The following is a 46302-nucleotide window of genomic DNA, read 5'->3' on the forward strand; positions in this document are numbered from 1 at the left end:
ACCTGGCGCTGTCGGTGGCCATCGCCGCCGTCACCACCCTCCTCGCCCCGCTGCTGACCCCAGCCCTGATCTGGCTGCTGGCCTCGGCCTGGTTGCCGGTGTCGTTCATGGAGTTGTTCTGGTCGATCTTGCAAGTGGTGCTGCTGCCGATCGTGCTGGGCGTGGTTGCCCAACGGGTGCTCGGCGACAAGGTTCGGCATGCCGTGGACGTGTTGCCGCTGGTGTCGGTTGTGAGCATCGTGATCATCGTCACGGCGGTGGTGGCCGCCAGCCAGGCGAAGATTGCCGAGTCCGGCTTGCTGATCATGGCCGTGGTCATGCTGCACAACAGCTTTGGCTACCTGCTGGGTTACTTCACCGGGCGCCTGTTCAAGTTGCCCCTAGCCCAGCGCAAGTCCCTGGCCCTGGAAGTCGGCATGCAGAACTCCGGATTGGGCGCGGCCCTGGCCAGCGCGCACTTCTCGCCACTGGCGGCAGTGCCCAGCGCATTGTTCAGCGTCTGGCACAACATTTCCGGGGCATTGCTCTCCACGTATTTGCGCCGCATGAGTGAAAAGCAGGATCGGGAAATGGCTGCACAGCAGGCGACTGACTGATTCAAAAACTTGATCCCCGGGTTAATGCTGGGCACTCTATTGCCCATCGCGAGGACGACCTCGCGGCTCGATCGAGTCATTAATCAGGGGACGACCCCGTCAGACGATGGAGGTCTTCATGTCCTGGATCATTCTGTTTTTCGCCGGCCTGTTCGAAGTCGGCTGGGCCGTCGGCCTCAAGTACACCGACGGTTTCACCCGCCCGCTCCCCACTGTGTTGACCGTTGCGGCCATGGCTATCAGCCTTGGCTTGCTCGGCCTTGCAATGAAGGAATTGCCGCTGGGTACGGCCTATGCGATCTGGACCGGGGTCGGCGCCGTGGGCACGGTGATCGCCGGGATCATCCTGTTTGGCGAGTCCATGGCACTGGTGCGGTTGGCGAGTGTGGCGTTGATCATTTCCGGGTTGGTTGGCCTGAAGGTCAGCGCTTAAGCCACTACCGCCAATCGCGAGCAGGCTCACTCCTACAAGGTTTTATGGTGTGTCGGAGATTTTCACCACACCCACGATCCCTGTAGGAGTGAGCCTGCTCGCGATGAGGCCCGCTCAAACAACCGTTATCTGACAGCCCCGCGCAACTCCCCAACCAACGCCTGCAACTTCGCCGGCTCCGCCACTTCAACCGCCACCGCCGGCCCTGCCACCAATGTCACACGCGACCACAGGCGATGAAACAGTCCCTTGCCCGGATCGCGGCTGAAGAAACTCCCCCACAACCCCCGCAAGGCCAGCGGAATCACCGGCACCGGCGTCTCTTCGAGAATCCGCGTCAGCCCGCCTTTGAACTCATTCATTTCGCCATCGGCGGTCAATTTACCCTCGGGGAAGATGCACACCAGTTCACCGTCCTTCAGATACCGGGCAATGCGCGTGAAGGCCTTTTCGTAGATCTGGATGTCTTCATGACGCCCTGCGATAGGAATCGTCCCCGCAGTACGGAAGATGAAGTTCAGCACCGGCAGGTTGTAGATCTTGTAATACATCACAAAGCGAATCGGCCGGCGCACCGAGCCGCCAATCAGCAAGGCATCGACGAATGACACGTGATTGCACACCAGCAATGCTGCGCCTTCATCGGGAATCAGATCCAGATTGCGGTGCTCGACGCGGTACATGGAATGGCTGAGCAGCCAGATCATGAAGCGCATGGTGAACTCGGGGACGATCTTGAAGATGTAGGCGTTGACGCCGATGTTCAGCAACGACACCACCAGGAACAGCTGCGGGATCGACAGTTTGGCCACGCTCAACAAGACGATCGAGACAATCGCCGACACCACCATGAACAACGCATTGAGGATGTTATTGGCGGCAATCACCCGCGCCCGTTCGTTTTCCGCTGTACGTGACTGGATCAGTGCGTAAAGCGGCACGATGTAGAAACCACCGAAAACGCCCAGGCCGAGGATGTCGAGCAGTACCAGCCAGGCGTGGCCGAAACCGAGGATTTCGATCCAGCCATGGCCGGCGGCGCTGTCCGGTATTGAGCCGGAATGCCACCACAGCAACAGACCGAAAACGGTCAGGCCGAACGATCCGAACGGCACCAGCCCAATTTCGACTTTACGCCCGGACAATTTCTCACACAGCATCGACCCCAACGCGATGCCGACCGAGAACACCGTCAGAATCAGCGTCACCACGGTTTCGTCGCCGTGCATCCACTCCTTGGCATAGGCCGGGATCTGCGTCAGATAAATCGCCCCGACAAACCAGAACCACGAGTTGCCGACAATCGAGCGTGATACCGCCGGCGTTTGCCCAAGGCCCAGTTTCAACGTGGCCCAGGACTGGCTGAAAATGTTCCAGTTCAGACGCATTTGTGGCGTGGCGGCCGCCGCCCGGGGAATGCTGCGACTGGCCAGGTAGCCGAGCACGGCAATGCTGATGATCGCCGTGGACACTACCGGTGCGTAATGCGCCGAAGACATCATGACCCCAGCGCCAATGGTGCCGGCAAGGATCGCCAGGAAGGTGCCCATTTCCACCAGGCCGTTGCCGCCCACCAGCTCATCTTCATGCAGGGCTTGCGGCAGAATCGAGTACTTCACCGGCCCGAACAGCGCCGAGTGGGTGCCCATGGCGAACAGCGCCACCAGCATCAACGACAGGTGATCGAACATGAAGCCAACGGCGCCGACCGCCATGATGGCGATTTCCCCAAGCTTGATCAGGCGGATCAACGCGTCCTTGGCGAACTTTTCCCCGAATTGCCCGGCCAGGGCCGAGAACAGGAAAAACGGCAGGATAAACAGCAGCGCACACAGATTGACCCAGATCGAGCGGTCACCTTCGATGGCCAGCTTGTACAAAATGGCCAGGATCAGCGACTGCTTGAACACGTTGTCGTTGAACGCCCCGAGGGACTGGGTGATGAAGAACGGCAGGAAGCGCCGGGTGCGCAGCAAGGTGAACTGTGAGGGGTGACTCATCTTCCATGTGTCCCTGATGTTAGGTAGCGAGTGGCCTGGATACTGTAATTGGAGTATCGAACGTCGATCCAGGCCACACATTACCTAATCTTTGCCGGTTATTTCTTCAATCCGGCAATGCACGGCGAGACAAACAGCTCCCCGCGCCAGGCGCCCAGCACCGTGCGCTTGCCGACGATCAGCCACATCACCGCCAGCAACGCCACCAACACGCAGCCAAACACACTGAAGAACATCAGGTTCAAGGTACTGGCCAGTTTCAACGTCGCCAGAGAATAGACGCCCAACGGGAAGGTGAAGCCCCACCAGCCAAGATTGAACGGAATGCCGGCACGCAGGTAGCGCACAGTGATCAGTAGCGCCATCAGCATCCACCACAGGCCGAAGCCCCACAGGGTGATGCCGGCCACCAGACCCAGTCCCGCAGCAATCTCACCGACTCCCGGCATACCGTTGGCCGCGAAAATCAGCGGTGCATCACCGCCCAGTACCAGCATGCCCAGCGCACCGGTGCCGATCGGGCCAAGGGCCAGCCAGCTCGAGGCGGCCATGTTTTCGTGGGGCAGTTTGTGCAGGGCCATGCGCAGCAACAGAATGGTCAGGATGCTGAAGGCCACCGGCAGGGAAAAGGCCCAGAGCACGTAGCTGGTCACCAGCACCACCAGTTGCGAATGCGCGTCGGCCAGATGCGGCGCCAACAGGCCCCCACTGGCGGCCGCCACTTCTGCCGCGACCACCGGCAACAACCAGACAGCGGTCATCTGGTCGATGCTGTGCTCCTGACGAGTGAACATCATGTAGGGAATCAGCACCCCGCAGGCCAGCGACATCGCCACATCCAGCCACCACAGCACCTCGGCGAGGTGAATCACCCCATCGCCCCAGCGCGGCAGGCCAAACACCAGGAAGCCATTGATGATGGTTGCCAGGCCCATGGGGATGGTGCCGAAAAACATCGAAACCGTGGAGTGGCCGAAGATCCGTCGTGCTTCGTCAAAAAACAGCACCCAACGCGCCGTGTATACCGCCGTAAACAGCAGAAACAGGGCGATATTGAACAGCCAGAGAGCTTCGGCAAAGGCGTGCAAGGCAGGCATGGCGACCGGCAATTGCGCCAACGCCAATGCCAGCACCCCGGTGCCCATGGTGGCCGCGAACCAGTTGGGGGTGAACTGGCGAATCACCTCGCGGGGATGCTGCAGGTGACTGAAAGGTTTGATACCGGGCTTGATGCTATTGGCGCATGTCATGGCGAACTCCTGTCCTCTTGTGAGGTAGAGCCCATGCTAGATCTGAATCGAATATCTATATAACGGGTAATATCTCTATATCTTATCGATATTGCTTATATAGCTTCAGCCACGACCCTTCGAGCGAGCTGAGTGGGTGCCAAGGCTAACTCAATTTTACCGGTTGGCCTCGCAGACCCTGGCCGAACGTGATCGCAGTAAACCCACCATTGCACTAAGGGCCAGCACCATCAGCACGGCACCATAACCATCGGTGGTTGCCACCAGACCAAAGGTCCGCGCCAGGTTCCCGGCCAGCAGCGCCGGCAGGCAGAACGCCAGATAACTCAGCACGTAATACGCCGACATCAACCCGGCGCGCTCATGGGGCAAGGCCAGTGGCACCAGACTGCGCACCGCCCCGAGGAAACCGGCGCCGAAGCCACAACCGGCGACCAGCGTGCCGAGGAAAAACAGCGGCAAACTGGCACTGTGCACGCCCAGTAGAATCAGGGCGACTCCCGCCGGCAACGAACTGGCGCCCAGTTGCAGCGCCTTGGTCGCCGCCTGATTGCGCAAGGTGTAAATCATCAGGGCACCGGTCACCGTCAATGCGGCGACGGTCGCCCCGCCAATCAGGTTCGAGGTCGAACCCGTCGCCGTGCGCACCAATGAAGGTGCCAGCGACGCGTAAAAACCGCCGAGCGCCCAAGTCGCCGTGTTGAGCGGCAACACCCGCCATAACGTCGCGCGCGCCTGGACCGGCACATGCAGGGTGGGCCGCAATGATGCCCAAGCCCCGGACTGGCGCGTGACGCTCTCCGGCAAACGCCAGACAAAGACGGCCTGCATCGCGAACAGAGCAAGTAGCAGCCAATAGGTCAGGTGCAACGGCGCCGGCGCAAACTCGGCCAGCAAACCGCAGCCCATTCCCCCCAGAGCCATGCCGAGCAAGGGCGCGACACTATTGACCAGCGGGCCTTGCTGGCGATCGGTGTCCAGCAAGGTTGCACTCAACACGGCAGTCGCCATGCCGGTGGCAAACCCTTGCAGGACCCGGGCACTGATCAGCCACGGGACACTGTCGGCGTATATAAACAGCAACATCGCCAGGATGTTCAGCAGCACCGCCGTAAAAATCACCGGCTTGCGCCCCAGGTAATCCGACAGCGAGCCGACCGTCAGCAACGCTGCCAACAGGCTGAGGGCGTACACGGCAAAAATCAGGGCCAGGGTCGCTGGCGAAAACTGCATCTGCTCCTGATACAGGTGATACAGCGGCGTCGGCGCGGTGGAAGCCGCCAGAAAACTGAGTAAGGTTATTGCCAGAAACCACAGGCTGGCACGATTTGAAGGAGAATCGGGCATAGACACACTCCACAAAAGCTAATTTTTTGCTTTTGCGAAGTGTGCTACTGGATCCCTCTTAAAGCAAATTCTTTGTGTTAAGGTCCGATGCATGGCTTTCAGGACCGGATGCCAACTGCAAGACCCGACGCAATACAGGAAACACAAGATGACAGCCCCTACATTACGCCCCGGCGGCCGCAGCGCCCGGGTTCAAGAGTCGATTCATTCGGCCGTGCGTCAACTCCTTGAGGAGCAGGACCGCGCCAGCGTGACGGTGCCGCAAATTGCGGCGCGCGCGGGCGTCACGCCATCCACCATCTATCGACGCTGGGGCGACGTGTCGGCGCTGCTGGCCGACGTCGCCCTCGCCCGCATGCAGCCCGACAACGGGCCGGCCAATACCGGCAGTCTTCACGGTGACGTGCGGGCTTGGGCCGAGCAGTACCTGGACGAGATGAGCTCCGAACCCGGCCGCAACATGCTGTACGACGTGCAGGCAGCGCTGAAGCCGAGTTATTGCGCGACCATCATTGGCGGGCAACTGCAGACGATTCTGGATCGCTATCCGGATCAGCCCAAGCCCAGTGTCGATCGGCTGATCAATCTGATCGCCGCGCCGACGGTGTTTCGCATCCTGTTTGCCGAGGCGCCGCTGGAGGTTGAAGAGCTGTATCGATTGATCGAGATTGCATTCAGTCAGTAATACCGGCATTCGCGAGCAAGCCCGCTCCCACATCGACCGTGTTCGCCGCCCCCTCCTGTGGGAGCGGGCTTGCTCGCGAAGGGGCCAGTCCAGACACTGAAAATCCTCCTGCGACCCCCCGCCACGCCACGACCTTGGTCGACACTGACTAACGCTGGCGGTCGTGCGAGACTGTCTGTCCGGGCGGGAGTCCCGGGAGTCTTTTGTCTGGAGTCCCCATGTCGCTGTCCACCGGGCTGATCGCCGCCGTCGCCCTGGCCTATATGGCCATCATGTTCGCCATCGCCTTCTATGGCGATCGTCGCAGCGCGCCCTTGCCGCCGCGAGTGCGTGCCTGGGTGTACAGTCTGTCGCTGGCGGTCTATTGCACCAGCTGGACCTTCTTCGGCGCCGTGGGCCAGGCCGCCGAACAGCTCTGGTCGTTCCTGCCGATCTACCTCGGACCGATCCTGTTGCTGGTCGGCGCGCCGTGGGTCCTGCAAAAAATGGTGATGATCAGCAAACAGGAGAACATCACCTCCATCGCCGACTTCATCGCTGCGCGCTATGGCAAATCCCAGTCATTGGCGGTAGTGGTGGCATTGATTTGCCTGGTCGGCGTGTTGCCCTACATCGCGCTGCAGCTCAAAGGCATCGTGCTCGGCGTGAACCTGCTGATCGGCGCCGGCGCTGACGCCATGGGCACCCGCGCCCAGGACACCGCGCTGATCGTGTCGCTGGTATTGGCGCTGTTCACCATCGTCTTCGGCACCCGCAACCTCGACGCCACGGAGCACCACCGCGGCATGGTGCTGGCCATTGCCTTCGAATCATTGGTGAAGCTGTTCGCGTTTCTCGCCGTCGGCGCCTTCGTGACCTACGGCCTGTACGACGGATTCGACGACCTGTTCGACCAGGCCATGCTTGCGCCGCGGCTGGAACAGTACTGGAAGGAAACCATCAACTGGCCGTCGATGGTGGTGCAGACCGGTGTGGCGATGATGGCGATCATTTGCCTGCCGCGGCAGTTTCACGTGACCGTTGTCGAGAACATCGAGCCCCAGGATCTGCGCCTGGCCAAGTGGGTATTCCCGGCCTACCTCGCCCTCGCGGCATTGTTTGTCGTGCCGATCGCACTGGCCGGGCAGATGATGCTGCCCAGCTCGGTGTTGCCAGACTCGTTCGTCATCAGCCTGCCCCTGGCCCAGGCGCACCCGGCGCTGGCCCTGTTGGCATTTATCGGTGGCGCATCGGCGGCCACCGGTATGGTGATCGTGGCCAGCGTGGCGCTGTCGACCATGGTGTCCAACGACATGCTGTTGCCGTGGCTGCTGCGGCGCAACAACGCCGAGCGCCCGTTCGAAGTGTTCCGCCAGTGGATGCTGTCGGTGCGCCGCGTCAGCATCGTGGTCATTCTGCTGTTGGCCTACGTCAGTTATCGCCTGCTGGGCTCGACCGCCAGCCTGGCGACCATTGGCCAGATCGCCTTCGCCGCCGTGACCCAATTGGCCCCCGCCATGCTCGGTGCGCTGTACTGGAAACAGGCCAACCGTCGCGGCGTGTTCGCCGGCCTCGCCGCAGGCACCTTCCTGTGGTTCTACACCCTGATCCTGCCGATTGCTGCCAATAGCCTCGGTCTGTCCCTGAGCACATTCCCGGGCCTGGCCTGGTTGCACAGTAATCCACTGAACCTGCCGATCACTCCGTTGACCCAAGGCGTGGTGCTATCGCTGGCAGGCAACTTCACGCTGTTCGCCTGGGTCTCGGTGCTGTCACGCACCCGGGTTTCCGAGCACTGGCAGGCGGGCCGCTTCATCGGCCAGGAAATCAGTGCCCGCCCCAGCGCACGCTCAATGCTTTCAGTGCAGATCGACGACCTGCTGCAATTGGCCGCGCGCTTCGTCGGCGAAGAACGCGCCCGGCAAAGCTTCATCCGTTTTGCCTATCGCCAGGGCAAGGGCTTCAACCCGAACCAGAACGCCGACAGTGAATGGATCGCCCATACCGAACGCTTGCTGGCCGGTGTGCTCGGTGCCTCTTCGACCCGCGCAGTGGTCAAGGCGGCCATTGAAGGCCGGGAGATGCAACTGGAGGACGTCGTGCGCATCGCCGACGAAGCCTCGGAAGTGCTGCAATTCAACCGTGCCTTGCTGCAAGGCGCCATCGAGAACATCACCCAGGGCATCAGCGTGGTCGACCAGTCGCTGAAACTGGTGGCCTGGAACCGTCGCTATCTGGATTTGTTCAACTACCCGGATGGCCTGATCAGAGTCGGCCGGCCGATTGCCGACATCATCCGTCACAATGCCGAGCGTGGACTGTGCGGCCCCGGCGAGGCCGAAGTACACGTCGCGCGCCGCCTGCACTGGATGCGCCAGGGCCGCGCGCATACCTCCGAGCGCCTGTTCCCCAACGGCCGGGTGATCGAACTGATCGGCAATCCGATGCCAGGCGGCGGCTTCGTCATGAGTTTCACCGACATCACCGCGTTCCGCGAAGCCGAGCAGGCGCTGACCGAAGCCAACGAAGGCCTGGAGCAACGGGTCACCGAACGGACCCACGAACTCTCGCAGCTCAACGTCGCCCTGACCGAAGCCAAGGGCACCGCCGAGACCGCCAACCAGTCCAAGACCCGCTTCCTCGCGGCCGTCAGCCATGACTTGATGCAACCGTTGAATGCGGCGCGGCTGTTCTCCGCCGCCCTCTCCCACCAGAACGATGGTTTGTCGGGCGAGGCGCAGAAACTGGTCGAGCACCTGGACAGCTCGCTGCGCTCGGCCGAGGACTTGATCAGCGACCTGTTGGACATTTCCCGCCTGGAGAACGGCAAGATCAACCCGAATCGCCAGCCGTTCGCTCTCAACGAACTGTTCGACACCCTCGGTACCGAGTTCAAGGTGCTGGCGCAGGAACAAGGGCTGGAGTTCCGGGTTCGCGCAAGCACGTTGCGGGTCGACAGCGACATCAAATTGCTGCGGCGGATTTTGCAGAACTTCCTGACCAACGCTTTCCGCTACGGCAAAGGGCCGGTGTTGTTGGGGGTTCGTCGGCACAAGGAAGGATTGAGCCTGGAAGTCTGGGACCGTGGACCGGGTATTCCGGAAGACAAACAGCAGGTGATTTTCGAAGAGTTCAAGCGCCTCGACAGCCACCAGACACGTGCCGAAAAAGGCCTCGGCCTGGGGCTGGCGATTGCCGACGGGCTATGTCGCGTGCTCGGTCATACCTTGCGCGTACGCTCCTGGCCGGGGCGAGGCAGCGTGTTCAGCGTCAACGTGCCGCTGGCCCGGGCGCAAACCGCAGCACCGGTCAAAGTCGCCGAGCTCAATGGCAAATTGCTCAATGGGGCGCAGGTGCTGTGCATCGACAACGAGGACAGCATCCTGATCGGCATGAACAGCCTGCTCAGCCGCTGGGGTTGCCAGGTCTGGACCGCACGCAATCGCGAGGAGTGCGCAGCGCTGCTGGGCGAAGGCGTGCGCCCGCAATTGGCGCTGGTGGATTACCACCTCGATCATGGCGAGACCGGAACCGATTTGATGGCCTGGTTGCGCACGCAAATGGGCGAGCCGGTTCCGGGGGTGGTGATCAGCGCCGATGGCCGGCCGGAAACGGTCGACCAGGTGCATGCCGCGGGGCTGGACTATCTGGCCAAACCGGTGAAACCGGCGGCATTGCGGGCGTTGTTGAGCCGGTATTTGCCGCTCTAATCACTGGGTTGTGCGGTGATGCTTCCAGTGCTTTCGCGAGCAGGCTCGCTCCCACAGTGGTTTTGCATCACTCACAACATCTGCGAACAACATGGCACCTGTGGGAGCGAGCCTGCTCGCGAAGCTTTTTCAGCTATTCCGGCAATTCGACCAATCCATCCACATCGGTCATCGCCCGTTCCAGCAAGTCCGCCGGCAGGCTCTTGCTCGCCCGTGCGCCCAGCAGCTTGAGCTGTTCACTGCGACTGACCAGGTTGCCACGCCCCTCTGTCAGCTTGTTGCGTGCCGAGCTGTAGGCCTTGTCCAGTTGCTGAAGGCGATTGCCGACCTCGTCCAGATCCTGAATGAACAGCACGAACTTGTCGTACAGCCACCCGGCCCGCTCGGCGATCTCCCGGGCGTTCTGGCTCTGACGCTCCTGTTTCCACAGGCTGTCGATGACACGCAGGGTCGCCAACAACGTGGTGGGGCTGACGATCACGATGTTGCGGTCGAATGCCTCCTGAAACAGTGTCGGCTCAGCCTGCAACGCGGCAGAAAACGCCGCCTCGATCGGCACGAAGAGCAACACGAAATCCAGGCTGTGCAAGCCATCGAGGCGCTTGTAATCCTTGCCGGCCAGGCCTTTGACGTGATTGCGCAACGACAGCACGTGCTGCTTGATGGCGATCTGGCCGATGGCCTCGTCCTCAGCCGCGACGTATTGCTGATAGGCCGTCAGGCTGACCTTGGAATCGACCACCACCTGCTTGTCGCCCGGCAGATAAATGATCACATCCGGCTGGAAACGCTCGCCGTCCGGTCCCTTGAGATTGACCTGGGTCTGGTACTCGCGGCCCTTCTCCAGCCCCGCATGCTCGAGCACTCGCTCAAGAATCAGTTCACCCCAATTGCCCTGGGTCTTCTGCCCTTTCAAGGCGCGGGTCAGGTTGGTGGCTTCATCGCTCAAGCGCAAATTCAGCTGTTGCAGGCGCTCCAGCTCCTTGGCCAGGGAGAAACGCTCACGCGCCTCGTTCTGATAGCTTTCCTCGACACGCTTTTCGAAGGACTGGATGCGTTCCTTCAAAGGATCGAGCAACTGCCCCAGGCGCTGCTGGCTGGTTTCGGCAAAACGCTGCTCGCGCTCATCGAAAATTTTCCCCGCCAGCTCGGCGAACTGCGCGCGCAACTCGTCCCGCGAACCTTGCAGGTCGTTGAGGCGTTGCTGATGACTGTCCTGTTGCTCGCGCAATTCGGCGTTGAGCGACGCGGCCTGGGCATCCAGACGGCGCAATTCGGCTTCCTTGCCGGCGCGTTCGATATTCCACGCATGGGCGGCGTCACGGGCGTCGTCGCGCTCGATCTGCAGCAGTTCGACTTCACGACGCAGCGCCGCCAGATCCGCCTGTTTGGCGGCGTTGGCCTGGGTCAGATCAGCCGCCTCATCGCGAATTGACTCGATCTGAGCATTCAATCCGTCCTGCGCCAGTTGCGCCATGGCCAGGCGTTCTTGCAGCAGCGCGACATCGGCTTGCGTGGTGCTGGCCCGACGCTGAAGTTGCCAGGCCAATACCAGCAACGGCAACGCTGCCCCTGCCAGCCCCAGCAATACGCTGGTCAAGTCCATTGCCATAGCCACTCCTGCATTCGGATAAAGCCTGAAGGTTAACCAAGGCGCCAGATCTTGGACAGCTCAGTCTTCGATCAGCCCCAGTTCCTGTTGAGCGCGGCGATCGCCTGCCCGAGCGGCCTGACGCAGCAGGTCCTGGCCGATCCGACGGTCCCGGGCATTCCCGCATTCGCGGCACATCAACTGGCCAAGACGGCTTTGTGCAGCCACCACGCCTTCACGGGCCGGTTGCTTGAGAAGACGTCCGGCGATGTGTTTGACGTTACGGTTTTCGCCCAGGTGCGGACTGTCCAACAGCCACTCCGCCACGCGCATGGAAAAGCGCTTGGTAGGGGCAACAGAAGGTGCTGTGGAGGAAGAGGAAACAGAGGCTGAGCGAAACTTCATAAAGCACTGTGGGGCAGATCGGAAGGCGCGCAACTTTACTCTCTTTTTCTTACAGGTAAAGCTGAAAATATCCCGGCACGCCCGTCCTAGAGCAAGCGCTCGGGACAATCCACAGAAGCTGTGGATAACTCAGTGGACAACCGCTCCTGAACCCGCTCAAAGCCCTGTGGAATGGGGCTCGCGGTCAAACTGACGATTTTTTCACCAGTAAAAAAAAGCGATGTTTTTCATTGACTTAAATTTTGGATACAGGCAGCTACTACGCTTGAACGTGAGATGACAGCGGGGTGACAGAGTGCGCAACTAATGTGCACAAGTCCCTTTGCGACGGTTATATCGATGCACTTTTTCGGCGCGTTTTTTGGTCATGCCTGGGGATAAGCCTTGGCAAACCCGGTGTTTAGACAGCTGCGTTGCTACCAAGGTCGATGCCCGATGGTCGGGTTTTGTTCTGCTACAGGGCGTAGCAATCTCAGTCAGCGCAGCTTCATACACTTGGCTACAAGGCAAAACAGCCCGATCGGCACCTGCCGGGAAATTATTTTTGCCAACACACTTCCCTTGGCCAGTTCAATCCGTTACTATCCGCGGCGTTAGTACCAAGCTGAAAGTCAATTCTGGTCGAACAAATCCCCCGGTCAGCCTTCCCAAAGGAAGCCTCCACCGAGCAAGCGGGATCGACCACCTCGATGGTTTCCAGGTAAATCTTGCGCCGACACAACCTTTGAATCGAAAGCAAAGGGTGTTGCTCCGCCTGCTTACTCTGCTCGAACCAACCTGCATATTGATCAGGATCTTCACCCCGGGCCCAGAACCTTTGCCCTCGATGTGTTGCCTGCCCTCCTAAGTACCTACCTGCCAGCCCAAGCGCGCCAACTTGTCAGCGCTTCAAACTGGCTGCTTTGTTCCAGTCGGGTTCTTCGTTCGACCAATGGTGGTCGTCGTCACTGGAACGTTTTAACTTTGCACGGTTCTTATCCGTGTCGCTTGTAGGAACACCAATTATGTCCACTCAAATCCACACTCAGGATGCCATCCGCACCCTAACCAACGCTTTTGCTCCAATGAACTGCCTGATCATGGCCGCTCGCAAAGGCTGCTTCAGCTTCACTCTGGTCAACGAACACGGCATCGCTCGTCACAGCGAACGCCTGTACCCGGATCAATACTCCAGCGCAGAACCGCTGCAGGCTGTGATCGAGCGTACTCGCCAGGCACTGGTTGCCTGAGACGCCAGAAAGGCTGAAAACCTCAAAAGCCCTGCTGAAAAGCGGGGCTTTTTATTGCCCGATGTTTCCCATCCCCCGCGCAACGACTAAGCACGATCCGATATAACGGTTATAACTGGTCGCTGGAAATATTTTAAAAACAGGCCTTTACAGCGCGAATATGACACTACACTTCAACTCAAGCGGCTTGACCCGCTTGCGGCGAGCCTGAGCCGATTCACTGCTGCCAAGCCCCCCCCCTTCAGGTATCGCCGTCCAATTCAGGTCGCGAGGGTTTTATGGGTATCGCTGCCAGCGAACTGTGCCGTTATGTGATTCGTCCGACATTGATCTACCTCGGACGTCATAGCGCTACTGCCGAATCCCTGCTGCTGGGCATTGCCGCCAGCCAGTCCGCCCTTGGTTCCGCCCTGCATGACCGCCGTGGGCACGGCCTGTACCGCATTGCCGAGCCCCGCCACCAGGCCCTTTGGGACCATTACCTGGCCCTTGATCCGGAGCGTGCAAGCCTGGTCCGCGGCCTGGCCAGCCAGCATGCGTTTCTGAGTGGCCCGCACCTCGAATTGACCGTCAACCTGCGTTACGCCACAGCCATCGCCTGGCTGCTGGTGGAAGAACAGAATACCCCCCTCCCCGCCCCTGATGATTTGTTGGGTATGGCCAGAATTTGGCGCCAGACCTTTCAGCCCCAGGGACGTCTGCGTGATTTCACCAGCGCCTGGCAAACCTGTGTTTCACCGCTGAATCAGGTCGCCTGCTGACACATCTGGATCCAAAGATCGCGCAACATGTCGCGATTCTGGTCGGATTGTCCTACAAAACCGCTCTAAATCAAGCGATACAGCCTATGGCGCCGGGACGAAAATGTTGGTAATTTTCGCCCCGGTGATCATCAGGAATTCTAATAATGAAAAAAGTAATGCTCAAAACCACCATTAGCCTCGCCGTTGCCTTGGCATCCACCCAGATTTTCGCGAGTGGCTTTGCCCTCAACGAACAGAGCATCAGTGGAATGGGGACTGGTTTTGCGGGACGCTCTTCATCTGCCGATGATGCAAGCACTGTTTTTGGCAACCCTGCCGGCATGTCGCGAATCAAGCGCCAGGAAGTCACTGGCGGGATCGCAGCTATCGATGCCTCGACTGATATCAAAGACGCCCAAGGCGCCCACCCGGGTACCAACAAAGGCGACATGGTGCCATTCACAGCCGTTCCGATGGGCTATTACGTCAAGCCGATTGATGATCACTGGGCATTCGGCCTCGGTGTCTACGCACCTTTTGGTCTGATTACCGACTATGAAAATGGCTTCCAGGGTGCCGGTTTCGGCAGCAAGAGTGAAGTCAAGGTTGTCACCTTCCAGCCTACCGTCAGCTACGCCTTTAACGACAAAGTATCGATTGGTTTCGGCCCGACCATCAACCGCATTGGCGGCACTCTGGAGTCGGATGTACCTCTTTTTGGCGATACCCACGTCAAAATCAAAGGGGATGATGTCGCTCTTGGCTACAACTTCGGGGTCCTGGTACAGGCAACAGACACCACTCGTGTCGGCCTGACCTATCACTCGAAAGTGAAATACAAGATTGAAGGTCATACCGATATCAGCGCAGGCGCAAATTCACCTTCCGCCTTCCTGAAAAGCAATCGATACGATGCTTCGCTGAAAATCGAAACACCTGAATCTGTCGACTTCTCCGTGACACAACAGCTGACGGATGCGTGGACCCTTTATGCAGGTTCCACCTGGACTCGCTGGAGCCGTTTGAAAGACATCACCGTCAACAACGACGGCGTAACGGCGGCACAAGGCGGTGCATTGTCCCCGGCCCTGTTCGGCACCATTACGGAAGAGCAGAACTGGCACGATACCTGGGCCTACGCCATCGGTACCTCCTACCAGCTGAATAAGCAGTGGGTATTGCGCACCGGCCTGAGCTTTGACCAGTCGCCTACCAACAATACCGACCGATCCCCACGTATTCCTACAGGTGACCGCACAATCTTCAGCCTTGGCGCCGGCTACAACGTCACCGATGATCTGACCATCGACGTCGCCTACTCCTACCTGAAGGAAGAAGCTGTCAAGGTGGATCGCTCCAACCAGGTAGACAGTTACAGCGCCAAGTACGAAAACAGCGCCAACGGTTTCGGTGTCGGTGCAACCTACCGCTTCTGATGATTCCCGGCGAGCCTGAACCGCTCGCCATCGGAATCAAAAAAGCCCCGCTCTCTTCACAGAGGCGGGGCTTTGTGGGAGCGAGCCTGCTCGCGATGGACGCGAACGATGACACATGCTTACTGGATGAACGAGGCGCCTTGAGATTTTCGCGAGCAAGCTCGCCCCTACAGGTCAGGGGGCGAAACGAGCGGTTGCGAAGCCAGAGCTTGCTCCACCGCTGCAATGAACTCGGGATCATCGGGCTTGGTCAGACTGGAAAAGCTGGCAATCACCTTACCCTTGCGATCGACCACGTATTTGTAGAAATTCCATTTTGGCGCACTGCTCTGTTCGGCCAGTACCTTGAACAAATGGGTTGCGTCGGCGCCACGTACCGACTGCGGCTCGGTCATAGTGAAAGTCACGCCATAGTTGACGTAACAAACCCTGGCGGTTTCGGCACCGTCCAATGACTCCTGCTTGAAGTCATTGGATGGAACACCCAGTACTTCCAGCCCCTGCCCTTTGTAACGCTGATTCAGCGCCTCAAGGCTTTTGAACTGCGGGGCGAAACCGCAGAAGCTCGCCGTATTGACCACCACCAGCGGCTTACCTTCATACCGTTGGCACAGGTCGACGGATTCCTTGGCGCGCAGCTTTTGCAGTGATCCTTGCAATAGCTCCGGGCACTCGGCCGCGTAGGCCAGCCCGGTAAACGTCGCCAGCAACGTGGGGACTGCAATCGCGCGCATCAGCATGTCGGTGCATCCTTGAAAACTCGTCAAAAGCGACGTTACTCGCCCTCGCCGCACGCTAGCAAGTCCCCATGCCCAACTGCAAAAGCGCCAGCCCGCCCTGATGCCAGCCCCACCACGTCAGGGCAAGCAGCAAGGCGCAGACAGCGAAAACCGTGATACGAGGCCAGAGACTGTTCATGTTGCACTCATTTGTGTTTGCAGGCGCACCACCGGCCGTTCACGCACCGGCCAGTTCAGGGCGGCGGCCAACAGGCTCAGGAGAATCGCGACCTGCCAGATCAAGTCATAGCTGCCGGTACGGTCATACACCACGCCACCCAGCCAGCCGCCCAGGAACGAACCGAGCTGGTGAAACAGGAAAACAATCCCGCCGAGCATGGACAGGTTTCGCACGCCAAACAAGGTCGCCACCGTACCGTTGGTCAACGGCACCGTCGACAGCCACAAAAAGCCCATGGCCATGCCGAACAAATAGGCCGTGGTGGTGGTCACCGGCGCCCACAGGAACAACGCAATGACCACCGCCCGCAGCAAATACAAACCGGTGAGCAAACGCGGCTTGGACATGCGCCCGCCAAGCCATCCTGCCGTGTAGGTGCCGAAAATGTTGAACAGGCCGATCAGCGCCAGCACCGTGGTGCCGACCGTCGCCGGAAGATGCTGATCCACCAGATAGGCCGGCAAGTGCACACCGATGAACACCACCTGGAACCCGCACACAAAAAAGCCGAACGCCAGCAGCCAGAATCCGGAGTGGGAGCAGGCTTCGCGCAGTGCTTCGCCAAGGGTCTGTTCGTGGCCCAGGACGGGCAGCGGCTTGTCCTTGAGCATACTCACCAGCGGCACGATCAACGCCACCAGCAAGCCCAGCACCAGCAGCGCCGCGGACCAGCCAAGCCATCCGATCAAACCGAGGGTGCCGGGCAACATCGCGAACTGGCCGAACGAACCGGCAGCACTGGCGATCCCCATGCCCATGCTGCGTTTTTCCGGCGGCACCGCGCGGCCGACTACACCCAGAATCACCGAGAACGACGTACCGGACAGTCCGATGCCGATCAGCAGGCCGGCACTCAGGGACAGGGTCACCGCCGAGTCGGAGAGCCCCATGCAAATCAACCCGGCTGCGTACAGGACGCCACCGATCAGCACCACTTTCGCCGCGCCGAAGCGGTCGGCCAGCGCGCCGGTGAATGGCTGAGCGAGGCCCCAGATCAGGTTCTGCAAGGCGATGGCGAAGGCAAAGACTTCACGGCCCCAGCCGAACTCGGCGCTCATGGGTGCCAGAAACAGCCCGAAGCCATGTCGAACCCCCAGAGACAACGCAAGGATCAGCGCACTCCCCAACAAAACCCAACCACATGTACGCCACATCGATGTCATTGTTGTTCTCCGGTTGCGGGTATATACCCGCTCATGATCGAAAAAACCGGCATCACGCCAGTTCGTCCAGCAGCTTGAGTAAGGTTTCGCGCTTCTCGGGGCCCAAGCGATCGATCAAACGTTGCTGAGCGGCTTCCCAGGCCGGCAAGGCAGCCTTCAGACGCTCTGCCCCGGCCTCGGTCAGCAGGACGATGCGGTTACGCATGTCCTCGCCCTCGACCAGCGTCACCAGGCCATCACCCTCCAGCACCCGCAAGTTACGCCCCAAGGTACTGCGATCCAGGCCCATGGCCTCGGCCAGGGTCGAGATGCTCGGTTGATCCAGGCGTTGCAGGTTGCACAGCAAAGAATACTGCGCAACGTTGATCCCGAAGCCGTCGAGAGCGCCGTCGTAATGCCTGCTGACGCCGCGGGCGGCACGACGCAGGTTGATGCATAAACATTGGGAATCGAGCATGGTGCGTGTATATACCCGCGAGTCGGTTAAATCAAGTGGCATGGAGTTTGTTCAGTGATCAGGCGGTGTCCCGAAAATCGCTTTCGCGAGCAGGCTCGCTCCCACAAAGATTTTCGGTGTGCCCACTATTGTGTCAACAAAACTGAAACCCTGTGGGAGCGAGCCTGCTCGCGAAGAGGCCGGAACATTCACCACTACGGCGCTCAGGCTAATGCCAATCCAACCAACACCCCTACCTCCAGCAACTCCAGCATTGCACCTGCCGTATCGCCCGTCGTTCCACCCAGGCGCCGCAACATCACCTGGCGCAGCCAGACAAACCCCAGCACTGCCAACACCACCGCCAGCGCACCGCTGACGCCTGCGATCAACACACACGCCAGCGCACTGACCACCAATACCTGTCTGCCCGCCGAACGCGGAAGATGATCGGCCAATGCCTGGCCCAGGCCACCGGCACGCACATAGGGCGTGCTCAGGAACAAGCCGAGCAATGCGCTGCGACCTATCAACGGCACGATGATCAATGCCAGCGAATGCGGCTGCTCGATCAACGCCAGCAGCGCGGTGAACTTGAGCAACAGCACCAGCACCAGCGTCACCACCGCGATCGGCCCGCTGCGCGGGTCTTTCATGATGGTCAGCGTACGCTCACGGTCGCCAAAACCGCCGAGCCAGGCATCGGCACTGTCCGCCAGGCCATCCAGGTGCAACCCACCGCTGAGCAGTACCCACACGCTCAACAGTAACGCCGCGTGCAGCAACGTCGGCGCTCCAAGCAGCAGCCAGTTCACTACCCACAGAATCACGCCGAAGAGCAATCCCACCAGCGGATAAAACAGCAACGACCGCCCCAGTTCCCGGGGCTCAGGCATGCCGGGCAGGCGAATCGGCAGGCTGCTGAGAAATTGCAGGGCGATCCAGAATGGCAGCATGGTCAGAGCACTTCCTTCAATACGCCAGCAGACTCCAGCGTCAGCGAAAACAGTGCGCCATGCCCGACCTCAACGTTGAGCAGTTGCTCTCGTGGCAGCCCGCGAGCCTGTGCCAGCAACAGGCGCATCACACCGCCATGGCTGATCAGCAAAATGCGCTCACCGGCACAGGTCGCGTGCAACCGCTCCAACGCCGCCAGCACCCGCGCCGAAAAGTCCGCTACCGGCTCACCCTGAGGCGGCGTGAACGAATACGGATCGGCCCAGAACAAACCCAGCGCCTGCGCGTCGGTTTCCATCAACGCCGCCGCGCTCTGCCCTTCCCAGGCGCCGAAATGCAACTCTTGCAGGTCTTTATCCAGGTGCACCGGCACACCCGATTGCACACCGAGCTCTTCGGCAAACCGCGCACAACGCTGCAAGGGTGAACTGACCAGCCGATCCCATGGCCCCTGCCCGACTACAGCGGCACGCATCTGCGCCCAGCCCAAATCGGTCAACGCATCATCGATACTGCCGCGCAGACCACCGCCGAGTTCGGTTTCACCGTGCCGCAACAGATCCACGCGCAAGGTCATACCGGTCGATCTGCCACGGCGGCTTCGGCGAAAGTCGCCATCTGCCCGTGCAGGTCGCAAGCCAGACGCAGCAGCGGCACAGCCAACGCCGCGCCACTGCCTTCGCCCAGGCGCAGGCCAAGATCGAGCAGCGGCTGCGCGTTCAGGGACTCCAACACATGACGATGCCCCGGCTCGGCGCCGCGATGACCGAACAACAGCCACTCACGGCATTCAGGATTCAAGCGCACCGCAACCAGCGCCGCGACACTGCAAATGAAGCCGTCCACCAGCACCGCGACACCCTCCTGGGCACAGGCGAGATAAGCACCGACCAGCGCGGCGATCTCAAAACCGCCGAGGTTGAACAGGGTCTGCAAGGCATCGCCACGCTGCGCGCCATGCAATGCCAAGGCGCGTTCGATCACCCGGGCTTTGTGGCTGACACCTTCAGCGTTGAGCCCGGTGCCTGGCCCGGTCAAATGGCCCACCGGGCAATCGAGCAGCGCACACGCCAGGGCGCTGGCAGCGGTGGTGTTGCCGATGCCCATTTCGCCACCGATAAACAACTGCGCACCGGTAGCCATTGCCCGCTGCACACTGTCACGGCCGGCCTGCAAGGCGAGTTGCCCCTGGGCCTGGGTCATGGCCGGTTCCTGTACAAAGTTTGCCGTACCCGGGCCGACGTTCAGGTGGCGCACACCCGGCAGGTTCAGCGACGGCGTCACCGTGCCGAGGTCCACCACCTCAAGGGAAGCGCCCAGTTGCCGCGCCAGTACGCTGATCGCGGCACCACCACTGACGAAGTTGTGCAGCATCTGCCCGGTGACTTCCTGGGGAAACGCCGACACACCCTCGGCGACGACGCCATGATCACCGGCAAAAATCGCGATCCACACCTGCTCCAGGCTCGGTTTGACCCGCCCCTGCAAACCCGCCAGTTGCACCGCCACCAACTCCAGTTGACCGAGGGAGCCGGCCGGTTTGGTCAGTTGCTGCTGCCGCGCCTGCGCCTGTTCGATCGCTTGGGTATCGACCGGCTTGCACGGGTTCAGCCACCAGGATTGAGTCATAACGCAGTTCCTTTCAGAGTCAGGGGCAGGCCGGCGACGGTCAGGACGACACGCTGACAGCGCGCAGCCAGAGCTTGATGCAGCCAACCGGCTTCATCGACATAGCGGCGAGTCAATTCGCCCAGCGGCACGACACCCATTCCAGTCTCGTTGCTGACAAAAATGATTTCACCCGGCAGCGACGCCAGGCAGTCCAGCAAGGCATCACGTTCGGCTTGCAAACGCTCGGCATCGTCGAGCATCAGCAGATTGGTCAGCCACAGGGTCAGGCAATCCACCAACAGGCAACCGTCGGCACGGGCGGATTCGCGCAGCACCCGGGCCAGTTCCACCGGCTCTTCGATCAATGCCCATTCGGCAGGACGACGGGCGCGATGATGGGCCACCCGTTCGCTCATTTCTCCATCGAGTGGCTGGCTGGTGGCGATGTAGGTCACGGCCAGCGCGCTGTCGATGGCGAGTTTTTCAGCCAGGCGACTCTTGCCGGAGCGGGCGCCGCCGAGGATCAGTTGGAGCATTGCTTATTCCTTAAAATCTTCGGGGAGGCGACTGGCCTCATCGCGGGCAAGCCCGCTCCCACATGGAAACGCGGTCAACTGTAGGAGCGAGCCTGCTCGCGATAGCGGTCTCAAAAACGCATCAAATCCCACAGAGTTCCCGCAACAGCCCGGTATCCAGATGCTTTTCCACCAGATCCGCCAGCCGTTCGATATCACGCTCGCGCAAGGCGTGGTAATCCACCGCCTGCACCTCCTGCAAACCCGCCCAGCGCAACAGCGCACTGCATGCCGCCGGCGATTCGAACAACCCGTGCAGATAGGTGCCGAATATCTGCCCGTCCGCACTTTGCGCACCATCGCAGCGCCCGTCATCCAGCTGCACGGCGGCGTTTTCCAGGGCCGGGCCGGTGGTCACGCCGGCATGAATTTCATAACCCGCCACCGGCGCGTCTTCCAGTGCCAGACGACCCCGCACATTGCGCAACTGCTTCTCTTGTTCGAGCTTCGTTTCGAACGCCAGCAGCCCCAAACCGGCGCTGGAACCCGGCGCACCTTCGAGGCCCAGCGGGTCATGCACCTGCTCACCGAGCATCTGCAGGCCGCCACAAATTCCCAGCAGTTTCCCGCCGTAACGCAGATGCCGGGCGATGGCGGTGTCCCAGCCATTGGCCCGCAGGTACGCGAGGTCGCTACGCACACTTTTCGAGCCAGGAAGAATGATCAGGTCGGCAGGCGGAATCGCCTGGCCGGGGCCGATGAATTGCAGGTCCACTTGCGGATGCAGGCGCAGCGGATCGAAATCGGTGTGGTTGCTGATGCGCGGCAGCACCGGCACCACCACCTTGAGCACCTGTTCAGCTTTATCGGCCTGGCGTTGATCGATGCCGTCCTCGGCCTCCAGGTGCAGATCCATCACGTACGGCAGCACGCCGATCACCGGTTTGCCGGTGCGCTCCTCGAGCCAGTCGAGACCGGGTTGCAGCAACGCGATGTCGCCACGAAAACGATTGATGACGAAGCCTTTGACCCGCGCCTGTTCGCTCGGCGACAGCAGTTCGAGGGTGCCTACCAGGTGGGCGAAAACCCCGCCGCGATTGATATCGGCGATCAGCAGCACCGGGCAATCCACCGCTTCGGCAAAGCCCATGTTGGCAATATCGCCGGCCCGCAGATTGATTTCCGCCGGCGAGCCTGCGCCCTCGACCATCACCAGCGGATACGCCGCGCTCAAGCGCTGGTGGGAGGCCAGCACCGCTTGCATGGCGATGGTTTTGTAGTCGTGATAGGCGACGGCGTTCATGGTCGTGACGGCGCGGCCATGGATGATCACCTGGGCACCGGTGTCACTGTTGGGCTTGAGCAACACCGGGTTCATGTCGGTGTGCGGCTCAAGGTTCGCGGCCTGGGCCTGTACCGCCTGGGCGCGGCCGATCTCGCCACCGTCGGCGGTCACCGCACTGTTGAGGGCCATGTTCTGCGGCTTGAACGGCACCACCCTGACGCCTTGGCGCGTGGCCCAACGGCACAGCGCGGTCACCAGCGTGCTTTTACCGGCGTCCGATGTGGTGCCCTGCACCATCAGCGTGGTCATTGGTTTTCCTTGGCGAAATCTTCGAACGCCCGCGCCAGACGTACCCAGGCGATTTCGTCACCGGGCAAGCCGAATCGCAGGCTGCTGTTGTGCGTGAACAATCGCAGGAGAATGCCACGCCGGGCCATGAATTCCTGCAGTTCTTCGGCGCGCTCGGTGATCAGCCACTGGAACAGCGCACAACAGCCCTGAGGCTCGAAGCCGTGTTGCGCCAACAACGACGCAAGGCGCTCGCTGGCCTCATCGGCGCGCACTCGCTGCCGCGTTTGCCCCTCGGTATCGCGCAGGCAGGCCTGGCCCACTACCCGGGTTGCCCCGCTCACGGCCCACGGTCCCACTTGTTCGGCCAGCAACTTGAGCAACTTGCGCTCGGCCAACACAAACCCCAGGCGCACTCCGGCCAGGCCGAAAAACTTGCCGAAGGAGCGCAAGACGATCAACCCGACTTGATGGGCATACGGAGCCAGGCTCAGATGCGGCGTGTTATCCATGAACGCTTCATCCACCACCAGCCAGCCACCGCGCTGGGCCAGCCGCGCGTGCCAGTCGAGCAGACGACTGGGCGTCAGGTTCAGGCCTGTGGGGTTATTCGGGTTGACCACCACCAGTACGTCGAAACTGTCGATAAAGAAATCGACTTCGTGTTCCAGCACTTCACGCACGATGTAGCCATTACGACGCCACGCTTCAGCGTGCTCGGCGTAACACGGCGACAGCACGCCGACCTTGCCCGCCCGACGCAATCGCGGCAGCAGTTGAATCGCCATTTGCGAGCCGGCCACCGGCAATGCCTGCAAGGTGCCGTAGTAATCACAGGCGGCCTGCTCCAGACCATCGTCCGCTTCCGGCAAACGGGCCCAGGCCCGCAGCGGAATATCCGGCACCGGGAACGGCCAGGGCGCAAGGCCCGTCGACAGGTCCAGCCAGTCGGCTTCCTCTATGCCGTATTCGAGCGCCGCCTTGCGCAATCGCCCACCGTGCTCAAGCATAAAATTCGGCCCCCAGGCAGAGAATCAGCAGCCATAACCATACCCCGCGCTGGACCAATTGCCAGCCCCGGTCAATGGAGTCGGCATCCGCCGGTACGCCTTCGCCCAACTGCGGACGCTGATGCAGTTCGCCGTGATAAATCGCCGCACCGCCCAACTCGACACCAAGGGCGCCCGCCCCTGCCGCCATCACCGGGCCGGCATTCGGGCTGTCCCAGGTCGGGCCCTGGGTGCGCCAGCATTTCAACGCCAGCCGGGTTTTGCCCAGCAGCGCGTAAGTCAGTGCCACCAGGCGCGCAGGTATGTAATTGAGCACATCGTCGACCTTCGCCGCCGCCCAGCCGAACCGTTCGAAGCGCTCATTGCGATAACCCCACATCGCATCCAGCGTATTGCTCAGGCGGTAGAGCACCACGCCCGGCGCACCCGCCACGGCAAACCAGAACAACGCGGCGAACACTGCGTCGCTGCCGTTTTCCAGTACCGACTCGGTGGCGGCACGGGCGACTTCGGTTTTATCCAGATCACTGGTTTTACGGCTGACCAGATAACTCACGCGTTTGCGCGCTTCATCAAGATCATCGCCGCGCAATGCCTTGGCCACAGGCGTGACGTGCTCACCGAGGCTGCGCATGCCGAGGGCGCAATAGAGCGCGAGAATCTCGACGATCCAGCCGACATAAGGCGCCCAGGACAATGCCGTGACCAACAGCGTCAGCGGCAACACGGCGATCACCCACGCGGTGACGCCATGACTGCGCCAGCCGCGACCGCCGCCGTTGAAGCGTTGCTCGATGCGGTCGGCAAAACGGCCGAACGCCACCAGCGGATGCCAGCGTTTGGGTTCGCCCAGCAGCGCATCCAGCGCAACCGCGGCGACACTCAACAACGCCACACTCATTGACTTACTCCCCAATAATTTTCATACAGCAATTCATGTAGCGGACGCGCCTGCGCCCAGCCTTCGAGCACCAGCATCGGCGCCGGGTAGAACGCCTTCACCGGCCCCAGGCACAGCACGGCCAGAGGTTTGGCTCCAGGTGGCAACATCAACAAATCGGCCAGGGCTTGCGGTTCGAACAGCGACACCCAGCCCATGCCCAGCCCTTCGGCGCGGGATGCCAGCCACAGGTTCTGGATCGCACAGGACAGCGAGGCCATGTCCATTTCCGGCAGCGTGCGGCGGCCGAAGATATGCTGCTCGCGGTCCTCCATCAGTGCGGCGACCAGTACCTCGGCGCAATCGTTGATGCCTTCCACCTTGAGCTTCATGAACTCGTCGCTGCGCTCGCCGAGGGCTTCGGCGGTGCGGATACGCTCCTCTTCCACCAGGGCCTGGATTTGCCCACGCAAGGCGCGATCACTGATGCGAATGAAGCGCCAGGGCTGCATCAGGCCGACACTGGGGGCCTGGTGTGCGGCCTCGAGCAGGCGCCGCAGCAATTCGGGCTCGACGGTGCCGCCGCTGAAGTGGCGCATGTCGCGGCGTTCGGCGATGGCGCGATAGACCGCTGCGCGTTCGGCTTCGGAAAATGCGTTGTCCGTCATGACCGCTTCGCTGGCAAGCCAGCTCCTACAGGGGCTAGCTGATCCATTGTAGGAGCTGGCTTGTCGGATCGCCGCATCGCAGCGAAGGCGGCTTCAAGGTCCGGCGCAAACAGTGCGGCAATCGCCGAAGGGTTCGACGGGAAATAAAAATGCACATAAGAAGCGGTCATCCGCCCCTCACGGTAGACCGCCTCTGCCCCGCGCCCGCCATTAGGGCTCAAGCCACGGGCTATCGGCGCCAGCTCTGTGGTGGTCAGCGAATGGTGATAGGTGTGCCCGCGCAGCGAACCTTCCGGCAGTTCCACCGCTTGCAACGCCAGCGCGGCCAGACGCTTTTGCATGACCGCATCACCGGCCAGCAAGCCAACCAGTTCGGCGCGAGTGCCCTCGACATCGGTCAGGGAATCGAGCAGATACAGCATGCCGCCACACTCGGCGAGCAACGGTTTTCCTGCCCGGTGGTGGGCGCGGATCGCATCGAGCATCACGGTGTTTTGCGCCAGCGCGACATGGTGCAGCTCCGGGTAACCACCCGGCAGATACAGGCTGTCGGCCTCCGGCAATGCACAGTCGCGGATCGGCGAGAAGAACGACAACTCGGCGCCCATCGCCCGCAGCAAATCCAGGCTCGCGCCGTAGGTGAACGCAAAGGCTTCATCACGGGCAACAGCAATGCGCACACCGGCCAGCAGCGGTTCGGCTGCAATGACATCAGGGGCGGCGAACTCGACCGCCGGTGGCAGTGCAACCTCGCAACTGCTGGCCAGAGCATCGGCGGCAGCATCGAGGCGCAGGTCGAGATCGTTCAACTCACTGGCCTGCACCAGCCCCAGGTGCCGGCTCGGCAGTTCGATCCCGGTTTCCCGGGACAGCGCGCCGTACCAGCGCAAACCTTCAGTCAGGCTGCCTTCGAGCAGTTGCGCGTGGCGCAGCGTGCCGACGCGATTGGCCAGCACGCCGGCGAATGGCAAGTCCGGCTGATAACGCGCCAGCCCCAAGGCCAGGGCGCCAAAGGTCTGGGCCATGGCAGTGCCATCGATCACACCCAGCACCGGTACACCGAAATGCCGCGCCAGATCGGCGCTCGACGGCGTACCGTCGAACAGCCCCATGACACCTTCGATCAGGATCAGGTCGGCTTCAGCGGCGGCTTCCCACAATAGCCGGCGACTTTCTTGCTCACCAACCATCCACATGTCCAGTTGATACACCGGCGCACCGCTGGCGCGCTCGAGGATCATCGGATCGAGAAAGTCGGGGCCGCACTTGAACACACGGACCTTGCGCCCCTGATTGCGATGCAGTCGGGCCAGCGCCGCGGTGACGGTGGTCTTGCCCTGGCCGGAAGCCGGCGCGGCAATCAGTACCGCCGGGCAGTGCCGAGGCTGACTCACAATTCGACGCCTTTCTGCGCTTTGATCCCGGCTTGAAAGGCGTGTTTGATCACGCCCATTTCGGTGACGGTGTCAGCCATCTCGATCATTTCCGGCTTGGCGGCACGACCGGTGACTACCACGTGTTGCATCGGTGGCCGGGCCTGCAAGTCGCTGAGCACCTGATCGAGATCGAGGTAGCCGTGCTTGAGGGCGATGTTCAGCTCATCGAGCACCACCAGACCGATGGACGGATCGCGCAGCAGTTGCTGCGACACCGCCCAGGCGGCTTCGGCGGCGGCGATGTCGCGCTGGCGGTCCTGGGTTTCCCAGGTAAAACCTTCGCCCATCACATGAAAGCGCACCTGCTCGGGAAAGCGCCGGAAGAACAGCTCCTCTCCGGTGCTGTTGCGGCCCTTGATGAATTGCACCACGCCGCATTGCATGCCGTGGCCCATGGCGCGGGCGAGCATGCCGAAGGCCGAACTGCTCTTGCCCTTGCCGTTGCCGGTCAGCACCAGCAGCAGGCCACATTCGTTCGGGGCATTGGCGATGCGCTCGTCGATCACGGCTTTTTTGCGCTGCATGCGCGCCAGGTGGCGTTCGTCACGATCGGGGGTATCAGTCATGGGGAGCTCTCCGTTGAGGCAGGAATAACGGCGGGCAGGCACAAGAATAGAAGGCAACTAAGCCTGGCATCGCCCACCGTGATGCCGCTGGATGAATCAGGCCGGTCTCCGGGCTCATGAGTGGCCTGGGGCCAGACTGTGCGCCTTCCCGCATCGAATCGAATCGAATCGACACAGTGGCATCAGACACAGTTTTCACTCATTTACCGTTGCGGGGGCAGCGCCGGAATTGCGGGCCTTCGACCATCAGAAGAACTCACTCACCGGCTTCCCTGTTTCACTCTGTCGACCCACGTCACAGAGCACCTGAAACAAGCCGCGAAGGTTAGAGGGTTGGGGGTGGAGCGTCAATTAAAGCCGGGAGGCCACTTGCCGAATAACTGCCGTCGATCAATAAACTGACGTCAATCTTGTGCCACGCTCTCAGCAGTGATATCAAAGAGCCACAACCTCACAACACAACAACAAGGGTGAGCCCATGCAAGGCATGATCATCAGCAATCCAAAGCTGGAATTCCTGCGCCCGGTGCTCGAGCGCTGGTTCGAATGCATCGACCGCTACAACGCCGTCCGCGGCGATGGCGACACACCGTACTGGCACGACGAAAAGGCCAATCTCGGACTGCTGTCTGCCGCCGCCTGGATAGCCGAGATGGTCACGCTGCAACAGACGCCAACCCGCAAGCAGACCGAAGAAGGCGAACGCAACAGCCGTGCCGACCTGTTCCTCGCCTCGCCCGAAACCCGCGCCTACATCCAGACCACCCAGCGCTGGCCACGGGTCAACAGCCTCAACCTGAGCCAGGCCCTGCTCGACATCGCCAGCGATGCGAAGCGCGTGAGCCACGCCAGCGACCTGAAACTCGGCTGCCTGTTCGTCGCCCCGCAAAAAGCCCAGCAAGGCGCCACGCCGGAAGAACTCCAGGACATGGTCGACGACCTGCAAAAGGAGCACACCTGCGCGGTCGCCTGGTATTTCCCATACGCCTATCGCAAATTGCGCAACGAAGCCGGCAACTATCACCCCGGCATCGCGGTGCTGTTCAAGGAAGCTCGCGGCTGAGGCGTTGAACCATCGCACGACAACGCTTCTCTATGATTAGAACAAGGCATTCATAGGGAAGACCAGCATGCGCACGCCCCCGCTCGCTCTCGTTATCGCGCTCTGCACAGGGCTCGCCGCTTTTGCCGAAGACCTGGATCTCCCACTCCATGGGTCGCCCGGTGGGCGTGGTGATCGACCGGCAGGGTAACCTGTTGGTGGCCGATGACACAGGGAACAAGGTGTGGCGGGTGTCGGCTGCCAGATAATCAACGGCAAAATAGGTTGCGGTGTTCGGCAACTAACAGTGAATGCTCCGAAGGGACGAGAGACAGCACTGAACCATTGTTCGCATGGACACCACGAGCGGCTTAGAGCTGGGAACTTACAGGTACTTCATTTCAAATGTCGCCGAGCCGTCCATGTCCACCTCGTCGGTCAGGGTTAGGTTGTTGGCGGGGGCGATGAAGGTATAAACCTCAAAATCCATCGTCAGGTCTTTTACCGCAATCGGTGCACTGGAGTCGGAGGCGGAACCTACTGATAAAAGGATGCCGGGAGACGTCGAGCGGGTTGATAGCCAGGTCAGACCTTCGTCTTCGGAGCTGATCGCGCTCGCCGGTTGCCCATCCGCCAAAGCGTTTCTGACACCGACGAAAACAAAACCGAGTTTTTCGTTCGCGTTGGTGAGTCCAAGGCCAAACCAACCGCTGGATGATTCCGTACCAGCTCGGTTATCGATCGGGTTCAGCGCGAATTGAGTCGATGCGTCACAAGCCACGGTCAATTGCAGTGGGTGTTTGCCAAGTACAGTATTCTGGGTTGGATTGAGGTCCTTTGCCGAGATCTTGCCGTTGTCCACGAGACCGCCGTTCGACAGGCTCGGCGTGCACGCAGCCGGCGTGATGGTGCCGGTGACCGTCAGGTCCGTGCTGGAGGCAGCGAAAGCGCAAGACGCTCCCGCAAGAAGGAATGCGCTGCCAAGTAGGGTCAGTGTCTTATTCATGTATTGCTCTTCGTATTTGGGGTGATTGCAGCTCGAGCCAATACGACCGGACTGCTGGATAACCGCAATCTAGCGAACAGGGTAGAAGGTAGGGAATGCAACAAATACGAAAAGGCTGCGCACTTCGTTTCAAGGCGCGTTGGGTGCCAACATCGAATTCAAGTCATTGATCATTGGGAGTTGCAGGAGGGGTCGATTTCAACAGGACAGCTAGCGTTTACGACACAGAGTCAAACCATCGCCGATCGGCAACAACGACAAATCCACCCGCGCATCGTCTTTCAAGGCCCGATTGAGCGCCTGGATCGCCCGGGTGTCCGCGCTCTCGGGGTTGGCCTCGAGCACGCGCCCGCTCCACAAAGTATTATCGAACACCGCCAGCCCGCCGACCCGCAGCAATCCCAGGGCGTGTTCCAGATAACTCGGGTAGTTGGCCTTGTCGGCATCGATGAACACCAGGTCGTACTGCCCGCCCCGCCCTTGTCGCTCAAGCTCGGCGAGGGTTTCCAGCGCCGGGGCCAGGCGCAGGTCAATCCGTCCGGCGAGCCCCGCCTCCTGCCAATAGCGCCGTGCGATGGCGTTGTAGTCGCCAGGGATATCGCAGCAAGTCAGCGAGCCGTCAGCCGGTAATGCCGATGCCATGCACAGGGCGCTGTAACCGGTGAAAGTGCCGACTTCGAGCAAGCGCCTGGCTCCCGTCAGTTTCACCAGCAAAGCGAGAAACTGCCCCTGCTCCGGAGCCACCTGCCAACGTGCCATCGGCAGCGCCTGGGTCTCATCGCGCAAGCGCTTGAGCAGTGGCGTTTCGCGCAGGGAGACATCGAGCAGGTATTGGTACAGGGCGTCGTCGAGATTAAGCGTGCGAGCAGTCATGATCAGCAGCTCCGGACGTTACGGGTTGCGCGCCAGATGTTCAGGCTGCAGAACACGCTTGGCGCTCAGATAAGCTTTTTGCCAATAGGCCTTGGACAGACTGTCGAGCTTCACGGTGCCGCCGGTGGCCGGTGCGTGGACGAAGCGCCCTTCTCCCACGTAGATGCCGGCATGACTGACCTGGGAACCGCCATTGGTGGCGAAGAAAATCAGGTCACCGGTTTGCAGGCCTTCCTTGCCCACATTCGCCGCTTGCATGGAGATCATTTCGCGAGTGGTGCGCGGCAAGGAAATACCGGCGACATCGCGATACACATAACCGATCAGGCCGCTGCAATCAAATCCGGAATCCGGCGTATTACCACCCCAACGATAAGGCGTGCCCACCAGGCCGAGCGCGCGAAACAGCACGTCTTCGGCCTCGGGCGAAAAAGCTTGCGGGGATCCAAATACGATGGGAGCGCGAACCACCTGCGCAGGTGGCGGTGTACGGCTGGCGCAGGCACTGAGCAGCGCTGCGAAGAACATGATTGCGAGGCGGGCCGACGTCGTCATAAGCAGAGCATCCTGATCTGGCTGCGGCTTTTTCTGCCGGGAGTGCAGAAAAGAAAACCGCCTGCGCGGGGCGCAGGCGGTTTGCCATCATTCATACATCAGGATTTTAGCGGTTATATGGCAAACTTCAAGTAAGACTTTAAGTTTACCTTACAATCTGTGCGCTTATTTACGTGCAGTGACGATTGGCGACGCGTTAGGTGCCATCGCCAGGGCGCGCTTGGCTTCGATGAAGCTCTTGTTCCAGTAACTGTCGCCCAGGCTATCGATCCGCACACCACCGCTGCGGCGGCTGCTGGAGTGGATGAACTGGTTGTCACCCAGGTAGATCCCGGCGTGACTGACACGGCCACGACGGCCATTGGTTGCGAAGAACAGCAGGTCGCCCGGCTCAAGCTTGCTGCGCGAGACCAGCGGAGCGTCCACGTTGATCATTTCGCGGGTGGAGCGTGGCAGGTTCATGCCCGCTTCTTCGCGAAACAGGTAACCGATGAAACCGCTGCAATCGAAGCCGGCTTCAGAAGTACCGCCGAAACGGTAACGGGTACCGATCAGGGACATGCCACGTTCGAGGATGCTGTCGGCCAGAACCGGAAGCTGGTAGGACTTGCCGCCAGCGAAGTCTGCGAGTTCTTTTTCGGTAGCCAGCTCTTCCTGAAAGAGAGCGGAAGACTGGGCAGTAACGGAGTTTTGAACATGCTGTTGTTGCTCTTGCTGAGACACCGGAGTGTGGGCAGCGCAACCGAACAACAGGGTGACGAGTGCGAGAGGCACGAGGGGTGCGAAGCGGTTTAGCATGGGCACGACCGTGGCTGATAGTTGTAAAGAAGCCGAGACTATGCCCTCTATCATCCTCATTTGCAAATTCAATCGATCTTTTTGTGACTTATCCGTTTCCCGTTTACATCTAAGCGCTTAAGCCCATTTTAAACATACGCGCAGCCTGTAACCGGGCAGAAAAGCGGGGGGTTTGTGCTGCCTGCAATTCGCCGAACTGGCTAAAAGCCCCGGATTCAGCGGGTTTACCAGCCGAGGGTTTCTTTCAAAAACGGGATTGTCAGCTTGCGCTGAGCCTGGAGGGAGGCCTGATCGAGACGCTCGAGCAGCTCGAACAGCGCACTCATGCTGCGGGTACCGCGAGTCAAAATGAAATGCCCGACTTCGTCTGTCAGGTGCAGTCCGCGACGAGATGCGCGCAATTGCAAGGCGCGCAATTTGTCCTCATCGGAAAGCGGGCGCATCTGGAAGATCAAGGCCAGGGTCAGGCGCGACTTGAGATCCGCCAGCTTCACCGGCAATTCACGGGGGGATGTCGACGCGGCAATCAGCAAGCGTCGGCCGCTGTCGCGCAAGCGATTGAACAGATGGAACAGCGCCTCTTCCCAGTCCGCCTTGCCGGCAACCGCCTGCAGGTCATCGAGACAGACCAGTTCGTACTGTTCAAGGTTGTCGAGAATTTCAATACCGCGATCGAGCAGCTCGGCCAGCGGCAGATAGACCGCAGGCTCCCCCAATTGCTCGAAGCGCAGGCAGGCGGCCTGCAACAGATGCGTCCGCCCTACCCCATCCTTGCCCCAAAGGTATATCAGGCTCTCGGTCCAGCCGGCGTCGGCTTCGCACAGCCGCTCGACATAGCCGAGTGCAGCGGCATTGGCGCCTGGGTAGTAATTGATAAAGGTGGCGTCGTCACGCAGACGCACACCTAGGGGCAGCTGAATCGGTTTCATCCTGACTGAACAGTTCCAAAGGAACCGTTAGTGGCCTCTGTGTAAAGTTTGCGAAGTTTATACCCGTGAGCCGGGTCGCACAATGCGACAGACCACAAGCAAAATCAAAGGTTTGCGTTAATGCATCGGTTTTATGACAGTTTCTTTGGCGGTGCATGTGACAGTCGCGCGATGCAAGCAGGCTGACCCGCCATGAACCCGGGCAACCCGCCATCACCCATCGACGCCCCTTACGACTCCGGCTCGTCGACACTCCCGTAGATCTCAGAATCCTTATACAAATCATGCACATGACGCACCAGCACCATGATCACCGCCGCGACCGGCAATGCCAATAGCACACCGGTAAAGCCAAACAGCTCACCACCGGCCAGAATCGAGAAAATCACCGCCACCGGGTGCAGGCCAATCCGGTCACCCACCAGCAACGGCGTCAGCACCATACCCTCCAGCGCCTGGCCGACCATGAACACCGCGACAATACCGAGCATCGGGTAAAGATCACCACTGAACTGGAACAACCCCGCAAGCAGCGCCGCGCCAATGCCGATGATAAACCCCATGTACGGCACGATCGCCGCCAGACCGGCAATCAGGCCAATCAACAAGCCCAGCTCCAGACCGACCAGCATCAGGCCCGCTGCGTAGATCACACCCAAGGCCACCATCACCAGCAACTGTCCGCGAACGAAGGCTCCGAGCACTTCGTGGCATTCACCCGCCAGGGATACCGCGCGCGCTTCACGATCACGAGGCAGCAGGCTGCGGATCCTGGACATCATCAAGTCCCAATCGCGCAACAGATAGAAGCTCACCACCGGGATCAGCACCAGATTCGCCAGCCAGCCGATCAACGCCAGCCCCGAGGCCGTGGCATGGCTCAACACGACACCGACAATATCAGTGGTCTGACCCATATGCTCGCTGATGGCTGCCTTCAACTTGTCGAACTTCCAGAAACCTTCCGACAGGCCGAACTTCGATTGCACCCAGGGCAGCGCCGTGTGTTGTAGCCAGTCGAGCATCTGCGGGGCCAGCTCATACAAACGAAACAACTGCCTGGCGAGCAGCGGCACCAATACCAACAGCAGCGCGGTAAAGATCAATGTAAACAGGGTAAACACCGCCACGACACCCCAGGTTCGAGACAAGCCTGCCTTCTCCAGCCGATCCACCAGCGGGTCGAACAGGTAGGCCAACAGCAGCGCCACCAGGAACGGCGTCAGGATCGGATGCAACAACCAGACAAACGCACAAAGCAGGATCACCCCACCGAGCCAGAACCAACACCGCCTATCGGCCATGAACCACTCCATTGCTTCTATATAAAGAAAGAAAAACTACCAGCGAAAACGCAGCTGCGGTGTCGGGGCTGGCGCCGGGGCAGGCACCGCACCACCGGCGGCAGGTTGAACCGGCACTGCCGGGGCTGGGGCCTGACCAGCTGGAGCTTCCTGCAGCCTCGCCAGCGACAGTTGTGCACGCAGTTGATCGGCGCTGCCATTGACCCTATAGACAATCCGGTCGCCGTCGACACTTTGCACACGCCCGCCAAATGGCTCCAGCAAGCGCCCAAGGGACGCGTAGTGTTCAAGATTCATGCCTTGCACCTCCAGCAATTGCTCACTCGAAGCACCGGCCCTGGCAACAAACCGCGGCGCCAGGCGCTCGTTGACCGCCAGCATCACCGCATCGGCCACGGCCGCCTGATCGGCGCCTTGCACGCTGCCTGCCTCTTTTTTATCCCCCAGCCACAATTGCCACTTGGCTTGCCACTGCCCGCCCTCCTCCTTGGCGTGTACCGCGAGCAAGGCGTCGGCGTTGTAGCGCTCCGAAGCGGCATTCAATGGCGCGGGATCTGCGCCTTCCAGATTCGGCGCGGTCGCGACGATCTGTTCGTTCAGGTCTGCCAATGGCAAGCGCAATGGCAAACCACGGTGTTGAGCAGCCCGACGCAATGGCGCCGCGCTGGCCTGACCGTCGCCCACCAGACTTGAACCCTCGGTGGAGTCATTCAACCACCAGCCGAGGATCGACGGCCGATTGGCCCCCCACATCGCCAGGCCGGCGCGGCGCAAGGCCTGCTCGGTGGTGCCCGGATCGAAATCGACTTTCAGGACTTCCGGCGGCCCGGCATCAAAGCCGTATTGGCTGATGATCTGTTGCGGGTCTTTGCGAATCGCTGCCAGACCCGGACTTTGAGCGGCCTTGGGGTCGCCGGTCAGGCGCAATACCAATGTGTCCAACGCACGTTGAGTCGCCTGGTCGCGCTCCTCGGGCGATTGGCCATCCACCGGCTCGCGTACCTGGTAAAGGCCTTTGACGGTTTCGGCATGACTGGCCAGGCTGACCACTGACAAACAACTCACAAGCAAGAATTTACAAAAACGCATGGAAGATTCCTGACGACAAGAGCGGCTGGAACAGACCGCATGAAAGCGATCGAGCAAGACTGTGACCATTGCCCGACGCAAAACATTCACACGTTCCGGGTAAGTTTTCGCACTGTCATAACGATAGACGGTTAATCGCGACACCTTATACAGCCATGCAGGATGCCACCGACACCGCGCATTAATGGTTTTTTTTGAACGGATATGGCCCTGCTGTCGGCCTGAGGATGGCCGCTGCGGCTCAAGCCTGATAAAATCGCGCGCCTTCGCAGACCGGCAACAGCCGGGTAGTGTCCGAATAGCGCGCATGGCTCTCGCCTACGCAGTTTCGGCGTTCCCGACGGACTCGGTCGTTACCCAGAAATCCCCCCCTAAAGGCCTGGATCATGAGCAAGCAACCCTCCCTGAGCTACAAAGACGCCGGTGTAGACATCGACGCCGGCGAAGCATTGGTCGAACGCATCAAGAGCGTCGCCAAGCGCACTGCGCGCCCGGAAGTCATGGGCGGCCTGGGCGGTTTCGGCGCCCTCTGCGAAATCCCGGCCGGCTACAAGCAGCCGGTGCTGGTTTCCGGTACTGACGGCGTTGGCACCAAGCTGCGCCTGGCCCTGAACCTGAACAAGCACGACAGCATCGGCATCGACCTGGTTGCCATGTGCGTGAACGACCTGGTGGTGTGCGGCGCCGAGCCGCTGTTCTTCCTCGACTACTACGCCACTGGCAAACTGAACGTCGAAACCGCGACCCAGGTCGTGACCGGCATCGGTGCTGGCTGTGAACTGTCCGGCTGCTCGCTGGTTGGCGGCGAAACCGCTGAAATGCCGGGCATGTACGAAGGCGAAGACTACGACCTGGCCGGTTTCTGCGTCGGCGTCGTGGAAAAATCCGAAATCATCGACGGCTCCAAGGTTGCTGCTGGCGATGCCCTGCTCGCCCTGCCGTCTTCCGGCCCGCACTCCAACGGCTACTCGCTGATCCGCAAGATCATCGAAGTATCCGGCGCCGACATCGAAAACACCCAGCTCGACGGCAAGCCGCTGACCGACCTGCTGATGGCCCCGACCCGCATCTACGTGAAGCCGCTGCTCAAGCTGATCAAGGAAACCGGCGCGGTCAAAGCCATGGCCCACATCACCGGTGGTGGCCTGCTGGACAACATCCCGCGCGTTCTGCCAAAGGGCGCACAAGCCGTGGTTGACGTCGCGAGCTGGACCCGTCCTGCCGTGTTCGACTGGCTGCAAGAGAAAGGCAACGTTGACGAAAACGAAATGCACCGCGTGCTGAACTGCGGCGTGGGCATGGTTATCTGCGTTGCTCAAGAGCACGTTGAAACCGCGCTGAACGTGCTGCGTCAAGCGGGCGAGCAGCCTTGGGTCATCGGCCAGATCGCCACCGCTGCCGAAGGCGCGGCTCAGGTCGAACTGAAGAACCTTAAGGCGCACTAATGCCTAAAACCTGTGATGTGGTGGTGCTGTTGTCCGGCACCGGCAGTAACTTGCAGGCCTTGATCGACAGCGCGCGGACCGGCGACAGCCCGGTTCGCATCGCTGCGGTGATTTCCAACCGCGCCGACGCCTACGGCCTGCAACGCGCCAGGGACGCGGGTATCGATACCCGCACCCTGGATCACAAGGCTTTCGAAGGTCGCGAGGCCTTCGACGCCGCGCTGATCGAACTGATCGACGCCTTCAACCCCGAACTCGTGGTACTGGCCGGATTCATGCGCATTCTCAGCGCAGGCTTCGTACGCCACTATCAGGGTCGCCTGCTCAATATCCATCCTTCGCTGCTACCCAAATACAAAGGGTTACACACTCATCAGCGCGCACTGGAGGCCGGCGACACCGAGCACGGCTGCTCCGTGCACTTCGTCACCGAGGAACTCGATGGCGGACCACTGGTCGTACAGGCTGTAATACCGGTAGAGTTACAGGATTCGCCGCAGAGTCTGGCGCAGCGAGTCCATGTTCAGGAACACCTGATCTACCCGATGGCCGTACGCTGGTTTGCTGAAGGTCGTTTATCACTCGGTGAACAAGGTGCTTTACTGGACGGACAGTTACTCGCGGCCAGCGGCCACTTGATTCGAACCTAGGAGATTTTATGCGTCGCGCCCTGCTCTTCGCTTGCGCTCTGCTCGCCTTGCCCTTCGCCCAGGCGGCAGAACTTCAACCTTTCTCCGCCAGCTACACCGCCGACTGGAAACAGCTGCCCATGAGTGGCACTGCCGAGCGCAACCTCGAAAAAACCAGTGATGGCAAATGGAAACTGAGTTTCAAGGCATCGATGATGATCGCCAGCCTGTCCGAGGAAAGCACCCTGACACAGGACAAGGACACGCTCCTTCCCGTGTCGTACCACTTTGAACGCGGCGGTCTGGGCAAAGCCAAGAAATCGGATCTGGATTTCGACTGGAACACCAAGATGATCACCGGCACCGATCGCGGTGATCCGGTAAAGGTTGCGTTGAACCGTGGCATGGTCGACAAATCCACCTACCAACTGGCCTTGCAGCAGGACGTTGCTGCCGGCAAGAAAAGCATGAGCTATCAGGTAGTCGACGGCGATGAAGTCGACACCTATGACTTCCGCGTGCTGGGCCCGGAAAAGGTCGACACCAAGGCCGGCAAGATCGATGCAATCAAGGTTGAACGTGTACGCGACCCGACACAGAACAAACGCATTACCGTGATGTGGTTCGCCAAGGATTGGGATTACCTGCTGGTCCGCCTGCAACAAGTCGAAACTGACGGTAAGGAGTACAACATCATGCTCCTGAATGGCACGGTCAACGGCAAGGAAGTCAAAGGCAGCTGATCCGGATCGACAACTGTAGGAGCGAGCTTGCTCGCGATGGACTTTAACGATGACTCGCCCTTGCGGATACACGCGGTGCCATTGAGATCATCATCGGAGCGCCGCCCGGAGCAAGCTCGCTCCTACAGATTGGAACACCCGACAAGCGCGATGGCTCTATGCTCTCAAGGTCTTTTTTGATCGAATGAGTTTTCCTGTCGCCTGCGAGGTTTCCCATGACCGTTACTGTCAACACCGTTTCTGCCGAAGGTTTTCGCCACAGCGTACAAATCGATGACCACGAACTCTTCGCCGACGTGCCCGTCACGGCCGGCGGTGATGGCTCTGCGCCGGAACCGCACGATTATTTCGATGCCGCGCTAGGCGCCTGCAAGGCCCTGACCCTGAAGCTGTATGCCAAAAAGAAGAACATCCCGCTGACCGGTGTCGGCGTGGAGGTCAAGCGCGACAACAGCCTGGAACAGAAAGGCCAATACGCGCTACACGTCAAACTGACCCTCAAAGGCGTACTCACCGACGCCCAGCGCGAAGAGCTGCACCGCGTGGCCGATCGCTGCCCGATCCACAAGCTGATGACCACGTCTGAAGTGCGCATCGAAACGCACTTGTCCGAAGGCGCGTTCAGCCAATAGCGGCAAGGGCTGCGCAAGCGGGTTATGCTCGAACGTATTACCCGCTCAGCCTGGAACGCACCATGAACACTCCGCTCGTGATCCGCCCCCGCACTGAAGATGTCGAGGGCCAGCCGATTCTTCGCCCGCTGCCATCGGCCAAGTGCCGCAGCGTCGGGCCCTTCGTGTTTTTCGACCACATGCTGGAAACCCGTTATCCACCGGGCAAAGGCATGAACATCCGCCAGCATCCGCACATTGGCCTGTCTACCCTCACCTATTTGTTCCAGGGGCAGATCCAGCACAAGGACAGCCTCGGTTCCGATCAGGTGGTCGGGACTGGCGATGTCAGCTGGATGACGGCCGGCAGCGCCATCGCCCATGTCGAACGCACGCCAGAAGCCCTGAGAGAAAGCGGCTTCACCATGCACGGCCTGCAGATCTGGCTGGCTTCGCCCAAGGACAAAGAGCAAGGTCCGGGGCATTACAGTCACCATCCGGCGTCGACTTTGCCGGTCAGCGAAAACCTGGGGGTGAAGATCCGCATGATTGCCGGGTCGGGCTTTTGCCTGGAATCACCAGTGCCGGTGCTTTCTCCTACGCTGTACGCGGAACTGCACCTGCAAACGGCGACGACATTACTGATCCCCACCGAGCATGAAGAACGTGCGCTGTATGTTCTGAGCGGCGAGGTGCAACTGGATGGCGAGCCGCTGGAGCCGCATTCGCTGGTGGTACTGCCTGCCGGGGAAGAGATGACCCTGTTTGCTGAAAGCGACAGTCACGCTGTGTTGTTTGGCGGTGCTGCGCTGGACGGGCCACGGCGGATCAACTGGAACTTTGTCGCGAGCGATCCGGCGGCGATTGATGAAGCACGCCGGCGCTGGGCGGCCGGGGATTGGCCGACGGTGCCGGGGGAAAGCGAGCGGATCGAATTGCCCTGAGATTTTAGTTGCCCGTGAAACCGCCTTCGCGAGCAGGCTCGCTCCCACAGGGGAAAAGCATTCCAATGTGGGAGCGAGCCTGCTCGCGAAGAGGCCCAATCAGTCACCTGATCAGTCAGTGTCTGAAAGAGCATCAGCCCTTGAACACTTCATCCAGCAAGTTATGCATCGACGTGAACGCCCGGGCAGCCACCTTCGCGTCATACATCATCATGCCCGGCACGTTGGCGTGCGGGTCGGTGAACGAATGGAACGCACCGCCGTAGCTCAGCAACTGCCAGTCCACGCCGGCCGCGTTCATTTCATCTTCGAACGCCGGCAACTGCTCTTTCGGCACCAATGGATCGGAGGCACCGTGCAGCACCAGTACCTTCCCCTTGATGTTTTTCGCATCGGCCGGGGTCGGTGTGTCCAGCGTGCCGTGGAACGATACCGTCACTTTCACTGGTGCGCCGGTACGGGCGAGCTCCAGGGCGCAGCAACCGCCGAAGCAGAAACCGAAAGTGGCCAGTTTCGAAGTATCGACAGCCACTTCACCCTGACTCTGCAGCTGCTCGAACGCCACCTGCATGCGCTTGCGCAGCAATGGGCGGTCATTCTTCAACGGCATCATGGCCGCGCCGGCCTCGTCATTGTTCGTCGGACGAACCGATTGACCGTAAAGGTCTGCGATCAGTACCACATAACCCTTGGAGGCGACCGACTTGGCGATCTCCTCGGCACCGGCGCTGACGCCCATCCAGTTCGGCGCCATCAACAAACCCGGGCGCGGGCCTTTCTGGTCGGCATCGAAGGCCAGACGGCTTTCATAAGCCTGGCCGTCAATCTGATAGGCAACGGAACGTACAGTGATTTGGCTCATTTCTGACTCCTGATTTTTGAACACCAGAATGAAAAAACCCGCCGAAGCGGGTTTTCTGCAACCTGGTTAAGCCGACAGCTCAACCAACAGTTTGTTCAGACGGCGCACATAGGCCGCCGGATCTTTCAAACTGTCGCCGGCCGCCAGCGCCGCCTGATCGAAGAGGATGTGCGACAGGTCGCCGAAGCGCTCGTCACTCTGCTCGTTGTCGAGCTTCTCGATCAGCGGGTGAGCCGGGTTGAATTCGAAGATCGGCTTCGAATCCGGAACCTTCTGGCCGCTGGCTTCCAGAATCTGGCGCATCTGCAAGCCCAGGTCCTGCTCGCCGATGGCCAGGATCGCCGGGGAGTCGGTCAGGCGATGGGACACCCGAACTTCAGCAACGGATTCGCCCAGCGCGGTCTTCAGACGTTCAACCAGACCTTCTTTGGCCTTGGCGACTTCTTGCGCAGCCTTCTTGTCCTCTTCCGAGTCCAGGTTGCCCAGGTCCAGGTCACCGCGCGCCACGTCGACGAAGCTCTTGCCGTCGAAGTCGTTGAGGTAGCTCATCAGCCACTCGTCGATGCGGTCGGTCAACAGCAACACTTCGATGCCTTTCTTGCGGAAGACTTCCAGGTGCGGGCTGTTTTTGACCTGCGCGTAGGTTTCGCCGGTCAGGTAGTAGATCTTGTCCTGGCCTTCCTTGGCGCGCGCCAGGTACTCGGCCAGGCCGACAACCTGCTCGCCATCGTCGCCAAGGGTCGAGGCGAAACGCAGCAGGCCGGCGATTTTTTCCTTGTTGGCGAAATCTTCGGCCGGGCCTTCTTTCATGACCTGACCGAAGTTTTTCCAGAAGCCTTTGTATTGCTCTGGCTCGTTCTTCGCCAGTTTTTCCAGCATGTCCAGAACGCGCTTGGTCAGCGCCGACTTCATGGAATCGATGATCGGGTCTTTCTGCAGGATTTCCCGCGACACGTTCAGCGACAGGTCGTTAGAGTCGACCACGCCTTTGATGAAGCGCAGGTACAGTGGCAGGAAGGACTCGGCCTGATCCATGACGAACACACGCTGCACGTACAGCTTCAGGCCTTTCGGCGCCTCACGCTGGTACAGGTCGAACGGCGCACGGGCCGGCACGTACAGCAGCGAGCTGTATTCCAGCTTGCCTTCGACCTTGTTGTGGCTCCAGCTCAGAGGGTTTTCGAAGTCGTGAGCGATGTGCTTGTAGAACTCCTGGTACTCCTCGTCCTTGATCTCGGTGCGCGGACGGGTCCACAGGGCGCTGGCGCGGTTGACGGTTTCCCACTCAACGGCTGGCTTCTCCTCGCCTTCGGTGGCTGCCACTTCTTTCGGCAGTTCGATCGGCAAGGCAATGTGGTCCGAGTACTTCTTGATGATGTTGCGCAGGCGCCAGCCATCGGCGAATTCGTCTTCACCGGATTTCAGGTGCAGGACGATGCGAGTGCCGCGTTCGGCCTTGTCGATGGTCGCAACTTCGAAGTCACCTTCGCCCTTGGACGACCAGTGCACGCCTTCGCTGGCAGCGCTGCCGGCACGACGACTGAACACATCGACTTTGTCAGCGACGATGAATGCGGAGTAGAAACCGACACCGAACTGGCCGATCAGGTGCGAGTCTTTCTTCTGGTCGCCGGTCAGGTGCTTCATGAAATCGGCGGTGCCGGACTTGGCGATGGTACCCAGGTGGGTGATCGCGTCTTCGCGGCTCATGCCGATACCGTTGTCTTCGAGGGTGACGGTTTTAGCGTCCTTGTCGAAGCTCACGCGGATTTTCAGTTCGGCGCCACCTTCCAGCAGCTCTGGCTTGGCCAGGGCTTCGAAACGTAATTTGTCGACAGCGTCAGAGGCGTTCGAGATCAATTCGCGAAGGAAAATTTCCTTGTTGGAATACAGCGAATGGATCATGAGATGCAGCAGTTGCTTCACCTCGGTCTGGAAGCCCAGGGTTTCCTTTTGAGTTTCCACACTCATGGTTATCAAACTCCAATCAGATGGCTTAAGCCGCGACCTTGAGGGTCGACGGCGGGTTGTCCTCAGAGTTTGGGGCTGAGTTCAGGATTTCAAGGGCTCTTCGAGTTTGAAATGTGCTCGGGCCGTGGCAATGGGTTCGGCCTCAGTGCTTTGCCAGGCGGTAATCGCCACGTTGGCGACCCGGCGGCCCTGGCGGCAAACCTGGCATCGGGCCCAGGTATCGCGAAACTGCCCGGCACGCAGGTAATCCAGGGAGAAGTCGATGATCTTCGGCACCCCGGGCGTTCCGGTAAACACCAACAGGTGCAGTGCCGCGGCCAACTCCATGAACCCGGCGATCACACCGCCATGAATCGCCGGCAACAAAGGGTTACCAATGTTGTCCTTGTTCGCTGGCAGCTTGAACAGCAACTCATCTCCCACCCGTGAACATTCGACGCCGATCAGCCGGGCATAGGGAATCAAATCCAGCAGCGAGGCGTAATCGCCCTGCTCGTGGGCCTTTTGCAATGGGTCCTTCAGAGATTCACTCATTGCGCACCTCCGGCAACCACGCCACCAAAGCCCTTGGTACCTTTGATGCCCTTGCCCATGCGCATGAAAGTGCCCACCACATGGGCAATGGGTTGCCCGGGCTCATCCTGATAGGCGAAGCCACGGGCAAAAATCACGTCAGTGGTGACCCGATAGCATTGGGCAAAGCCGTACACATCCTTATGCGGCTCGGCGGCGTGCATGTAGTCGATACGCAGGTCGAGGGTCGGGCAGACCTCGAACTCCGGGAGTACGCAGAGCGTCGCCATGCCACAGGCCGTGTCCATCAGCGAGGTCAGCGCCCCGCCATGAATCACGCAGGTTTCAGGATTGCCGACGATCTGCGGGCTGTACGGCAGCACTATCGTCAGCCCTTCGCTGCTGGCGCTGTGAACGCTTAGTCCAAGTACCTGACAATGTCGCAGCGCCGACAGAAAGCGCGTCGCACGCTCAAAAACGGGATTTTCAGCCATTTGATAAAAACCCTTGTTTAAATCCGTACAGTGCAGTGGCGGTCCGGGTAAAAGTTCCGCATTAGAACAAACTTATATATCTGAAAGAATTAAGGAACTTAACGCTGATACTTGGGTTCTTAAGGCCAGTAGATGCTTTTCATCAGGAGAAACACCCCATGCGTAAGACTTTAGCTATTGCCTTGATGTTGACCGCTTCCCTCGGTCTCGCTGCCTGCGATAAAAAATCCGAGGACAAAGCTCAAGATGCTAACCAACATGCTGAGCAAGCCCAGCAGAAAATGAACGAAGCTCAGGATAAAGTGAACGACGCGGCGAAAGAAAACGCCGAAGCCGCCAAAGATCAGACTGAATCGAACGCAGAAGCGCCAAAAGAGGCCGCTCCAGCCGCTCCAGCCGCTCCGCAAGCGCCTAAGTACTAATCCGTTTTTTTGTGTGATGAAAGAAAACCCGCCAAGTGCGGGTTTTCTTTTGCCTGCAAAACAGCGATTAGAGAAAAATCGTGCGAAAAGTCGGACTAATCATCAACAACAAAAAACAGATTAATCCCACCAGCCAAACCAGACTGCGCTGCCGGGACAGATTCCTCCAGTAACACACTGGATAGCCAGCGCGGACGCCCAATCAGGCAGCTTCTTTATTCACCTCGGACGATGGCGCCTCTGTAGGGGTATAGACCATCACATCGAGAACGTCGGAGTGAAACTCGCGGCGATACAATACGAAGACCACACCGGCACTCATCAACATGAACAGCCATGGACTAACGAACCAGGCCAGCATGGTCATGCCGAAGTAATAAGAGCGCAGGCCAAAGTTGAACTGGTTGGCGGCCATGGAGATGACACGGGCTGCACGGGCGGCAAAGGCCCTGCGCTCCTGCTCGGACACATGGCGTTCACCGACCATCGGCGCCGACCCCACCAGTATCGCTGCAAAGTTGTACTGGCGCATGCACCAGCTGAACGTGAAGAACGCATAGACGAACACCAGCGCCAGGCACAGCAACTTGATTTCCGACATGCCCTGGGAAGCCTGCTGCACCATCGGGATATCCGCCAGCAACGATACCGCCCGCTCCGAGGCCCCCAACACCGTGAGAATACCGGCCAGGATAATCAACGTACTCGAGGCGAAGAACGAAGCGTTACGCTCCAGATTGCCAATCACGCTGGCATCGGCGATGCGGTTGTCGCGCAACAGCATGCGGCGCATCCAGTCTTCGCGATAAAGGTGCAGAACACTGGCCAGGCACGCCGTATCACGGCCCTTCCATGTGGCATAGCGGGTGTAGCCGCCCCAGCAGATAACGAACCAGATAGCGGCAAGAATGTGGATCAGGTTGGCTTGGATGAACGACATGCAGGTCCTTGTGATGTATTTGTAGGAGCGAGCTTGCTCGCGAAGAACCCGAGAGCAACGCGCCTATCCGGAAATCACGTGCCATAGTTCACGACCTTCGCGAGCAATCGAGCGTCGACCGGCTGCTCCTACAATGGGTTTGGCAGACTTTCGACGTTAGCTCAGAAAAAAAGACACTGCCTCAACCCCATAAAAAATGCCCCGTATCGATTGATACGGGGCATTTCTGTTTCTGCTCAAAACCCGCTTGTGGCGGGCCGTGAAGCGACTTAAGCCAAGGCTTCGGCGCGCTTGCCCAGCAGGCGATCGCAAACCACTGCGACCACCAGTGTCATCACCGACGGCACCAGCCAGGCCAGGCCCTGCTCGCTCAGCGGCAGGTGGGCCATTTGCGTCGGCATCCAGTCCGCCAGGCCTGCACCCTTGAGGGCGTCGATCAGGCCGAAGATGAACGACACCAGCATGACCGGGCCGAGGATACGACCCTGCTCATGCCAGAAGTCCTTGCAGAAGCTCAACGCCACCAGAACGATGCACGGCGGATAGATCGCGGTCAGTACCGGGATCGAGAACGCAATCAGCTTGGTGAGGCCCAGGTTGGACACCAGCAGGGAGAATGCAGCAAGGATGATGACCAGCGTCTTGTAGGACAGTGGCAGCACTTGGCTGAAGTACTCGGCGCAGGCACAGGTCAGGCCGACCGCAGTCACCAGGCACGCCAGTGAGATCAGCACGGCAAGGAAACCACTACCTAGCGATCCGAAGGTGTGCTGCACGTAAGCATGCAATACCGCCGCACCATTGGTAGCGCCAGCGGCCACTTCATGACTGCCCGAACCGAGACGGAACAGGCTGACGTAAACCAGCGCCAGACCCACACCGGCAATCAGGCCGGCAATGATCGCGTAACGAGTGATCAGTGCGGGCGACTCGACACCGCGGGAACGGATGGCGTTGACGATGACGATGCCGAACACCAGGGCGCCCAGGGTATCCATGGTCAGGTAACCATTGATGAAGCCTTGGGAAAACGGCGCTGCCATGTATTCAGGGGTTGCTTGACCAATGTCACCGGCCGGCAAGGCGAATGCTGCGATGCCGAGAACGGCCAGGGCGATAATCTTCAGCGGCGCGAGGAAGCGCCCTACCGTATCCAGCAAACGGCCCGGGTACAGCGAAATGAAGAACACCAGCAGGAAGTACACCGAGCTGTACAGGAACAACGCCAGCGGGCTCTCGCCGGTCAGCGGCGCCAGGCCGACTTCGAACGATACCGTGGCGGTACGTGGCGTCGCGAACAGTGGCCCTACGGCCAGATAGCAGGCAGCCGCCAACAGGCCTCCAGCCACTTTACCGATCGGGCTACTCAATGCATCCATTGCCCCACCGACTTTCGCCAGCGCAACAACGGTGATCACCGGCAGACCGACCGCGGTGACCAGAAAGCCCAGCGCCGCCATCCAGACATTAGGTCCGGACTGCAAACCGACGATAGGCGGGAAGATGATGTTGCCAGCCCCGACGAACAGGGCAAACGTCATAAAACCAAGTGCCAGGATGTCCTGGCCTTTCAACACTTTCATTAAGGAAATACCACACTACTGAATCGGAATTTAGAGAGGGATTTCCCTATGGGTGAGGGAAATGCTGTCGGTCCGTATGAGACCAACCCTTTTAGCGCGTTGCTGCCTTGTGGGCCGCAGACGCAAAAATGGCGCGTAGACTAACGAATTTGGCCGATAAACGCACTGTTTGAGGGCGAACTATCCGATACACGACATTTCCATGTCGCGTTTACATATTAAAAGATCAAAAGATCGCAGCCTGCGGCAGCTCCTACAGGGAAATGCGATCTTCTGTAGGAGGGGCCGCCTCGTCTTCGACGCCGCGCTGTCGCGCAGCAAACTGAGGGAGCTAGAGTTGAAGAGCGTGCGCGGGGCAGAGACCGTCATT

General features: G+C 60.2%; 46 protein-coding genes, 2 pseudogenes and 1 riboswitch (1 of these 49 only partly in view). Of the genes and pseudogenes, 15 read left to right on the top strand and 33 right to left on the bottom strand.

Annotation, left to right across the window (positions count from 1 at the left end; translation table 11 throughout):
• Together C8K63_RS24470 and sugE are read left to right on the top strand one after the other, a co-directional pair.
• Nucleotides 1-596 carry the 3' portion of a bile acid:sodium symporter family protein gene (locus tag C8K63_RS24470; protein ID WP_108219011.1) on the top strand. Its footprint begins 370 nt before the window's first position, so only the last 596 of its 966 coding nucleotides appear in the window; its start codon lies off the left edge, out of view; its stop codon occupies nt 594-596.
• Nucleotides 597-714: 118 nt separating this feature from the next.
• On the top strand, nt 715-1029 hold the full coding sequence (gene sugE / locus C8K63_RS24475) for a quaternary ammonium compound efflux SMR transporter SugE (RefSeq protein WP_007977599.1): 315 nt from the start codon (nt 715-717) through the stop codon (nt 1027-1029).
• 125 nt (nt 1030-1154) lie between these two features.
• Here sugE and C8K63_RS24480 read toward each other — a convergent pair whose 3' ends face one another.
• The 3 genes from C8K63_RS24480 to C8K63_RS24490 form a co-directional block, all read right to left on the bottom strand.
• Entirely contained in the window at nt 1155-3029 is a 1875-nt protein-coding gene (locus C8K63_RS24480) for an MFS transporter (protein WP_108219012.1), read from the bottom strand.
• A gap of 98 nt (nt 3030-3127) precedes the next feature.
• Entirely contained in the window at nt 3128-4279 is a 1152-nt protein-coding gene (locus tag C8K63_RS24485) for a TDT family transporter (RefSeq protein ID WP_108219013.1), read from the bottom strand.
• A gap of 156 nt (nt 4280-4435) precedes the next feature.
• Complete coding sequence (locus tag C8K63_RS24490; RefSeq protein ID WP_108219014.1) at nt 4436-5626, bottom strand: MFS transporter; 1191 nt, start codon at nt 5624-5626, stop codon at nt 4436-4438.
• Between the two features lie 148 nt (nt 5627-5774).
• On the opposite strand from C8K63_RS24490, the gene C8K63_RS24495 reads away from it, so the two are divergent.
• Together C8K63_RS24495 and C8K63_RS24500 are read left to right on the top strand one after the other, a co-directional pair.
• Nucleotides 5775-6311, top strand: coding sequence for a TetR/AcrR family transcriptional regulator (locus C8K63_RS24495; RefSeq protein WP_108219015.1), 537 nt, complete (start codon nt 5775-5777; stop codon nt 6309-6311).
• A gap of 218 nt (nt 6312-6529) precedes the next feature.
• Nucleotides 6530-10000 (top strand): PAS domain-containing hybrid sensor histidine kinase/response regulator, encoded by a 3471-nt coding sequence (locus C8K63_RS24500; RefSeq protein ID WP_108219016.1) that lies wholly within the window; start codon nt 6530-6532, stop codon nt 9998-10000.
• 133 nt (nt 10001-10133) lie between these two features.
• Here C8K63_RS24500 and rmuC read toward each other — a convergent pair whose 3' ends face one another.
• Entirely contained in the window at nt 10134-11498 is a 1365-nt protein-coding gene (gene rmuC / locus C8K63_RS24505) for a DNA recombination protein RmuC (protein WP_177413297.1), read from the bottom strand.
• Nucleotides 11499-11672: 174 nt separating this feature from the next.
• Entirely contained in the window at nt 11673-11996 is a 324-nt protein-coding gene (locus C8K63_RS24510) for a hypothetical protein (RefSeq protein WP_108219018.1), read from the bottom strand.
• Between the two features lie 1004 nt (nt 11997-13000).
• On the opposite strand from C8K63_RS24510, the gene C8K63_RS24520 reads away from it, so the two are divergent.
• From C8K63_RS24520 to C8K63_RS24530, 3 genes are all read left to right on the top strand, one after another.
• Entirely contained in the window at nt 13001-13225 is a 225-nt protein-coding gene (locus C8K63_RS24520; RefSeq protein WP_007898912.1) for a hypothetical protein, read from the top strand.
• Between the two features lie 278 nt (nt 13226-13503).
• Nucleotides 13504-13986: a hypothetical protein gene (locus tag C8K63_RS24525; RefSeq protein ID WP_008051047.1), complete on the top strand. Its 483-nt coding sequence runs from the start codon at nt 13504-13506 to the stop codon at nt 13984-13986.
• A 146-nt stretch (nt 13987-14132) separates the two neighbouring features.
• On the top strand, nt 14133-15404 hold the full coding sequence (locus C8K63_RS24530; protein WP_108219019.1) for an OmpP1/FadL family transporter: 1272 nt from the start codon (nt 14133-14135) through the stop codon (nt 15402-15404).
• A 167-nt stretch (nt 15405-15571) separates the two neighbouring features.
• On the opposite strand, the gene C8K63_RS24535 is transcribed toward C8K63_RS24530, so the two are convergent.
• The 14 genes from C8K63_RS24535 to cobO all read right to left on the bottom strand — a co-directional run bounded on the left by C8K63_RS24535 (nt 15572) and on the right by cobO (nt 27179).
• Nucleotides 15572-16144 carry a glutathione peroxidase gene (locus C8K63_RS24535; RefSeq protein WP_108219020.1) on the bottom strand — a complete coding sequence of 191 codons (573 nt, stop codon included), beginning with the start codon at nt 16142-16144 and terminating at the stop codon, nt 15572-15574.
• Nucleotides 16145-16199: 55 nt separating this feature from the next.
• Nucleotides 16200-16322 (bottom strand): hypothetical protein, encoded by a 123-nt coding sequence (locus tag C8K63_RS30990; RefSeq protein WP_256594990.1) that lies wholly within the window; start codon nt 16320-16322, stop codon nt 16200-16202.
• Nucleotides 16319-17527: an MFS transporter gene (locus tag C8K63_RS24540; RefSeq protein WP_108219021.1), complete on the bottom strand. Its 1209-nt coding sequence runs from the start codon at nt 17525-17527 to the stop codon at nt 16319-16321. Before C8K63_RS24540 ends, C8K63_RS30990 begins: the two co-directional genes overlap by 4 nt.
• A 52-nt stretch (nt 17528-17579) precedes the next feature.
• Nucleotides 17580-17984, bottom strand: a complete 405-nt coding sequence (locus tag C8K63_RS24545; protein WP_108219022.1) for a MarR family winged helix-turn-helix transcriptional regulator — start codon at nt 17982-17984, stop codon at nt 17580-17582.
• Nucleotides 17985-18187: 203 nt separating this feature from the next.
• A complete protein-coding gene (locus C8K63_RS24550; RefSeq protein WP_108219023.1) occupies nt 18188-18919 on the bottom strand; it encodes an adenosylcobinamide-GDP ribazoletransferase in 732 nt (243 codons plus the stop codon).
• 2 nt (nt 18920-18921) lie between these two features.
• Nucleotides 18922-19497 (bottom strand): alpha-ribazole phosphatase family protein, encoded by a 576-nt coding sequence (gene cobC / locus C8K63_RS24555; RefSeq protein ID WP_108219024.1) that lies wholly within the window; start codon nt 19495-19497, stop codon nt 18922-18924.
• A complete protein-coding gene (gene cobT / locus C8K63_RS24560; RefSeq protein WP_108219025.1) occupies nt 19494-20549 on the bottom strand; it encodes a nicotinate-nucleotide--dimethylbenzimidazole phosphoribosyltransferase in 1056 nt (351 codons plus the stop codon). Before cobT ends, cobC begins: the two co-directional genes overlap by 4 nt.
• Entirely contained in the window at nt 20546-21067 is a 522-nt protein-coding gene (gene cobU / locus C8K63_RS24565; protein ID WP_108219026.1) for a bifunctional adenosylcobinamide kinase/adenosylcobinamide-phosphate guanylyltransferase, read from the bottom strand. The genes cobT and cobU overlap by 4 nt, the downstream gene beginning before the upstream one ends.
• 121 nt (nt 21068-21188) lie before the next feature.
• Entirely contained in the window at nt 21189-22640 is a 1452-nt protein-coding gene (locus C8K63_RS24570) for a cobyric acid synthase (RefSeq protein WP_108219027.1), read from the bottom strand.
• On the bottom strand, nt 22637-23629 hold the full coding sequence (gene cobD, locus C8K63_RS24575) for a threonine-phosphate decarboxylase CobD (protein WP_108219028.1): 993 nt from the start codon (nt 23627-23629) through the stop codon (nt 22637-22639). The genes C8K63_RS24570 and cobD overlap by 4 nt, the downstream gene beginning before the upstream one ends.
• Nucleotides 23622-24530 (bottom strand): adenosylcobinamide-phosphate synthase CbiB, encoded by a 909-nt coding sequence (gene cbiB / locus C8K63_RS24580; RefSeq protein ID WP_108219029.1) that lies wholly within the window; start codon nt 24528-24530, stop codon nt 23622-23624. Before cbiB ends, cobD begins: the two co-directional genes overlap by 8 nt.
• On the bottom strand, nt 24527-25177 hold the full coding sequence (bluB, locus tag C8K63_RS24585) for a 5,6-dimethylbenzimidazole synthase (protein WP_108219030.1): 651 nt from the start codon (nt 25175-25177) through the stop codon (nt 24527-24529). Before bluB ends, cbiB begins: the two co-directional genes overlap by 4 nt.
• Nucleotides 25174-26571: a cobyrinate a,c-diamide synthase gene (locus C8K63_RS24590; protein WP_108219031.1), complete on the bottom strand. Its 1398-nt coding sequence runs from the start codon at nt 26569-26571 to the stop codon at nt 25174-25176. Before C8K63_RS24590 ends, bluB begins: the two co-directional genes overlap by 4 nt.
• Entirely contained in the window at nt 26568-27179 is a 612-nt protein-coding gene (gene cobO, locus C8K63_RS24595; protein WP_108219032.1) for a cob(I)yrinic acid a,c-diamide adenosyltransferase, read from the bottom strand. The genes C8K63_RS24590 and cobO overlap by 4 nt, the downstream gene beginning before the upstream one ends.
• Nucleotides 27180-27260: 81 nt before the next feature.
• A riboswitch (cobalamin riboswitch) is annotated at nt 27261-27504 on the bottom strand.
• Nucleotides 27505-27657: 153 nt separating this feature from the next.
• On the opposite strand from cobO, the gene C8K63_RS24600 reads away from it, so the two are divergent.
• Nucleotides 27658-28242: a hypothetical protein gene (locus tag C8K63_RS24600; RefSeq protein WP_108219033.1), complete on the top strand. Its 585-nt coding sequence runs from the start codon at nt 27658-27660 to the stop codon at nt 28240-28242.
• 146 nt (nt 28243-28388) lie between these two features.
• A pseudogene (locus C8K63_RS24605) lies at nt 28389-28490 on the top strand (hypothetical protein); the annotation flags it as partial.
• A gap of 116 nt (nt 28491-28606) precedes the next feature.
• On the opposite strand, the gene C8K63_RS24610 reads toward C8K63_RS24605, so the two are convergent.
• From C8K63_RS24610 to C8K63_RS24640, 7 genes are all read right to left on the bottom strand, one after another.
• Entirely contained in the window at nt 28607-29227 is a 621-nt protein-coding gene (locus tag C8K63_RS24610) for a DUF1120 domain-containing protein (protein ID WP_108219034.1), read from the bottom strand.
• Nucleotides 29228-29437: 210 nt separating this feature from the next.
• The gene (locus tag C8K63_RS24615; RefSeq protein WP_108219035.1) at nt 29438-30100 is read right to left on the bottom strand and encodes a class I SAM-dependent methyltransferase; all 663 of its coding nucleotides are present in this window, start codon (nt 30098-30100) and stop codon (nt 29438-29440) included.
• Between the two features lie 18 nt (nt 30101-30118).
• A complete protein-coding gene (locus C8K63_RS24620; RefSeq protein WP_108219036.1) occupies nt 30119-30655 on the bottom strand; it encodes a C40 family peptidase in 537 nt (178 codons plus the stop codon).
• Nucleotides 30656-30820: 165 nt separating this feature from the next.
• Nucleotides 30821-31453 carry a C40 family peptidase gene (locus C8K63_RS24625; RefSeq protein ID WP_108219037.1) on the bottom strand — a complete coding sequence of 211 codons (633 nt, stop codon included), beginning with the start codon at nt 31451-31453 and terminating at the stop codon, nt 30821-30823.
• A gap of 224 nt (nt 31454-31677) precedes the next feature.
• On the bottom strand, nt 31678-32382 hold the full coding sequence (hda, locus tag C8K63_RS24630; RefSeq protein ID WP_007898944.1) for a DnaA regulatory inactivator Hda: 705 nt from the start codon (nt 32380-32382) through the stop codon (nt 31678-31680).
• Between the two features lie 230 nt (nt 32383-32612).
• Nucleotides 32613-33686, bottom strand: coding sequence for an AI-2E family transporter (locus C8K63_RS24635; protein ID WP_108219038.1), 1074 nt, complete (start codon nt 33684-33686; stop codon nt 32613-32615).
• Nucleotides 33687-33722: 36 nt separating this feature from the next.
• On the bottom strand, nt 33723-34775 hold the full coding sequence (locus tag C8K63_RS24640; protein WP_108219039.1) for a DUF2066 domain-containing protein: 1053 nt from the start codon (nt 34773-34775) through the stop codon (nt 33723-33725).
• A gap of 386 nt (nt 34776-35161) precedes the next feature.
• Between C8K63_RS24640 and purM the strand changes: the two genes are divergently transcribed.
• The 5 genes from purM (at nt 35162) to C8K63_RS24665 (ending at nt 39147) form a co-directional block, all read left to right on the top strand.
• Nucleotides 35162-36220, top strand: a complete 1059-nt coding sequence (gene purM / locus C8K63_RS24645; protein WP_108219040.1) for a phosphoribosylformylglycinamidine cyclo-ligase — start codon at nt 35162-35164, stop codon at nt 36218-36220.
• Nucleotides 36220-36870: a phosphoribosylglycinamide formyltransferase gene (gene purN, locus C8K63_RS24650; protein WP_108219041.1), complete on the top strand. Its 651-nt coding sequence runs from the start codon at nt 36220-36222 to the stop codon at nt 36868-36870. Before purM ends, purN begins: the two co-directional genes overlap by 1 nt.
• Nucleotides 36871-36878: 8 nt before the next feature.
• On the top strand, nt 36879-37592 hold the full coding sequence (locus C8K63_RS24655) for a DUF3108 domain-containing protein (RefSeq protein WP_108219042.1): 714 nt from the start codon (nt 36879-36881) through the stop codon (nt 37590-37592).
• A gap of 215 nt (nt 37593-37807) precedes the next feature.
• Entirely contained in the window at nt 37808-38224 is a 417-nt protein-coding gene (locus C8K63_RS24660; protein WP_108219043.1) for an OsmC family protein, read from the top strand.
• A gap of 62 nt (nt 38225-38286) precedes the next feature.
• Nucleotides 38287-39147, top strand: a complete 861-nt coding sequence (locus C8K63_RS24665; RefSeq protein ID WP_108219044.1) for a pirin family protein — start codon at nt 38287-38289, stop codon at nt 39145-39147.
• Nucleotides 39148-39280: 133 nt separating this feature from the next.
• On the opposite strand, the gene C8K63_RS24670 is transcribed toward C8K63_RS24665, so the two are convergent.
• From C8K63_RS24670 to C8K63_RS24685, 4 genes are all read right to left on the bottom strand, one after another.
• Entirely contained in the window at nt 39281-40009 is a 729-nt protein-coding gene (locus tag C8K63_RS24670) for a dienelactone hydrolase family protein (protein ID WP_108219045.1), read from the bottom strand.
• 66 nt (nt 40010-40075) lie between these two features.
• On the bottom strand, nt 40076-41980 hold the full coding sequence (gene htpG, locus C8K63_RS24675; RefSeq protein ID WP_108219046.1) for a molecular chaperone HtpG: 1905 nt from the start codon (nt 41978-41980) through the stop codon (nt 40076-40078).
• Between the two features lie 81 nt (nt 41981-42061).
• Nucleotides 42062-42514: a PaaI family thioesterase gene (locus C8K63_RS24680; RefSeq protein ID WP_108219047.1), complete on the bottom strand. Its 453-nt coding sequence runs from the start codon at nt 42512-42514 to the stop codon at nt 42062-42064.
• Nucleotides 42511-42987 (bottom strand): PaaI family thioesterase, encoded by a 477-nt coding sequence (locus C8K63_RS24685; RefSeq protein ID WP_108219048.1) that lies wholly within the window; start codon nt 42985-42987, stop codon nt 42511-42513. Before C8K63_RS24685 ends, C8K63_RS24680 begins: the two co-directional genes overlap by 4 nt.
• 158 nt (nt 42988-43145) lie before the next feature.
• Between C8K63_RS24685 and C8K63_RS24690 the strand changes: the two genes are divergently transcribed.
• Complete coding sequence (locus tag C8K63_RS24690) at nt 43146-43409, top strand: hypothetical protein (protein WP_108219049.1); 264 nt, start codon at nt 43146-43148, stop codon at nt 43407-43409.
• Nucleotides 43410-43476: 67 nt separating this feature from the next.
• Here the strand turns inward: C8K63_RS24690 and C8K63_RS30995 are convergent.
• The 3 genes and pseudogenes from C8K63_RS30995 to brnQ all read right to left on the bottom strand — a co-directional run.
• Nucleotides 43477-43593 (bottom strand): annotated as a pseudogene (locus C8K63_RS30995) (MAPEG family protein); the annotation flags it as partial.
• Nucleotides 43594-43611: 18 nt separating this feature from the next.
• A complete protein-coding gene (locus C8K63_RS24695; RefSeq protein WP_108219050.1) occupies nt 43612-44349 on the bottom strand; it encodes a DUF599 domain-containing protein in 738 nt (245 codons plus the stop codon).
• A gap of 269 nt (nt 44350-44618) precedes the next feature.
• Nucleotides 44619-45932 carry a branched-chain amino acid transport system II carrier protein gene (gene brnQ, locus C8K63_RS24700; RefSeq protein ID WP_108219051.1) on the bottom strand — a complete coding sequence of 438 codons (1314 nt, stop codon included), beginning with the start codon at nt 45930-45932 and terminating at the stop codon, nt 44619-44621.
• Nucleotides 45933-46302 lie beyond the last annotated feature (370 nt).

The sequence above is a fragment of the Pseudomonas sp. GV085 genome (assembly GCF_003050925.1).
GTDB lineage: Bacteria > Pseudomonadota > Gammaproteobacteria > Pseudomonadales > Pseudomonadaceae > Aquipseudomonas.

Bases quoted from the DNA above. Each gene is read 5' to 3' on its own strand.
- C8K63_RS24510 (WP_108219018.1), bottom strand. From the start codon at position 11,996: ATGAAGTTTCGCTCAGCCTCTGTTTCCTCTTCCTCCACAGCACCTTCT.
- C8K63_RS24620 (WP_108219036.1), bottom strand. From the start codon at position 30,655: ATGACGACGTCGGCCCGCCTCGCAATCATGTTCTTCGCAGCGCTGCTC.
- C8K63_RS24480 (WP_108219012.1), bottom strand. From the start codon at position 3,029: ATGAGTCACCCCTCACAGTTCACCTTGCTGCGCACCCGGCGCTTCCTG.
- C8K63_RS24660 (WP_108219043.1), top strand. From the start codon at position 37,808: ATGACCGTTACTGTCAACACCGTTTCTGCCGAAGGTTTTCGCCACAGC.
- C8K63_RS24545 (WP_108219022.1), bottom strand. From the start codon at position 17,984: ATGCTCGATTCCCAATGTTTATGCATCAACCTGCGTCGTGCCGCCCGC.
- C8K63_RS24640 (WP_108219039.1), bottom strand. From the start codon at position 34,775: ATGCGTTTTTGTAAATTCTTGCTTGTGAGTTGTTTGTCAGTGGTCAGC.
- C8K63_RS24695 (WP_108219050.1), bottom strand. From the start codon at position 44,349: ATGTCGTTCATCCAAGCCAACCTGATCCACATTCTTGCCGCTATCTGG.
- C8K63_RS24610 (WP_108219034.1), bottom strand. From the start codon at position 29,227: ATGAATAAGACACTGACCCTACTTGGCAGCGCATTCCTTCTTGCGGGA.
- cbiB (WP_108219029.1), bottom strand. From the start codon at position 24,530: ATGAGTGTGGCGTTGTTGAGTGTCGCCGCGGTTGCGCTGGATGCGCTG.
- C8K63_RS24525 (WP_008051047.1), top strand. From the start codon at position 13,504: ATGGGTATCGCTGCCAGCGAACTGTGCCGTTATGTGATTCGTCCGACA.
- cobD (WP_108219028.1), bottom strand. From the start codon at position 23,629: ATGCTTGAGCACGGTGGGCGATTGCGCAAGGCGGCGCTCGAATACGGC.
- C8K63_RS24485 (WP_108219013.1), bottom strand. From the start codon at position 4,279: ATGACATGCGCCAATAGCATCAAGCCCGGTATCAAACCTTTCAGTCAC.
- C8K63_RS24490 (WP_108219014.1), bottom strand. From the start codon at position 5,626: ATGCCCGATTCTCCTTCAAATCGTGCCAGCCTGTGGTTTCTGGCAATA.
- C8K63_RS24495 (WP_108219015.1), top strand. From the start codon at position 5,775: ATGACAGCCCCTACATTACGCCCCGGCGGCCGCAGCGCCCGGGTTCAA.
- C8K63_RS24530 (WP_108219019.1), top strand. From the start codon at position 14,133: ATGAAAAAAGTAATGCTCAAAACCACCATTAGCCTCGCCGTTGCCTTG.
- C8K63_RS24670 (WP_108219045.1), bottom strand. From the start codon at position 40,009: ATGAGCCAAATCACTGTACGTTCCGTTGCCTATCAGATTGACGGCCAG.
- cobC (WP_108219024.1), bottom strand. From the start codon at position 19,497: ATGACCTTGCGCGTGGATCTGTTGCGGCACGGTGAAACCGAACTCGGC.
- htpG (WP_108219046.1), bottom strand. From the start codon at position 41,980: ATGAGTGTGGAAACTCAAAAGGAAACCCTGGGCTTCCAGACCGAGGTG.
- C8K63_RS24625 (WP_108219037.1), bottom strand. From the start codon at position 31,453: ATGCTAAACCGCTTCGCACCCCTCGTGCCTCTCGCACTCGTCACCCTG.
- purN (WP_108219041.1), top strand. From the start codon at position 36,220: ATGCCTAAAACCTGTGATGTGGTGGTGCTGTTGTCCGGCACCGGCAGT.
- C8K63_RS24655 (WP_108219042.1), top strand. From the start codon at position 36,879: ATGCGTCGCGCCCTGCTCTTCGCTTGCGCTCTGCTCGCCTTGCCCTTC.
- C8K63_RS24615 (WP_108219035.1), bottom strand. From the start codon at position 30,100: ATGACTGCTCGCACGCTTAATCTCGACGACGCCCTGTACCAATACCTG.
- C8K63_RS24520 (WP_007898912.1), top strand. From the start codon at position 13,001: ATGTCCACTCAAATCCACACTCAGGATGCCATCCGCACCCTAACCAAC.
- C8K63_RS24570 (WP_108219027.1), bottom strand. From the start codon at position 22,640: ATGACCACGCTGATGGTGCAGGGCACCACATCGGACGCCGGTAAAAGC.
- C8K63_RS24540 (WP_108219021.1), bottom strand. From the start codon at position 17,527: ATGACATCGATGTGGCGTACATGTGGTTGGGTTTTGTTGGGGAGTGCG.
- purM (WP_108219040.1), top strand. From the start codon at position 35,162: ATGAGCAAGCAACCCTCCCTGAGCTACAAAGACGCCGGTGTAGACATC.
- C8K63_RS24665 (WP_108219044.1), top strand. From the start codon at position 38,287: ATGAACACTCCGCTCGTGATCCGCCCCCGCACTGAAGATGTCGAGGGC.
- cobU (WP_108219026.1), bottom strand. From the start codon at position 21,067: ATGCTCCAACTGATCCTCGGCGGCGCCCGCTCCGGCAAGAGTCGCCTG.
- bluB (WP_108219030.1), bottom strand. From the start codon at position 25,177: ATGACGGACAACGCATTTTCCGAAGCCGAACGCGCAGCGGTCTATCGC.
- C8K63_RS24685 (WP_108219048.1), bottom strand. From the start codon at position 42,987: ATGGCTGAAAATCCCGTTTTTGAGCGTGCGACGCGCTTTCTGTCGGCG.
- C8K63_RS24500 (WP_108219016.1), top strand. From the start codon at position 6,530: ATGTCGCTGTCCACCGGGCTGATCGCCGCCGTCGCCCTGGCCTATATG.
- C8K63_RS24680 (WP_108219047.1), bottom strand. From the start codon at position 42,514: ATGAGTGAATCTCTGAAGGACCCATTGCAAAAGGCCCACGAGCAGGGC.
- C8K63_RS24550 (WP_108219023.1), bottom strand. From the start codon at position 18,919: ATGCTGCCATTCTGGATCGCCCTGCAATTTCTCAGCAGCCTGCCGATT.
- C8K63_RS30990 (WP_256594990.1), bottom strand. From the start codon at position 16,322: ATGAACAGTCTCTGGCCTCGTATCACGGTTTTCGCTGTCTGCGCCTTG.
- cobO (WP_108219032.1), bottom strand. From the start codon at position 27,179: ATGACTGATACCCCCGATCGTGACGAACGCCACCTGGCGCGCATGCAG.
- hda (WP_007898944.1), bottom strand. From the start codon at position 32,382: ATGAAACCGATTCAGCTGCCCCTAGGTGTGCGTCTGCGTGACGACGCC.
- C8K63_RS24600 (WP_108219033.1), top strand. From the start codon at position 27,658: ATGCAAGGCATGATCATCAGCAATCCAAAGCTGGAATTCCTGCGCCCG.
- cobT (WP_108219025.1), bottom strand. From the start codon at position 20,549: ATGACTCAATCCTGGTGGCTGAACCCGTGCAAGCCGGTCGATACCCAA.
- C8K63_RS24690 (WP_108219049.1), top strand. From the start codon at position 43,146: ATGCGTAAGACTTTAGCTATTGCCTTGATGTTGACCGCTTCCCTCGGT.
- sugE (WP_007977599.1), top strand. From the start codon at position 715: ATGTCCTGGATCATTCTGTTTTTCGCCGGCCTGTTCGAAGTCGGCTGG.
- C8K63_RS24635 (WP_108219038.1), bottom strand. From the start codon at position 33,686: ATGGCCGATAGGCGGTGTTGGTTCTGGCTCGGTGGGGTGATCCTGCTT.
- C8K63_RS24535 (WP_108219020.1), bottom strand. From the start codon at position 16,144: ATGCTGATGCGCGCGATTGCAGTCCCCACGTTGCTGGCGACGTTTACC.
- brnQ (WP_108219051.1), bottom strand. From the start codon at position 45,932: ATGAAAGTGTTGAAAGGCCAGGACATCCTGGCACTTGGTTTTATGACG.